At 62.3% G+C, this 56436-nt stretch carries 53 protein-coding genes (1 of these 53 running past the window's edge); 27 read left to right on the top strand and 26 right to left on the bottom strand.

Features of this window, described 5'->3' with window-relative positions; translation table 11 throughout:
* From AC3WQS_RS13450 to AC3WQS_RS13435, 4 genes are all read right to left on the bottom strand, one after another.
* Window positions 1–34 carry the beginning of an MFS transporter gene (locus AC3WQS_RS13450; RefSeq protein WP_020909852.1) on the bottom strand. Its footprint begins 1274 nt before the window's first position, so only the first 34 of its 1308 coding nucleotides appear in the window; its start codon is at window positions 32–34; its stop codon lies beyond the left edge, outside the window.
* Window positions 35–57: 23 nt separating this feature from the next.
* Window positions 58–1695: an acyl-CoA dehydrogenase family protein gene (locus AC3WQS_RS13445; protein WP_492711959.1), complete on the bottom strand. Its 1638-nt coding sequence runs from the start codon at window positions 1693–1695 to the stop codon at window positions 58–60.
* Window positions 1679–2302 (bottom strand): TetR/AcrR family transcriptional regulator, encoded by a 624-nt coding sequence (locus tag AC3WQS_RS13440; protein WP_492711958.1) that lies wholly within the window; start codon window positions 2300–2302, stop codon window positions 1679–1681. Before AC3WQS_RS13440 ends, AC3WQS_RS13445 begins: the two co-directional genes overlap by 17 nt.
* 87 nt (window positions 2303–2389) lie before the next feature.
* On the bottom strand, window positions 2390–2956 hold the full coding sequence (locus AC3WQS_RS13435; RefSeq protein WP_492711956.1) for a TetR/AcrR family transcriptional regulator: 567 nt from the start codon (window positions 2954–2956) through the stop codon (window positions 2390–2392).
* Between the two features lie 86 nt (window positions 2957–3042).
* Here AC3WQS_RS13435 and AC3WQS_RS13430 point away from each other — a divergent pair, with 86 nt between their 5' ends.
* Window positions 3043–4464, top strand: a complete 1422-nt coding sequence (locus AC3WQS_RS13430; RefSeq protein ID WP_492711954.1) for an MFS transporter — start codon at window positions 3043–3045, stop codon at window positions 4462–4464.
* 24 nt (window positions 4465–4488) lie between these two features.
* Here the strand turns inward: AC3WQS_RS13430 and AC3WQS_RS13425 are convergent, their stop codons facing one another.
* Window positions 4489–5430, bottom strand: a complete 942-nt coding sequence (locus AC3WQS_RS13425) for an NAD-dependent epimerase/dehydratase family protein (RefSeq protein WP_092765158.1) — start codon at window positions 5428–5430, stop codon at window positions 4489–4491.
* Window positions 5431–5564: 134 nt separating this feature from the next.
* Here AC3WQS_RS13425 and AC3WQS_RS13420 point away from each other — a divergent pair, with 134 nt between their 5' ends.
* Both AC3WQS_RS13420 and AC3WQS_RS13415 read left to right on the top strand, forming a co-directional pair.
* Entirely contained in the window at window positions 5565–6260 is a 696-nt protein-coding gene (locus tag AC3WQS_RS13420; RefSeq protein ID WP_042953485.1) for a TetR/AcrR family transcriptional regulator, read from the top strand.
* Window positions 6261–6313: 53 nt separating this feature from the next.
* Window positions 6314–6919, top strand: a complete 606-nt coding sequence (locus AC3WQS_RS13415) for a YqgE/AlgH family protein (protein WP_020909845.1) — start codon at window positions 6314–6316, stop codon at window positions 6917–6919.
* A 266-nt stretch (window positions 6920–7185) separates the two neighbouring features.
* Here the strand turns inward: AC3WQS_RS13415 and AC3WQS_RS13410 are convergent, their stop codons facing one another.
* Both AC3WQS_RS13410 and AC3WQS_RS13405 read right to left on the bottom strand, forming a co-directional pair.
* Window positions 7186–8166 (bottom strand): bile acid:sodium symporter family protein, encoded by a 981-nt coding sequence (locus tag AC3WQS_RS13410; RefSeq protein WP_003942582.1) that lies wholly within the window; start codon window positions 8164–8166, stop codon window positions 7186–7188.
* Between the two features lie 4 nt (window positions 8167–8170).
* A complete protein-coding gene (locus AC3WQS_RS13405; protein ID WP_136473378.1) occupies window positions 8171–9340 on the bottom strand; it encodes an MFS transporter in 1170 nt (389 codons plus the stop codon).
* A 162-nt stretch (window positions 9341–9502) separates the two neighbouring features.
* Between AC3WQS_RS13405 and AC3WQS_RS13400 the strand changes: the two genes are divergently transcribed.
* Entirely contained in the window at window positions 9503–10198 is a 696-nt protein-coding gene (locus tag AC3WQS_RS13400; RefSeq protein WP_020909842.1) for a FadR/GntR family transcriptional regulator, read from the top strand.
* Here the strand turns inward: AC3WQS_RS13400 and AC3WQS_RS13395 are convergent.
* Both AC3WQS_RS13395 and AC3WQS_RS13390 read right to left on the bottom strand, forming a co-directional pair.
* Window positions 10167–11126: a DUF1648 domain-containing protein gene (locus AC3WQS_RS13395; protein WP_492711952.1), complete on the bottom strand. Its 960-nt coding sequence runs from the start codon at window positions 11124–11126 to the stop codon at window positions 10167–10169. The genes AC3WQS_RS13400 and AC3WQS_RS13395 overlap by 32 nt on opposite strands.
* 5 nt (window positions 11127–11131) lie before the next feature.
* On the bottom strand, window positions 11132–11626 hold the full coding sequence (locus AC3WQS_RS13390) for an SdpI family protein (RefSeq protein WP_029256800.1): 495 nt from the start codon (window positions 11624–11626) through the stop codon (window positions 11132–11134).
* Window positions 11627–11727: 101 nt separating this feature from the next.
* Here AC3WQS_RS13390 and leuS point away from each other — a divergent pair, with 101 nt between their 5' ends.
* Together leuS and AC3WQS_RS13380 are read left to right on the top strand one after the other, a co-directional pair.
* Window positions 11728–14574, top strand: a complete 2847-nt coding sequence (gene leuS, locus AC3WQS_RS13385) for a leucine--tRNA ligase (protein WP_492711951.1) — start codon at window positions 11728–11730, stop codon at window positions 14572–14574.
* Between the two features lie 279 nt (window positions 14575–14853).
* Window positions 14854–16359 (top strand): MFS transporter, encoded by a 1506-nt coding sequence (locus tag AC3WQS_RS13380; protein ID WP_492711949.1) that lies wholly within the window; start codon window positions 14854–14856, stop codon window positions 16357–16359.
* Between the two features lie 67 nt (window positions 16360–16426).
* Here AC3WQS_RS13380 and AC3WQS_RS13375 read toward each other — a convergent pair whose 3' ends face one another.
* Genes AC3WQS_RS13375 through AC3WQS_RS13355 form a run of 5 tightly spaced genes read right to left on the bottom strand, consistent with a single transcriptional unit; the run spans window position 16427 to window position 21375 of the window.
* Complete coding sequence (locus AC3WQS_RS13375) at window positions 16427–16924, bottom strand: hypothetical protein (RefSeq protein ID WP_492711947.1); 498 nt, start codon at window positions 16922–16924, stop codon at window positions 16427–16429.
* Window positions 16925–16943: 19 nt separating this feature from the next.
* Window positions 16944–18407, bottom strand: coding sequence for an aldehyde dehydrogenase family protein (locus tag AC3WQS_RS13370; protein ID WP_021332599.1), 1464 nt, complete (start codon window positions 18405–18407; stop codon window positions 16944–16946).
* A gap of 31 nt (window positions 18408–18438) precedes the next feature.
* Window positions 18439–19815, bottom strand: coding sequence for a glutamine synthetase family protein (locus AC3WQS_RS13365; protein ID WP_051253103.1), 1377 nt, complete (start codon window positions 19813–19815; stop codon window positions 18439–18441).
* Entirely contained in the window at window positions 19812–20585 is a 774-nt protein-coding gene (locus AC3WQS_RS13360; RefSeq protein ID WP_492711945.1) for an SDR family NAD(P)-dependent oxidoreductase, read from the bottom strand. Before AC3WQS_RS13360 ends, AC3WQS_RS13365 begins: the two co-directional genes overlap by 4 nt.
* A complete protein-coding gene (locus AC3WQS_RS13355) occupies window positions 20569–21375 on the bottom strand; it encodes a gamma-glutamyl-gamma-aminobutyrate hydrolase family protein (RefSeq protein WP_492711943.1) in 807 nt (268 codons plus the stop codon). The genes AC3WQS_RS13360 and AC3WQS_RS13355 overlap by 17 nt, the downstream gene beginning before the upstream one ends.
* A gap of 186 nt (window positions 21376–21561) precedes the next feature.
* Between AC3WQS_RS13355 and AC3WQS_RS13350 the strand changes: the two genes are divergently transcribed.
* The 8 genes from AC3WQS_RS13350 (at window position 21562) to AC3WQS_RS13315 (ending at window position 28854) form a co-directional block, all read left to right on the top strand.
* Complete coding sequence (locus AC3WQS_RS13350; RefSeq protein WP_021332595.1) at window positions 21562–22284, top strand: FadR/GntR family transcriptional regulator; 723 nt, start codon at window positions 21562–21564, stop codon at window positions 22282–22284.
* Window positions 22285–22382: 98 nt separating this feature from the next.
* A complete protein-coding gene (locus tag AC3WQS_RS13345) occupies window positions 22383–23813 on the top strand; it encodes an APC family permease (RefSeq protein ID WP_037136903.1) in 1431 nt (476 codons plus the stop codon).
* A 54-nt stretch (window positions 23814–23867) separates the two neighbouring features.
* On the top strand, window positions 23868–24548 hold the full coding sequence (locus tag AC3WQS_RS13340) for a hypothetical protein (protein ID WP_416314644.1): 681 nt from the start codon (window positions 23868–23870) through the stop codon (window positions 24546–24548).
* A 65-nt stretch (window positions 24549–24613) separates the two neighbouring features.
* Window positions 24614–24988, top strand: coding sequence for a nuclear transport factor 2 family protein (locus AC3WQS_RS13335; RefSeq protein ID WP_003942502.1), 375 nt, complete (start codon window positions 24614–24616; stop codon window positions 24986–24988).
* Between the two features lies 1 nt (window position 24989).
* Window positions 24990–25946, top strand: coding sequence for an alpha/beta fold hydrolase (locus tag AC3WQS_RS13330; RefSeq protein WP_492711940.1), 957 nt, complete (start codon window positions 24990–24992; stop codon window positions 25944–25946).
* A gap of 33 nt (window positions 25947–25979) precedes the next feature.
* A complete protein-coding gene (locus AC3WQS_RS13325; protein ID WP_069146755.1) occupies window positions 25980–26936 on the top strand; it encodes an SMP-30/gluconolactonase/LRE family protein in 957 nt (318 codons plus the stop codon).
* 68 nt (window positions 26937–27004) lie between these two features.
* On the top strand, window positions 27005–28063 hold the full coding sequence (locus tag AC3WQS_RS13320; protein ID WP_044480584.1) for a Dyp-type peroxidase: 1059 nt from the start codon (window positions 27005–27007) through the stop codon (window positions 28061–28063).
* Window positions 28060–28854: a family 1 encapsulin nanocompartment shell protein gene (locus AC3WQS_RS13315; protein WP_020909834.1), complete on the top strand. Its 795-nt coding sequence runs from the start codon at window positions 28060–28062 to the stop codon at window positions 28852–28854. Before AC3WQS_RS13320 ends, AC3WQS_RS13315 begins: the two co-directional genes overlap by 4 nt.
* Here AC3WQS_RS13315 and AC3WQS_RS13310 read toward each other — a convergent pair.
* The 3 genes from AC3WQS_RS13310 to AC3WQS_RS13300 are packed head-to-tail and all read right to left on the bottom strand — an operon-like array spanning window position 28843 to window position 30507.
* Window positions 28843–29169, bottom strand: coding sequence for an SCO6045 C-terminal-like domain-containing protein (locus AC3WQS_RS13310; protein ID WP_020971456.1), 327 nt, complete (start codon window positions 29167–29169; stop codon window positions 28843–28845). The two genes, AC3WQS_RS13315 and AC3WQS_RS13310, sit on opposite strands and share 12 nt — an antisense overlap.
* Entirely contained in the window at window positions 29166–29990 is an 825-nt protein-coding gene (locus AC3WQS_RS13305; RefSeq protein ID WP_492711936.1) for an MbnB/TglH/ChrH family RiPP precursor modification enzyme, read from the bottom strand. Before AC3WQS_RS13305 ends, AC3WQS_RS13310 begins: the two co-directional genes overlap by 4 nt.
* 46 nt (window positions 29991–30036) lie before the next feature.
* Window positions 30037–30507: an Lrp/AsnC family transcriptional regulator gene (locus tag AC3WQS_RS13300; protein WP_020971454.1), complete on the bottom strand. Its 471-nt coding sequence runs from the start codon at window positions 30505–30507 to the stop codon at window positions 30037–30039.
* A gap of 154 nt (window positions 30508–30661) precedes the next feature.
* On the opposite strand from AC3WQS_RS13300, the gene pdhA reads away from it, so the two are divergent.
* Genes pdhA through AC3WQS_RS13275 form a run of 5 tightly spaced genes read left to right on the top strand, consistent with a single transcriptional unit; the run spans window position 30662 to window position 36571 of the window.
* A complete protein-coding gene (pdhA, locus tag AC3WQS_RS13295) occupies window positions 30662–31789 on the top strand; it encodes a pyruvate dehydrogenase (acetyl-transferring) E1 component subunit alpha (RefSeq protein WP_020971453.1) in 1128 nt (375 codons plus the stop codon).
* Between the two features lie 2 nt (window positions 31790–31791).
* Entirely contained in the window at window positions 31792–32796 is a 1005-nt protein-coding gene (locus AC3WQS_RS13290; RefSeq protein WP_492711934.1) for an alpha-ketoacid dehydrogenase subunit beta, read from the top strand.
* Window positions 32793–34016 (top strand): dihydrolipoamide acetyltransferase family protein, encoded by a 1224-nt coding sequence (locus AC3WQS_RS13285; protein WP_046380120.1) that lies wholly within the window; start codon window positions 32793–32795, stop codon window positions 34014–34016. Before AC3WQS_RS13290 ends, AC3WQS_RS13285 begins: the two co-directional genes overlap by 4 nt.
* A gap of 14 nt (window positions 34017–34030) precedes the next feature.
* Window positions 34031–35440 (top strand): dihydrolipoyl dehydrogenase, encoded by a 1410-nt coding sequence (gene lpdA / locus AC3WQS_RS13280; protein ID WP_492712081.1) that lies wholly within the window; start codon window positions 34031–34033, stop codon window positions 35438–35440.
* A gap of 24 nt (window positions 35441–35464) precedes the next feature.
* Window positions 35465–36571, top strand: a complete 1107-nt coding sequence (locus tag AC3WQS_RS13275) for a Glu/Leu/Phe/Val dehydrogenase family protein (RefSeq protein WP_492741492.1) — start codon at window positions 35465–35467, stop codon at window positions 36569–36571.
* On the opposite strand, the gene AC3WQS_RS13270 is transcribed toward AC3WQS_RS13275, so the two are convergent.
* From AC3WQS_RS13270 to AC3WQS_RS13255, 4 genes are all read right to left on the bottom strand, one after another.
* Window positions 36500–37408 (bottom strand): TIGR04222 domain-containing membrane protein, encoded by a 909-nt coding sequence (locus AC3WQS_RS13270; RefSeq protein ID WP_133728187.1) that lies wholly within the window; start codon window positions 37406–37408, stop codon window positions 36500–36502. The genes AC3WQS_RS13275 and AC3WQS_RS13270 overlap by 72 nt on opposite strands.
* Window positions 37405–38391 (bottom strand): TIGR04222 domain-containing membrane protein, encoded by a 987-nt coding sequence (locus AC3WQS_RS13265; RefSeq protein ID WP_492741488.1) that lies wholly within the window; start codon window positions 38389–38391, stop codon window positions 37405–37407. Before AC3WQS_RS13265 ends, AC3WQS_RS13270 begins: the two co-directional genes overlap by 4 nt.
* Window positions 38325–39104, bottom strand: coding sequence for a TIGR04222 domain-containing membrane protein (locus AC3WQS_RS13260; protein ID WP_492713226.1), 780 nt, complete (start codon window positions 39102–39104; stop codon window positions 38325–38327). The genes AC3WQS_RS13265 and AC3WQS_RS13260 overlap by 67 nt, the downstream gene beginning before the upstream one ends.
* Before the next feature lie 139 nt (window positions 39105–39243).
* Entirely contained in the window at window positions 39244–39921 is a 678-nt protein-coding gene (locus AC3WQS_RS13255) for an SDR family oxidoreductase (RefSeq protein WP_070796666.1), read from the bottom strand.
* Between the two features lie 77 nt (window positions 39922–39998).
* Between AC3WQS_RS13255 and AC3WQS_RS13250 the strand changes: the two genes are divergently transcribed.
* From AC3WQS_RS13250 to AC3WQS_RS13235, 4 genes are all read left to right on the top strand, one after another.
* Window positions 39999–40925: a metal ABC transporter substrate-binding protein gene (locus AC3WQS_RS13250; RefSeq protein ID WP_019746158.1), complete on the top strand. Its 927-nt coding sequence runs from the start codon at window positions 39999–40001 to the stop codon at window positions 40923–40925.
* The gene (locus tag AC3WQS_RS13245; protein ID WP_492713227.1) at window positions 40922–41653 is read left to right on the top strand and encodes a metal ABC transporter ATP-binding protein; all 732 of its coding nucleotides are present in this window, start codon (window positions 40922–40924) and stop codon (window positions 41651–41653) included. Before AC3WQS_RS13250 ends, AC3WQS_RS13245 begins: the two co-directional genes overlap by 4 nt.
* A gap of 3 nt (window positions 41654–41656) precedes the next feature.
* Window positions 41657–42535 (top strand): metal ABC transporter permease, encoded by an 879-nt coding sequence (locus AC3WQS_RS13240; RefSeq protein ID WP_141488079.1) that lies wholly within the window; start codon window positions 41657–41659, stop codon window positions 42533–42535.
* A 149-nt stretch (window positions 42536–42684) separates the two neighbouring features.
* A complete protein-coding gene (locus tag AC3WQS_RS13235) occupies window positions 42685–44217 on the top strand; it encodes a GGDEF domain-containing protein (protein WP_141488080.1) in 1533 nt (510 codons plus the stop codon).
* Here the strand turns inward: AC3WQS_RS13235 and AC3WQS_RS13230 are convergent.
* Both AC3WQS_RS13230 and AC3WQS_RS13225 read right to left on the bottom strand, forming a co-directional pair.
* Complete coding sequence (locus AC3WQS_RS13230) at window positions 44214–44966, bottom strand: cyclase family protein (RefSeq protein WP_492713249.1); 753 nt, start codon at window positions 44964–44966, stop codon at window positions 44214–44216. The genes AC3WQS_RS13235 and AC3WQS_RS13230 overlap by 4 nt on opposite strands.
* A 144-nt stretch (window positions 44967–45110) precedes the next feature.
* The gene (locus tag AC3WQS_RS13225; protein WP_031330968.1) at window positions 45111–45521 is read right to left on the bottom strand and encodes a TIGR03668 family PPOX class F420-dependent oxidoreductase; all 411 of its coding nucleotides are present in this window, start codon (window positions 45519–45521) and stop codon (window positions 45111–45113) included.
* Window positions 45522–45581: 60 nt separating this feature from the next.
* Here AC3WQS_RS13225 and AC3WQS_RS13220 point away from each other — a divergent pair, with 60 nt between their 5' ends.
* A complete protein-coding gene (locus AC3WQS_RS13220; RefSeq protein WP_492713228.1) occupies window positions 45582–46583 on the top strand; it encodes a PHP domain-containing protein in 1002 nt (333 codons plus the stop codon).
* A gap of 49 nt (window positions 46584–46632) precedes the next feature.
* Here the strand turns inward: AC3WQS_RS13220 and AC3WQS_RS13215 are convergent, their stop codons facing one another.
* The 3 genes from AC3WQS_RS13215 to AC3WQS_RS13205 all read right to left on the bottom strand — a co-directional run bounded on the left by AC3WQS_RS13215 (window position 46633) and on the right by AC3WQS_RS13205 (window position 49796).
* Complete coding sequence (locus AC3WQS_RS13215) at window positions 46633–47994, bottom strand: HNH endonuclease signature motif containing protein (RefSeq protein WP_492713229.1); 1362 nt, start codon at window positions 47992–47994, stop codon at window positions 46633–46635.
* A gap of 119 nt (window positions 47995–48113) precedes the next feature.
* The gene (locus AC3WQS_RS13210) at window positions 48114–49025 is read right to left on the bottom strand and encodes a cation efflux transmembrane domain-containing protein (protein ID WP_492713230.1); all 912 of its coding nucleotides are present in this window, start codon (window positions 49023–49025) and stop codon (window positions 48114–48116) included.
* A gap of 72 nt (window positions 49026–49097) precedes the next feature.
* A complete protein-coding gene (locus AC3WQS_RS13205; RefSeq protein ID WP_492713231.1) occupies window positions 49098–49796 on the bottom strand; it encodes a haloacid dehalogenase type II in 699 nt (232 codons plus the stop codon).
* A gap of 110 nt (window positions 49797–49906) precedes the next feature.
* Here AC3WQS_RS13205 and ggh point away from each other — a divergent pair, with 110 nt between their 5' ends.
* The 3 genes from ggh to AC3WQS_RS13190 all read left to right on the top strand — a co-directional run.
* The gene (gene ggh / locus AC3WQS_RS13200; protein ID WP_019746148.1) at window positions 49907–51244 is read left to right on the top strand and encodes a glucosylglycerate hydrolase; all 1338 of its coding nucleotides are present in this window, start codon (window positions 49907–49909) and stop codon (window positions 51242–51244) included.
* 107 nt (window positions 51245–51351) lie between these two features.
* Window positions 51352–52047: a glycoside hydrolase family 25 protein gene (locus AC3WQS_RS13195; protein WP_370334015.1), complete on the top strand. Its 696-nt coding sequence runs from the start codon at window positions 51352–51354 to the stop codon at window positions 52045–52047.
* A gap of 978 nt (window positions 52048–53025) precedes the next feature.
* Window positions 53026–56436, top strand: a 3411-nt coding sequence (locus tag AC3WQS_RS13190) for a DUF7927 domain-containing protein (protein WP_492741486.1), incomplete at its 3' end; no start/stop codon positions are given.

The raw sequence follows: 56436 nt of genomic DNA, 5'->3' as shown, positions 1-56436 counted from the left end.
GCCAGGCCTCGCGGCGGTTCGAGGCTCGGTTCATAAGCGGAAACTGTAGTGGGTGGGTCAGGCGCCGATCTTGACGGTGGCCCGCTCGAGGATCGGCGCGATGTCGATCCCCCTCGGCAGGGTTCCGAACACGCTCCCCCAGCTATTTCCGAGCCGACTCGCGCAGAATGCGTCGGCCACCGCGGGGTGCCCGTAGCGGAGCAGCAGCGAGGCTTGCAGTGCGAGTGCCATGTCACCGACGATCTTCCGTGCCCGGTATTCGATGTCGTCGAAATCGCCGAATGCCACCTCGAGATCCCGCACGGTCTGATCGAAGCGGGCGTCCACGCCACTCGCTTGTTTCAGTTCGTCGAAGAACACCTGCAGCGTTTCGGGTTGCTTCGCCATCGCCCGCAGAGTGTCGAGCGCCGCGACGTTGCCCGACCCTTCCCACACCGAGAGCAGCGGAGCCTCGCGATAGAGGCGCGGCATCCGGGATTCCTCCACGTATCCGTTTCCGCCCAGACACTCGAGTGCCTCGGCAGCGTGGATCGGTCCGCGCTTGCAGACGAAGTACTTGCTCACGGCCAATGAAATGCGTCGTAGGGCGCTCGCGTGGGCATCGCCCGACGTTGCGCGGTCGGTCAGAGCGGCCAGCCACATCGCGACGGTAGTCGACGCTTCCGATTCCACCGCCAGATCTGCGAGAACATTGCGCATCAAAGGTTGGTCGATCAGGTTGGCGCCGAACGCACTTCGATGATTCGCATGGTGAACTGCCTGCAGCGTGCCGACGCGCATGCCGGTGGCCGTTCCGATCGTGCAGTCCAACCTGGTCATGTTGACCATCTCGATGATGGTGCGCACGCCCCGGCCTTCCTCGCCCACCATCCACGCGAGAGCGTCGCGGTACTCGACCTCGCTGCTCGCGTTGGAATGATTTCCCAACTTGTCCTTCAGACGCTGCAGGTACATGTTGTTGAGCGAGCCGTCCGGCAGGACCCGAGGAAGGAAGAAGCACGACAGACCGCCCGGCGCCTGAGCGAGGACGAGGAACACGTCAGACATCGGTGCGGAGGTGAACCACTTGTGGCCTGTCAGGAGATAGCTACCGTCGGATTGTGGCACTGCCCTTGTGGTTCCGGCACGCACGTCCGAACCGCCCTGTTTTTCCGTCATCGACATACCGGCGATCAATCCGGGTTTGGTGAGGGGAGCTTTCAGCGCCGAATCGTAGTGCCGGGTGGTCAGGAGGGGTTCGTACTGCGCCGCCAGGTCCGCGTTGTGCCGCAGCGCTGGGATCACGGCGTACGTCATGGAGATGGGGCAGCCGTGGCCGGCGTCGGTTTGACCCCACACGGCCATCTTCGCGGCGCGGACGAGGTGTGCGTGTGGATTCGGGTCAACCCACGGAGCGCCGTGCAGTCCCAATTCCACTGCGGTGCTCATGAGTTGGTGATAGGCAGGGTCGTAGCGGACCTCGTCGATGCGGTTGCCGTAGCGGTCGTGGGTTCTCAGGACAGGTGGGTGCTCCTCGGCCAGGTCGCCCCACTCCTGAGCTTGCGCGCTGCCGGCGCGGACCCCGACGCGATGAACCTCTTCGGCTGCGTCCGAAGCTCCCTCGCGGTGTAGTGCCTCGAGGATCGGCGCGTATTCGGCTGCGTCGTAATCGATCAGGGGCGGTACCTGATTGGTGACTTCATGCGTGGGTGTCATCGAAACTCCCTAACGATCGAAGGGTGAAGGCGAGGATGGCATCGATCGCAGCGGGATCCGTGGTGCCGCCGCGCAGCGGAAGGATCAGGGCCTCGCCGATTGCCCCGACGATGCACGCTGCCGTCAGAGTGGCGTCCTGCGACGGTATCTCACCGGTGTCGACTGCCGAACGGATTGCGGTGGCCAGGCAATCGCGGAACGATTCGCGAAACATGAGTCGCTGTTCGTCGACGAGTGGATCCACCGGCTCCACCAGCAGTGCATAGGCGAGAACCGGTGCACGCATGGCACGTTCGGCGAAGGTGCGAACCGAGGCCGATACGGCGGAGCGGTGGTTGCCTTCCAGACTTCGGGCATTGTCTCCGGCGTCCCGGGCCGCGGATACCTCACGGCTGCAGACTGATTGGAACACTTCGGCCAACAATTCACCCTTGCCGTCGAAATGTCGATACAGCGTCCCGGTGCCGACGCCGGCGTTCTTGGCCACCGCGGCGATGGAACAGCCCGCATAACCGTGGGTTGCCACTGCCGACGTGGCGGCCTCGAGTAGTCGGGCGCGTTGGGCGTCCAGTCTTTCCTGTACTGCCGGAGTGCGGCGATAGGCCATGTGAAGAAGTGAACACCCGTTCCGTTCTTGGGTCAAGAGTTGACTGGCGCAGAACGGCGACGCGGCTACTGGTGCATCGTTGAACTTTTACACGCAAATCCCGTGGGTGAGCGTTTCGATCAGCCCGTCGGCCGCCTTTCGAAACGGTTCTTCGGATTGGGCAGCACGAGCGAGGACGTAAGCACCTTGCCGCACTGCGAGAATGGTGGCGGCGAGAGCTTCGATGTTCGCATCGGGACGGATTTCACCGTTGCTGCGCCCGTCTTCGAGTGTGGACGCAATGTTCTGTTGAATCCACACGAACATGGTCTGGATCGGTGCTCGCAACTCGTCGTTGGATGCGACCTCAGTGTCTTGGACTAATCTCCCGAGCCGACACCCTCGGAGGACGTGTTCGTCGATCGCGAGGAAGGCGGCGATCTTGTCGACGGTCGTCTGGCCGGAGCTGAGTCGCTCGTTGATTTGCGTTTGCAGTTCGCGCCCCATGAGATGTTCCGCGGCGACCGCCAGGTCCGCTTTCCCTTGGAAGTGGTGGTACATGCTGCCTTGCCCGACGTCAGCCATTTCCTGCACGGCGCGTGGGCTGGTTCCGGAGTAGCCACGCTCCCACAACAGTTCTTGCATGCTTGCGATCAGCCGTTCCGCGCTACCCATGAAGACATTGTACCTATGGGTATGTACAGTCTCTGTGAAAGCTGTTGTACTTGCAGGTACAGAAATTCCGGAGACGGGGGCCTCCTATGGGTACGAGCAACATCTCTGCTGACAGCTCGGTCGGCGACGCAGTCTCTGACGAAACGAAAATTACTGCACCAGTGAGTGATTCAAGGTTTCAGGCACTGGCACTGACTGCGGTTTGTCTTGGATTCTTCATGATCCTGTTGGACGGTAGCGCTCTCAACATCGCGTTACCGGCAATCGAACGCGACATCGGTGGCTCCATTGCCGCGTTGCAATGGTTGGTGAACATCTACACGATTCCTCTGGCCAGCCTGTTGCTCACAGCGGGAGTTCTGGCGGACCGAGTCGGTTCCCGCAGTGTCTTCCTGTGGTCGTTGGGCGGCTTCACGGCGGCTTCTCTGTTGTGCGCCATCAGCCCGAACCTGGGTGTGCTGGCGGCATTTCGTTGCCTGCAGGGTATCGCTGCTGCCGGGCTTCTTCCAACGACACTGGCGATCATTGCACGCACCTATCCGGATCCGATCGTGCGTGCCAAGGCAATCACGATTTGGGGAGCAACGGGCGGAATCGCATTGGTCGCAGGACCGATCGGAGGAGGCTTGCTCACCGAGTTCATCGGTTGGCGCTCGATCTTCTTCGTCAATGTTCCCATCGGCGTAATAGCCCTCTGGCTGTGCTGGCGGCATGTCCGTGAAACCGCGACGCGCGATGCGGAATCCTATGACGTTCCCGGGCAGGTCCTCGGCATCGCCGGACTTGCCCTCCTGGTAGCCGGTTTGATCGAAGGCGGCTCCCGCGGGTGGGGTGATCCGTTGGCACTGGCGTTGCTACTTGGATGTGTGCCAGCGCTCGTCGGGTTCTTCGTCGTCGAGGGCCGGACCCGGCATCCGGTTCTGCCGCTGTCGATCTTCCGTAAGCCGGCGTTCTCTGCATCCATAGCGAACGGATTCGCCTTCCAATTCGGGGCCTACGGCATGCAATTCATGCTCGCGATATTCATCCAGTCCTACTGGGGCTCTTCAGCGCTGCGGACAGGACTGTTCTTTCTGCCGTTTGCGGTGTTGTGGACGTTCGGAACGCTGGTCCTCAATCGCGTGTGGGCAGGTCGCGGTATGTGCTGGCTCCTGACTGTCGGTGCTTCCACTTCTGCGATCGGCGCGCTCCTGTGCACCGCGATCGGGGACAGCGATACCTGGCCTGTGGTGATGGCGGGGACCGCCCTCGTCGGTCTCGGGTGTGGTGTGTTCGGCCCCAGCTGCAATGGAGCGGCCATGGCAGTGATCGACAAATCGTTCGCCGGACTTGCCTCGGGGGTACTGAATACCTCCCGTCAAACGGGCATGGCGATCGGCGTCGCGGCCCTGGGCATCGCTCTGAGTGCGTCGAATTCCGTTGGTGGGGCACGCATCGGGATGATCTTCGTTGCAGCGTGTTTCGTGGCCATCGTCGCTCTCAGTCGACGCTATCTCACGCAGATCTGAGTGCTGCCCGGCCCACCTCCAGGTTCAGGCAGCAGCGGTGCGAGCCTGTTCCGCGCGCCACCACACGACGGTCTCTTCGGCGGCCTGATCGAGCGGCGTCGGCGAGAGTCCGAGCAGCACTTCGCTGGCGCTCGAGTCCATGACAAACGGCTTGGTGAACTGGTAGTTCATCTCCGCGAGTTCGCGGCTGTCGGTGTTGATCTTGCCGACGGCGTCGAGCACCCAGGCGGGCAGGACACCCACCTTGGCGGGGGTCGCCCCGGCGGCTCGGGCGAAGGCCTCGGCGATTTTGCGCTGAGTGAGCGCGGGGCCGGTGGGTGCGTGGATGACGGAGTTCCAGAGTTCGGGGTTGTGTGCTGCTGCGATCATCGCCGCCGCGAGATCGGGGATGTAGGTGAAGGAGTGCGGCTGGTCTGCGGAACCGATGACACGAATCTTCTTACCTGCCATGACTTTCGGAACCATGCGCTCGCCGGCGTGGGCGGTGCGGACGCGGGGACCGAAGAAGTCCGAGGCCACGACGCTGACGGTGGGTGTTGCGGAGGCCTCGCGAGCACGCAGCAGCGCGGTGCGCACTCCGCGCTTGCCGCCGGTGGCGTTGCGTGGATCGGATTCGGTCATCAGGGTGTCGGAGTTGTAGGCGTAGAGGCTTTCGGGGAAGACCACGACGGCTCCGATGGATGCGGCTGCGTCGAGCACAACCTTCTCGGCCGCCGGGAGTTCCCGCTCCCAATCGGCTGCGTTGTAGGCGGCGTGGATGCAGTGGTAGATGGCCGTGGCGCCTTCGCTGACCGAGCGCAGGGCCTCGGAATCCGAGACGTCGACGCGTCGGCGGTCGATCAGAGGGTGCTCGGGCCCGCTGCCGGACCTGGTCAGGAGCCGGACGTTGATTCCCTGCTCGGCGAGCTGTAGCGCGACGGCGGATCCGACGGGTCCTGCTCCGGTGACGATTTCGAGGTTCGACATGGTGTGCTCCTTCTCGTTTCGGGTGAACTGAGAGCACTGCTCTCGTTTTCAACAATGCACCCGCGCCTCAGCGCTGTCAAGAGCAGTGCTCTCTTTTGTTGATACTGCTCTCGGTCATGGGGCAAGATGGACTCATGGTTGGGACTCCCCGTGAGCGGGCGCGCGAACAGACGCTGCAGGACATCACCCGGATCGGGCGTGAGCATCTTGCTGCCGTCGGCGCCGCCGCGTTGTCCTTGAGGGCCGTCGCGCGTGATCTGGGAGTCGTGTCCTCAGCGGTGTACCGCTACGTCGCCAGTCGTGACGAACTGCTGACCTTGCTGGTGGTGGACGGGTATACGGAACTGGGCGCGGAAGTGGACTCCGCCGTGAATGCCGTTGCAGCAGAAGATTTTCGCGGACAGTTCATTGCTCTCGGGCGTGCCGTCCGGAGTTGGGCGATCCGGGAGCCGGCTCGATACGGATTGCTGTTCGGCAGCCCCGTCCCCGGTTACGACGCTCCGGGCGAGCAGACCACCGGCCCTGGCACCCTCGTCGTGACCCGGCTGATCGGGATCATCGACGCCGCCCATCGCGCGGGTGCACTCACGGTGCGAGAGGGCCCGGACCTGAGTGACACGCTGGCAACGGACCTCGAGGGAGTGCGGAAAGAACTGGGCACCGAACTGCCGCCGGATGCCGCGGTGCGCGCAACTCTCGTCTGGGTATCGCTGTTCGGTTCGGTGAACTTCGAGGTGTTCGGGCAGTACGGAAGCGATACGTTCACCGATGCGAGTGAGATTTTCGAGCGGCATCTGGCACTACTTGCCGATGTGGCGGGTCTGACCTGAACACGCCTGTGTCTCGTTCCTCCGCACGCAGTTGTCGGTGAGATGATGTCTTTGTGGCGCACGCAGAAGAACCCGAGGATCGAATGGCCTGGATAGAACCGGAGGTTCGTCCGGGCAGTTTGTTGGTGTCGTCGACCGACCTCACGGAACCCGCATTTCGCCGCACCGTCATCTACATGATCGAGCACAACGACGCCGGGAGCCTGGGCGTCATCGTCAATCGGCCGAGTGAGACGGCCGTGCAGAACGTGTTGCCGCAGTGGTCACCGCTGACCGCGCATCCTTCCGCCCTGTACATCGGTGGACCCGTCAAGCGTGACTCCGCGCTCTGCCTGGGTATCGCTCGCAACGGTGCACGAATCGACGGCGTCGCCGGCCTGCGGCGGGTGGACGGCAAAGTTGTCATGGTGGATCTGGACTCGGACCCGGAGGTCATCGCTCCTCTGGTCGAAGGGATCCGCATTTTTGCCGGGTACTCGGGTTGGACTCTGGGCCAGCTGGATTCGGAGCTCGAACGTGAAGACTGGATGGTGATCAGCTCACTGCCGTCCGATGTGCTGACGCCGCCCCGAGTCGATGTCTGGGCACGGGTGCTACGACGCCAACCGCTCCCCGTGGCAATGCTGGCCAGCCATCCCATCGAAGTGGAACGAAACTGATCTGTCGGAGGTCGATGATATTCCTGTGTCATCGTTTTCGAGAGAGGTGGCAGCAATGATCGCTGAGCGTCAGATCCAGTGCGCGGATTGTGTTTCGGATGTCGATCACTGCCACGATTCTTTGCTGCGACATGCGGACGGATCACTCGAATGCACCGGCGTGAACTGCGTCGACCTGGCATCGAGTCGCCATGCGTTGTCCATCGATTGTGCTGAACTGCAGGGCGGTTGTGGCTGCGTCGACGCGACCCGAGGCGAGTTGCTCGCTAGCTGACGCTCACCGGATCACGATTCGCGAAGCGTTGCGCCATCGCAGCACAGACGATCAGTTGGATCTGATGGAAGATCATCAGCGGCAACACGATCAGGCCGACGGGCTGGCCCGCGAACAGTACAGCCGCCATCGGTAGGCCTGTCGCCAAGGACTTCTTCGACCCGCAGAAGATGATGACGATCTGATCGGGAAGGTCGAACCCGAGCTTGCGCCCCGCGAGAGTGGTCACGCCGAGAACCAGCGCGAGGATCAGGCAGCACACGATTGTGAGGATCACGATCTGCCAGATCGTGATGGTGCTCCAGATCCCCTCTTTCATGCTCTCGCTGAAGGCGGCGAAGACAACGAGGAGGATCGATCCGCGATCGACGTACTTGGTGGGCTCGGCATACTTCTGCAGCCATCCGATCACCAGCGGGCGGATCAGCTGGCCCACGATGAACGGGATCAGCAGCTGCACGACGATGTCGAGGATCGACGAGAAGTCGACCGTCGCCTGGCCCGTTGTATTCATCAGCAGAACCACCAGCAACGGGGTGACGAAGACGCCGATCAGGTTGGAGAACGACGCACTGACAATCGCGCCGGCGACGTTTCCCTTTGCGATCGAAGTGAACGCGATCGACGACTGAACCGTCGACGGAACGAGGCACATGTAGAGGATGCCGGTGTAGAGCTCGTCGCTGATCAGGGTCGGCGACAGGAATCGCAGCGCAAGGCCGATGAGCGGGAAGAGCACAAACGTCGCGGCAAGGACGACAGTGTGCAGTCGCCAGTGCTTGACGCCCTTCCAGGCTTCCTGCGGCGAGAGCCGTGCACCGTAGAGCAGGAACAGGAAGCCGATGGCGATCTTGGTGGCCCAGTTCAGAATGCTCTCCGCGGTACCCGATACCGGGAACACACTTCCGAGCACGCCGGCGATGATGATGCCGAGGATGAACCCGTCGATGTAGAACCTACTGAGAAACTTCACCTGGCTAAGGATAACGGCGTGCGTCGACGGGCTCTCGAGCCCCACGAAGGTTGAAGCCCATCACGGCCAGGCACAGCAGCGTCCCGACGATCGACAGTTCGATGATGGCCGTCTGCATTCCCTGGATGGTGATGGCGATACCCGCGATGATCGACGGGATCGCCAGTCCCGCGTAGCTGACGGTGAAGAATGCCGCCAGGACTCCGCCGTGGCTCTCGCGGGCGTGGATTCGGGCGGCGGCGTTGACACGTTTCATGCCGCCGGCAAACGCCAGACCGTGCCCGGCGCCGACCACCACGGTGATGACGCCCAGCAGCGCAAGGCTCGGTACGAGGTCGACCACGAGTAGGCCGATCATTCCTAGAGCGAGGATTCCCAGGCCGACGGTGACGGACGTCCGCGGGTCCATACGACTCCCGCCTAGCTGCGCGATCACCGAGCAGATCATGACCAGTGCAGCTGCTCCGCCGCCGAGTAGGAGGTTGTCGATGTTCAGCAGGCTGGTCATCCACGACGGGACCACCGACTGGAAGAGCCCGACAGCGCCCCACGACAGCGCGACGGCGAGCGAGCTGAGCCAGAACGTCTCTCGAATGGTGGCGGGAACATGCGGCATCTGGAAGAACCGTTTCGGGCGTGTGATGTCCCCGATCCGCGGCAGCAGCAGCAACACGATCAGTGCCGGGATGAACGCGACGAGGAAGATCAGATACGGCAACCGCAGCGGTTGCGGAAGGTACTGGGCGATCGCACCGGACACGAGTGGTCCGAGTGCACCGCCCAACGCGCCCGTCACCGTCGATACGAGCGCTGCCCGTCGATGATCGAACTTCGGTTCCTGCTCCACCAACGCGGCGCTGCCCGCCGCACTGGCCGCGCCCACCGCGATTCCCTGAGCAACGCGTCCGACGAACAACCACACCGTCGCGTCGGCGAAGGCCAGAACGAGCGTGCCGACGACGCTCAGCGCGAGTGCAGTCAGAAGCACGGTGCGTCGGCCGAGGGCGTCGGACAGCGGTCCGAAGAACAGCAACGCCGGAACGAGGCCGGCGACGTAGACGCCGTAGATGAGCGTCTGGATGGTGGGCGTGAATCCGAACTCGGTCCGGTACAGCCCGTAGACGGAGGTGGGCATGTTCGCGCCCAGAAGGATCACGGTGAGGACGTAGCCCACGCCGTAGAAGTGTCGATTGGTGCGGCGTGTGCGTTCTTCGGTGGCGACAGCTGTGGCGGACGTGGGAAGCCCCTCCTGATGACAGAGTTCGAAAATACATGGGTCGTCCTACGTATCGTAGGTGAGTGGAATGATCGTCGCGAATGCTGTGAGGATGAGTAGATGACCGTTGTTCGCAAGGAGTCCGCGTACGAGCAATCCCTCGATTGGATGCGCGCGCAGATCTCCGACGGCGCCTGGACCGTCGGGAACCGTGTTCCCACCGAGCCGGAACTGATGAGTGTTCTCGGCGTCGGCCGGAACACCGTGCGCGAAGCGATCAAGACACTGACGTCGACGGGAGTCCTGGAGATCCGTCGCGGATCAGGGACCTTCGTTCGGGCACGGACCGACATCGGCGGACTGCTCGGCAAACACGCGTCCGTCGACGAGATGAAATACGTCTTCGAAGTGCGTCGTGCGCTCGAGATGGAAGCGGTCCGGTTGGCGTGTGAGCGTCGTAGCGACGACGACGTTCGGATACTTCGTGAGCTGGCCGCCAAGCGTGACGTGCCGGCCGAGAACTTCGTCGACGTCGATCTTGCGTTTCACATTGCCGTCGTCGATGCCGCTCACAATCCGGTTCTGACCGATCTGTTTGCCGGAATCCTCGAAACGGTCCGCGCCACCTACGAGGTGACCGAAGGCGTTCATCCGCCGTCGCTGACGTCTTCGCATCATCAGGGAGTTGCCGAAGCCATCGCCGAGCGCGATGTCACCAAAGCCAGGGCGGCGGCATGCGGGTATCTCGAGAAGACTCAGGAAGCGATCGGGTCAGGTTCGGCGGTTACCGAGTCCGGGCGTCGGCCAATCGGTTGAGGGACCCGGCGATGTCTTCGGCCTTCGGTGTCGTGATCGTGAGGCGGTCGCCACCGGCGAACGTGACGACCACCGCTGGCCCGGTGCGGGTGACGACGCCGTAGTTACGACGACCCTTGGTCTTGAGTCCCCAACCGCCGAAGTCCGCGAACGGTTTGATCTCCGCGATGTCGGCTCCGACAACTTCGTCGATGCCGTAGGTCATCGCAGCCATCCCCATGTTGATCACCCGAATTTCCCGTTCGTCGACGATCACCCGGAAGCGAACCAGGCTGACGACGAGCAGTCCGAGTGCACCGAAGATGAACAGCGGCCAGAGTGACCGCATCGCAAACGCCATGATGACCCCGGGCGCCAGAGTGATCGCAGTGAGGATCACCGAGCCTTTGGTGCTGAATCCGACGTCGTCGGAGATAGGTAGAGGGCAGCTGCTTCGCGGCAACCCGGCCGAGGGTTCGATCGTGGCAAGAGTGCGGACGCGGTAGTCGCGCAGGAATGAGGCACCGATCCAACCCAGCACCGCGCCGACTGCAAAGCCGACACCGATAGACCACAGCGGGAGTGACGTCGTGGACGGATCGGTGACATCGAGTTGGGTGTAGAGCAAAGCGAAGTTCACTGTCGTGATGAGCCCGACCACGCTCAGCCCGACAACCAACATGAAGCGACGCATCATCAACATCGCGGGAGCAAGAGCAGCAATCGCGCTGAGACCGCCACCGAAGAGCAGTGTCAAAAGTGCAATGGTCCATGCGTTGGCCGACGGGGTGGAGAAGCCGTCCGGCGAGGTGGTGGTCCAGTGAGTCGCGATCTGTTCCGGGAGGCGAGGCTCCCACATTTTTGTCAGGACGAAGCCGAAGACCGCACACAACAGCGGAACCACTAGTCCGAATACGACCCCGGCCGGGTCGACCACGCGATGTTTCACGTGAATCAATGAGCCGGCTGGCAAGCATCCTTGAGCGCGCAGGCACCGCAGGAAGCGGTACCGCAAGCGGCAGCGTTCGCCTTGGCCTCGGGGGTCTCCGCCGCCGGCTCGTCTGCGGCAGGCTCGGAGTGGCCGCCGCAGTTGCAGTCGTTACCGCATCCGCTCTGCTGTGGGAGCGCGGCGGCCGCGCGGGTGCCGATGCCTCCACCGAAACCGGCAGTGAGGACGGCGACGACGACGGCGATGATCGCGACCGCGACGCCGAAGACTCCGCCGATGGTCAGTGCTGCGACTCCGCCGATGACCAACATTCCAGCGGCCGCGAGCATGGTCGGACCGGCCACCTTGTTGGCGAGGGCGAACGACTCCTCGCTCCGCAGGGAATCCTCGGTGCGGACACCGGCCCAGCGGTTGCGCGGGAGTTTGCCGATCAGACCGGCGACACCAACTCCACCGACGGCGACAGCGAGCACGAATAGCACCACAGCGACAACGATCACCCATACAGGATAGGCGCGAGTGGAGTTGATGGTATGCCCGGGTCGCACAGGCTCTACCCTGGTTATCGGTATTTCCGTCAGCCAAGTAGATAGCGACCACAGTGACCGAGTCTCCGCAGTCCCCCGATTCACCAGCCGACGCAACTCCGCAGCACCGCTACACCGCGGAGCTCGCCGGCCAGATCGAGCAGCACTGGCAGGACCGCTGGAGTGAGGACGGCACGTTCAACGCGCCCAATCCGGTCGGTCCGCTCTCCTCGCCCGACGGTGTTCCCGCCGACAAGCTCTTCGTTCAGGACATGTTCCCGTACCCCTCGGGTTCTGGCCTGCACGTCGGTCACCCGCTCGGATACATCGCTACGGACGTCTTCGCGCGCTTCCATCGCATGCAGGGGCGCAATGTCCTGCACACCCTCGGCTACGACGCGTTCGGTCTCCCGGCCGAGCAGTACGCCGTGCAGACGGGTACCCACCCGCGGACGACCACCGAGTCCAACATCGCCAACATGAAGCGCCAGCTGCGACGCCTGGGTCTGGGGCACGACGAGCGTCGTAGCCTCGCGACGACGGACGTCGACTTCTACCACTGGACGCAGTGGATCTTCCTGCAGATCCACGGCGCCTGGTACGACAAGGCTGCCGGCAAGGCCCGTCGTATCTCCGAGCTGGAAGCCGAGTTCGATTCCGGTGAGCGCGCTCTGGAAGACGGACGCGAGTGGGCGTCGCTGACAGTCGCCGAGAAGGCAAAGATCGTCGACTCGTACCGCCTTGTCTACCAGTCGGATTCGATGGTCAACTGGTGCCCCGGTTTGGGCACCGTGCTGGCCAACGAGGAAGTCACCGCCGACGGTCGTAGTGACCGCGGAAACTTCCCCGTGTTCCGTAAGCACCTCCAGCAGTGGATGATGCGCATCACCGCGTACTCCGATCGCCTGGTCGACGATCTCGAGTACCTGGATTGGCCGGACAAGGTCAAGGCTATGCAGCGCAACTGGATCGGACGCTCCTATGGCGCCGAAGTTACCTTTGCCGCAGGCCAGTACGGCGTCGATGTGTTCACGACGCGCCCCGACACGCTGTTCGGCGCCACCTATGTGACGCTGGCTCCTGAGCACGACTTGGTGGACAAGCTCGTCGCGGACGAGTGGCCCGACGGTGTCGACGCACGCTGGACTGGCGGTGCCACGATGCCGGCGGAAGCTGTTGCTGCATACCGCAAGTCGATTGCCGCCAAGACCGACCTGGAGCGTCAGGAAAACAAGGAGAAGACGGGCGTCTTCCTCGGTTCCTACGCCGTCAATCCGGTCAACGGCCACAAGGTCCCGATCTTCATCGCCGATTACGTTCTGACGGGCTACGGCACTGGCGCGATCATGGCAGTTCCGGGACACGATCACCGTGACTGGGAGTTCGCGAACGCGTTCGGACTGGAAGTTCTCGAAGTTATTGCCGGTGGCGATGTTTCGGAGGCTGCGTACTCCGGTGACGGCCCGCTGGTGAACTCCGACTACCTCGACGGTCTGGACGTGGCCGAGGCCAAGGCGACCGTCATCAGCCGCCTCGAGGAGAGCGGGCAGGGCAAGGGCACTATCCAGTACAAGCTGCGCGACTGGCTCTTCGCGCGTCAGCGTTACTGGGGCGAGCCTTTCCCGATCGTGTACGACGCTGCCGGAAACGCGCATGCTCTACCGGATTCGGCTCTGCCGGTGGTTCTTCCGGAGGTCGAGGACTACGCACCCGTGTCCTTCGATCCGGACGACGCCAACTCAGAGCCCTCTCCCCCGCTGAACAAGGCGACCGACTGGGTCAACGTCGAGCTCGATCTCGGCGACGGTCTGCAGACCTACCACCGCGACACCAACGTCATGCCGCAGTGGGCAGGTAGCTCGTGGTACCAGCTGCGCTACATCGACCCCACCAACCAGGACGCCTTCTGCGACCCGCAGAACGAGGCGTACTGGACGGGTCCGCGTCCGGAACTGCACGGCCCCAACGATCCCGGTGGAGTCGACCTGTACGTCGGCGGCGTCGAGCATGCGGTGCTGCACCTGCTGTACTCGCGCTTCTGGCACAAGGTTCTGTTCGACCTGGGCTACGTGTCCTCGAGCGAGCCGTACCGTCGCCTCTACAACCAGGGCTACATCCAGGCATTCGCGTACACCGATGCCCGCGGCGTCTACGTGCCGGCAGAAGAGGTCGTCGAGCGTGACGGCAAGTTCTTCTTCGAGGGCGCCGAGGTCAACCGCGAGTACGGCAAGATGGGCAAGAGCCTCAAGAATGCCGTTGCGCCGGACGAGATCTGCGCCGAGTTCGGTGCAGACACCTTGCGTGTGTACGAGATGTCGATGGGTCCGCTGGACACCTCGCGTCCGTGGGCGACCAAGGACGTCGTCGGTGCTGCTCGATTCCTGCAGCGAGTGTGGCGCGTCGTCATCGACGAGGAGACCGGCAAGCCCCGTGTCACCGACGAAGCTCCTGGTGAGGAAACGCTGCGTGCGCTCAACAAGGCGATTTCCGGTGTCATCGAGGATTACACCGCGCTGCGCGACAACACGGCCGCTGCGAAGCTGATCGAGTACAACAACCACCTCACCAAGGCCTTCCCGGGTGGCGCGCCCCGTGCTGCCGTCGAGCCGTTGGTGCTGATGCTCGCTCCCCTGGCGCCGCACCTCGCGGAAGAGCTGTGGTCGCGTTTGGGACACACGGAATCTCTTGCACACGGCCCCTTCCCCGCTGTCGAGGAGAAGTGGCTTGTCGAGGACACCGTCGAGTACCCGATCCAGGTCAACGGCAAGGTTCGTAGCCGCATCAGCGTGCCGGCGGATGCCGATCGCAAGGCTGTGGAGGAGATCGCCCTGGCCGACGAGAAGATCGTCGCTCTGCTCGAGGGCAAAGCACCGCGCAAGGTGATCGTTGTGCCGGGCAAGATGGTGAACATAGTTCTGTAGGCGCTTCGCGCACGTGCGCCGTTTTGGTAGTTACCGCTACCGAAACGGCGCACAGTCGTATCTGGGGCTGTATCCGGGGTGCCAATCAGTCGTTGTCCTGATTGTCCCGCTCCGCGGAACATTCTGTAGCGCGCGTTCGACGCGAGGGCTGTGATGCAGGTAACACGTTGCCGGGAACGGTAGCTGTCGTTCCACTGCACTTCCCCGCAAGGCCCCGGCCGACGGTATTCGGCAGGGGGTCAATCGAATTCGCAGGTGTCCCGAAAGGATTCTTCAGCCATGGCGTCTCATGTCCACAGCGACGGTTCGTCTCCCAGTCTGCCCGAATCGACATCGATACCGGAGCGGTGGACTCCGCGACTGGTGTTCTCGCTGGCGTCGATCGTTCTTCTTCTCGAAATGCTCGCGGTGAGCTACATGATGATTTCCACGGCGCTGCCCGCCATCTCGGTGCATTATCAAACGACGCAGGGAGCTTGGCTGCTCACGTCGTTCCTGCTGCTCGGGGCGGTCGCGTCTCCGCTGCTCGGCAAGCTCGCGGACATGTACGGCAAGCGAAAAGTCCTGCTCTTTGCGGTCGCCGGCGCAGCGGTCGGATCCTTCATTTCGGCGATTGCGCCGAGCTATGCCGTCTTGATTCTGGGCCGGTCCCTGACTGGTCTGCTCGTTCCCTGCCTCTTCCTGAGCTACTCCCTCATTCGAGATGTCTTTCCGCCGAAAACCGTTGCGCTGGCTGTCAGTATTGCAACCTCCGGCATGGGCCTGATCGCTATTCCGGCGCCGTTCCTCACCGGTTGGTTGATCGACAACCACGGGTTCCGGAGCATCTTCTGGTTCTTCGTCATCGGTTTGGTTCTGCTCGGCGGCATGATCTTCGCTTCGACGGCGGAATCAGCTGTGCGGCTGCGTTCTTCGCTGGATCTGATCGGCGCGGTACTACTCGGATCGGGCATCGCCGGAATTCTGATCGGCGTCAGCTTCGGACCGACCTGGGGCTGGAAGAACGGCTCGACACTGGCCTATCTGATCGGCGGCATCGCACTGCTGGTGGCGTGGGTTGCCTCTGCCCGAGCCATCCGTGAGCCCTTGATCGACCTGCGCTACTTCGGCAAGCGTTCGGTGATGCTCACCGCCGTCGGTGCCGGGTTCTGCTACGGCGCGTCGGGAGTCTTCACGATTTTGCTGCCGATGATGGTGATGACGCCAGCAGTTCTCGGCCTGGGATACGGATTCGGCGTCACGGCAGAAGGATTCGCGATCTTCCAGGCGCCCCTTGGCGGCATGGTGGTGGTCGGCGGCTTGATCGTGGGCTTCCTGGTCGGCCGCAACATTCGACCCCGCATGCTGATGATCATCGGAATGATCCTCATGGCAGTCGGATTCACCTTGACGGCCACCATTCACGACAACAAGCCGCTGCTCATCATCTTTGCCGGAATCTTCGGTGTCGGTATGGGTATGGGTTACGCCTCCATTCCGAACCTGCTCATCGAGGCAGTGCCGCCGCAGTTGCAGGCAACCACGGCGAGCATGGTCGCGGTCTTCCAGAGCATCTTCCCCGCAGTGCTTCCCGTCATCGCCTTCACGGTCTTGAACTCGCACATCGCGATGGCGATGGAGGGCGCTGTGTTCTACACCGACGAGGGCATGCGTATCGCGTTCCTGATCGGTGCTGCTGCAGCAGTTCTCGGTGCGATCGCAGCCGTGTTCCTGCCGCGAAACATCGTCCAGATCGGCGCAGAAGACGGCGCGGCGCAGGAGACATCCCTCCTACCGGCTCACTGATCACGCGATGATGTGCGGCTACGGGCCAACGCCCGTAGCCGCACATCTCCGTGGTGGCACGTCGACGTCATGCAAGATGAATCTTCTGCAGCGAGATCTCACCCCGCAGTGGACGCTCTGCAACCTGCGCCAGATCAGAGACGAATGTGTCTGCGTTCGATCGGGTAGTGGTGAGTTGAACCGACAGAACGTTGTTCGCCTGACTGCACACGGTTGCGCCGTGCCGGTAGGCGACCAGCGCGACTGGATCGACGCGTTGGAAAGTCGCGGTGACGTGTAGGCCGACCTGTGGGGTCACCGGAACAAACGGGCCGTGGTCCGTCTTGATGCGGACTATCCCGACGATCTTGTTGAGACGCTTGATCAGCATGGCGTCCGAAATCGTTGTCGGGCAACGGTACGCAATTGACATACCGTTGACTCCCGGCGATGTCACGGACATCCACGTGGACAGACTGACGACCTCTACGCCAAGCTTCCACCCCAGCGAAGAAATGCGGGCGAGAACTGCTGCGGTGTCATGGCATTCGACGACCATGGTGCCAACCCGTGTCGTTTCACCCATTCCCACGACCTCTTTCGGCTTAGAGAGGCAGTCCGGGCGCATCGACACCGACGATTCGCGATCCCCGGAAGAAGTCGAGAAGCTCTTTGTCGCCGTGTGCGCCGATACCGCTTCCGCCCCAGAAACTCTGGGTCGAGTGGTCGTCGAGGTCCAGGAGGCTGGTGCTGTTGATCTTGTTCTCACCGCACTCGATTCGGGTCGCAAGTTCACGAGCGGCGTCGACGTCGGCGCCGAACACGTATCCGGCCAGGCCGGTATCGAGAGCGTTGGCCTCGAGCAGCGCCTGCTCGTCGGTAGATGCTCGGTGCACGGTCAGGATCGGCCCGAAGGTCTCCGTCTTGGTGTGCTCCGACGAGATCCCGTGCACCACAGTCGGGGGGAAGAACCATCCGGAAAGGTCCGGCACAGGGGTGCTCGAGACGGCCGTGCCGCCCACGCCGCGGAGAAACTCCACGGTCGCCCGCATCCTTTGGAGTTGAGGCTCGTTCGCCTGCGGACCCATCGTGATGTTGTCGTCATCGGTTCGGCCGAGCGCGATTTCAGCCGTGCGGTCGAGTATTGCGTCGACAAGACGGTCGTGAAGGTGCGGCGGCACGAAGACGCTTCCCGGACTCTCACACCATTGCCCGTTGAGTTTGGTGAACCCGTCGACGAGCGCGGTGGCAGTCAGATCGATGTCGGCGTCGGCGCGGACGATCACGGGGTTGTTGCTTCCGAGCTCGAGTTGAAGCGCCTTGAAATCGGTTGAAGCCGCAGCGGCGATTGAACTGCCGGCTGCTCGACCGCCGGTGAAGGCCAGTGCTCGGATTCGTCGATCGGTGGCCAGTAGGTCCCCGACGTCCCCGTCTCCGTGAATGAGCTGAAACAGAGCTTTCGGCGCGTCGACTTCGGCGATGGCACGTGAGATCGCCTCGGCAAGCACGTTGGGACCCGACGGTGCCCAGTTGGAGGGCTTGGCGATGACCGGAGCACCTGCGGCCAAAGCGAATGCGGTCTTCTTGGCGGTGATGAAGCTCGGTGCGTTCCACGGTGCGATCACAGCGGTCGGGCCCCAAGCCAGCCGATGTAATTGTGCACCTGACGCCAGCTGCTCGAACCCGGAGGAGTTCTCCAGATGCCTTGCAGCACTGCGGAATAGATCGGGAAGCCCTGCGGCGAAAAGTGTGCTGATCAAAAGCGGAAGACCGTTGTTCTTGGAGTCCTCACGGGCGATCGCCGCAGTTCGTTCCTCGACAAGTTCAGCCGTTCTCTCGAGTAGGCGCACCCGGTCGGCTACCGATCGACGGGTCCAGACACCCGATCGATGGAGTTCTGTCGCGGCGGTGATTGCCCTCTCTACCTGTTCGGTGGAGGACGAGAGTTGGGCTTGCAGTTTCTCTCCGGTGTCGGGATCGGTGAGAAATTCGCCGAGTTCGATAGCCGGTGTTTCGACGTTTCCGTCGATCGTGTTGTTCTGGGGCACGAGTGAGCATGAAGTGGTCATGACTGTCCTTCGTGGCGAAATCGTTTGTAGGTCAGATGTTGTCGAGGTAGCGTTCGCGTTCCCAGTCGGTGACCGCGGACATGAAGGAATCCCATTCGTCCTTGGCGACTGCCGCATAGTGCGACACGACCTCGGCGCCGAACGCCGCGAGTGCGAACTCACTGGCCTCGAGCGCACGCGCCGCCTCGTCGAGTGTGCCGGGCAGCGGTTGTTGCTTCACCTTCTCGAGTGTGTCTGTGTCGCTGTACCCGTCGCGTCGTACCGGTGCGCCGGGATCGAGCTTTCGTGTCAGACCGTCGTTCATCGATGCCAAGACCGCGGCCAGTGCGAGATATGGATTTGCGTCCGCCCCTGGCAGTCTCATTTCGAGACGGTTGGCGGACGGCGCTCCGGTGATGAGTCGGCAGGTGGTAGTCCTGTTATCGAAACCCCAGGTCAAGCCGTTCCCCGAGAAATCGTGACTGGCTCGGGTCCGGCGCATCGAGTTGATGGTCGGCGTGTAGAACAGCATGAGTTCCGGGCAGTGCTCGAGAACTCCGCCGACGGCGTGCAGTAGTTCGGCGCTCGCCGTGTTTTCAGCGTTCGCATCGTGGAACGGGAAGGTGTCGTCGCTACGCATGGACGCGTGAATATGACACGACGAGCCCATGCCGTCGGTGCTCGGACGTGCCATGAAGGTCGCCGTGAGCCCTTCTGCCGCGGCGACGTCGTGAACCACCTGCTTGAAGAGCACATGGCGGTCGGCCATCTCGAGAGCGGTTCCGTATTCGAGGTTGATCTCCCACTGGCCCAGGCCGTATTCGACCTGTGAAACTTCGACGGGAATTGCGCTCTCCTCCAACGCGGTTCGTACCTTGCGGAAGAAGGGTTCCATCGCGTTGCCGGCGGTGATGGTGTAATCAGAGGGCACCAGGGTGGTGGGTTCGAGATCTCGGTATCCGCTGCGCCTCAACGCGTCGGGGGTACCCCGGTAGAGGTGGAACTCGAGTTCCGTTGCCGCGTAGACGGTGTGGCCGTCTGATTCGAGCTTGTCGATCTGCTTGCGCAGGATCGTGCGCGGTGCGATCGGGACGAGCTCGCCGGTATGTTCGTCGACCGAGTCTGCGATGACGATGGCAGTGGACTCGAGCCACGACGCACGTCGAAGTGTCCCCAGATCGGGTCGCAGACGGAAGTCGTGCCAGCCGGTGTGCCCGCCGGCGTAGTCGACTACCAGTTTGTCCATACGCTGGTTGGCATCCCAGGCGTACACACAGGTGCACACGTGCAGGCCCTCGTCGATGTTGCCGAGGAAAATTCGCGTCGGGACCCGTTTGCCGATTAATCGCCCGTAGAGGTCGATACCGGCGATGAGGACGGTGTCGATGTCGGACTCGGCGAGCTCGGCCGTGGTGAGCCGGCCTTTCATCGGGCGAGCCATCCGCCGTCGACGGGCAGCTGGACCCCACTGATGTAGGAGGCGTCGTCGGACAGCAGGAAGGAGACTGCAGCACCCATGTCTTCGGGGCGTCCGACGCGCGGCACCAGGAGCCTGGACTTCATGAAGTCGAGAACTTCGCCGGAGGAGACGTCGATGCCAGGCAGGAATGCGGTCGGTACCGGCCCGGGGGCGATTGCGTTGACTCGTACGTTGTACCGCGAGAGTTCGACGGCCAGAGCCTTCGTCAGCATCTTCACTCCACCCTTCGACGCGTTGTAGTGGACCTGGGCGAAGCCCTGGGAGGACACAACCACGTCCGCTTCCACCGTCGACAAGTTCACCACAGCGCCGCTGTTGCCGTCGCGGAAGTACGGGGTGGCGATCTGCGTGACGATGAACATGCCCTTGAGATTGACGTCGAGGACGAGGTCCCACTCTTCGTCGGTGAGGTTCTCGAGAGAACTCATCGTGATCAGACCGGCGTTGTTGACGAGGTAGTCGAACTGTCCCCATTCGGCGACGGTCGCTTCGAAGGCGGCGCTCACTGCGGCGCGGTCGCGCACATCGGCTTCGAGGGCGAGCGCAGGTGTGCCGTACTGTGATTCGATCAGTGCGACAGTCTCCTTTGCACTTTCGATGTGAAGGTCCACGACCGCAACGCGGGCACCGTCGGAGGCGAGACGCAGCGCGATGCCGCGGCCGATTCCGGAACCTGCACCGGTGATGAGGGCGACCTTGTTCTCATGCGTACGTGACATTGTTGTCTTCCATTCTGTGATGATCGGTCTGGTGAGTAGAATCGGTCCGACGGGAGGTTGCAGCGTCGACGAGCCACGAGAAGAGCGGGTCGATTTCGACGAAGAATTCGGGGTGCCACTGCACGCCCACCACGGGGCGATCGGCGGCCTGGATGGCTTCGGCGACGCCGTCGAGCGCGCGTCCGACGATCCGAAGCCCGCTCCCCGGGGTGTCCACGGCTTGGTGGTGAAGGCTGTTCACGTGAATGCTGTTGCCGAACAGACTGTGTGGGACGGAACCGGATTCCAGAGCGACCTGTTGCGGTCGGTACGAACGCGGATAACCGAAGAAGCTGTGTGCCTCACCGGCGTCGGTCGGAAGGTCGGCAATCAGAGTGCCCCCGCGGGCGACGTTGACGACCTGGTGTCCTCGACATACACCCAGGATCGGCAGTCCGATTTCCCAGGCTGCATCGACCAGGGCGAACTCGAATTCGTCCCGAGCGGGGTCGATCATCGAGGAGTTTGGTCCGGGGGTGCGGCCGTATCGCCTGGGGTCCACGTCGGAACCACCGCTGAGGACGAGGGCGTCGAGATGCTCGACGATTCGGCGCGGATCACTGTGGATGCTCAGCAGGATCGGTTGACCACCGGCAGCGCGGATTTTCGAGGGAAAATCGGTGAAGAACATTTCCATCAACGCGTCGCCGACGACGTTGGGTAGTGACGGCCCGCCGCGGTCGACGCGGCCGGTGACTCCGATCAGGGGCATGGCGGGGAGTGCCTCCGCCGTCATCGTGAATTGGGTCATAGGAGCGAGCATAGAACCATTGAATGGCTTTTCGCTAGAGTTTGGCTTGTAAAGTTGGGGTAACGGGTTCGAAGTGCCGCGCGCTGCTGTATCTATTCAAGGACAGTTGCGAATGGGAGCGTTCGATTTCGTAGGTCAAGACGAAGCGTAAGTGTCGGTCCAGGCACCGAGTAGGGGGTACGAGACGTGCAGATCGACAAGCTGCCGGCCATCGAATTCATGGTCAGTGCACCGACGTTGGGGGAGGATATCGCTCGACGCTTGCGACTGCTCATTCACAGCGGCGCGCTCAGCCCCGGTGATCGCCTGCCGTCCGAGCGTGAACTGTCTCAGCAACTCGAAGTCGGTCGAGTCAGTGTGCGAGAAGCGGTCCGAATCCTTCAGGCGATGGGATACATCGAGGTGCGGCGAGGAGCCACGGGCGGATCGTTCGTTTCGGAGTTGACCAGGCCTTATGAAGACTGGGTTGGCCAGTTGAAAGCGCGAGAAGCAGACATCGACGAGATCGTCGACCTCCGTATCGGGTTGGAAATGCGCACGGCAAGCCTCGCGGCGGTCCGGCGAACCGATCGTCATCTTCTCGAGTTGCTCGAATCCATTGAGCAATTGGGGGTTTCCGGAAGTCGGGGATCGTTCCGGGCTTGTGACGCCAGGTTCCACGGCGGTATCGCCAGAGCGGCGGGAAACAGCAGGTTGGAGGCCGCTGTGGTCGAGGCTCGCGGCGAAATGTTCGTCCCCGTCGATCATCTCGTGTTCGAAGACCAGGTCGAGGCTTCGAGGGTGGAGCACAAGGAAATCTTCGAGGCGATCAAGCGGGGCGACAGCGCTCGCGCGGCGGAGGCAATGGAACGTCACATTCTGCACGCAAAAGACGAGCTCAAACGCTTGGCGCTGCAGGAAGAAGGCTGACGGGAGCGCGACGAACGGATGGTTCGTCCCGTTTTTCGCAAGTAAAAGTTTTGTGAATTGGGTCCCGAATCGACTTCAATGGTTCTAACATCGCCGGTATGACCCATACTTCCGTCAATGCTTCACATGATGCATCCGGCGATGACCGAACTCTACGAGGCTCGCTGGGTACCGGTTCGATAGTCCTCATGGTCGTTGCCGCGGCCGCTCCGCTGACTGTGATCAGTGGGCTTGTGCCGCTGGGCATTTCCGGTGGCAACGGTGCGGGCTTCCCCATGACCTTCGCCGTGACCACCGGTGTACTTCTGCTCTTCGCCGTCGGATTCACCGCGATGTCGCGTTACATCCCGGGAACCGGCGCGTTCTATCTCTACGTCGGACATGGTCTCGGCCGTGGTGCCGGTGTCGGCAGTGCGATGTTGGCGCTTGTCAGTTACAGCACAGTGCAATTGGCGGTGTACGGCTACCTCGGCCCGGCAATGAGTTCGTTGATCACCTCCTACGGTGGTCCGGAAGTGCCGTGGTGGATCTTCTCGCTCGCCTCGTTGGCTCTGGTAGCCGTCCTGGGATTTCGTCATATCGAATTGTCGGGCAAGGTGCTCGGCATCCTGTTGATCGCAGAGGTCGGGATCGTTGTCGTACTCGACGCTTTCATCATCGCCGACGGTGGTCCGGAAGGTCCGTCGACGGCAATGTTCTCTCCGTCGGATATTTTCTCCGGATCCCCCGGTGTCGCATTGGTATTCGCGCTTGCCGGCTACATCGGGTTCGAGTCGACGGCGATCTTCCGCGATGAGGCGAAGGATCCCGCGAGGACTATCCCGCGAGCGACATACGCCGCCTTGATCCTCATCGGCGGCTTCTATGCTCTCTCCAGTTGGGCGGTCGTGACGGCGTGGGGCGACAAGGGTGCAGTGGACATTGCGAGCACCGATCCCGACGGCATGTTGATCACCACTGCCACTGACTTTGCCGGAACGGTGACAGCCCATCTGATTCAAATTCTGTTGGTGTCCAGTCTCTTTGCCGCAGTTCTGTCTCTCCACAATGTCTTGGCCAGATACATCTTTGTTCTGTCGAACACCGGCGTTCTGCCGGGTGCAGGTGGGCGGACGCACCGCGTGCATGGTTCGCCGCACATCGCGTCGGTGGTGCAATCCTGCTGTGCTCTAGTGCTTCTCGGAGCTTGCATCGTCATCGGTCTGGATCCGGTGACACAGATCTTCGCGTGGTTCGCCGGCGTCGCGACGGTGGGGATCGTGGCTCTCATGTTGCTCACGTGCCTCGCCGTTCTCGTATTCTTTCATCGTACGAAGGTCGATCAGCGCCTCTGGCACACCAAACTTGCCCCGAGCCTGGGGCTCGTCGGCCTCATCGGATTCGCGATCGCCATTGCCGGAAACCTCCCGCTTCTTCTGGGCGGCAACGTTCTGGCCGTGGTGATGACCGGAGTGCTGGTGCTCGCGTTTGTCGGTGGATTCCTCTATGCGCGTCGACGCAAGCAAGTGAGCTTCGAACTCCCGTCATGAGAGGGCCTTCGGTGAAATGATGGGTGCACCCGCACTCGAGAAAGCAGGACTCCCATGACATTCGCGGATCTGGACGGCGATGAACTGTGGAGTTATCTGCAGGAGCGTTCAGGATTGCCCGGCCCGCGCGCGAACCTCGCGCTCATGCTCGAGTTCGCGCGCGGCGCCGATAACGAGGACATCCTGCGGGCGGTGGAGTCCGAAGACGAATACATCCGCTGCTGTGGGATCGTCGGGCTCGGATTCATTCTTGTTCGTTCGCGCGACGAGGCTGCTCTGGACAGTCTGACGGAGGCGACCACCAGTGCTTCGTGGCGTGCACGTGAAGCTGCCGCGATGGCCGTTCAAGCGATAGGCGACACGGATCCGGAATTGTTCCGGGCGATCATCGAGCAGTGGGCACGCTCGGCCCATCCTTTGACGCTGCGCGCAGCGGCTGCCGGGATCTGCGAGCCACGGTTGCTGAAGGACAAGACCAACGCTGTGTTGGCCGTCCGGGTGTGCCGAGACGCTACCGAGTGGATCGTCTCGCAACCAGCTGATTCCCGTCGTGAGGCCGACACACGTACTCTCCGGCAGGCGCTCGGATACTGCTGGAGCGTCGCGGTCGCGGCTGATCCGGAGAATGCCCTGCCGGCATTCGTCTCCCTGGAGGCGTCGGACGACGCCGATGTCGTCTGGATCGTCCGGGAGAACCGGAAGAAGGCTCGCCTGCGCAAGGTGCTCGAAACCTGACTCGCGGACGGGAGACGTAGGTTATCCTCAGAATTAGAACCTGTTCTAACTACGAGGGGTAGACCATGGCACCGTCCGCAGAGGTAATCCGCAAGACCGTCGACGCCTACATCGAGACAGTTGCCACGGGCACTGCCGCCCAGGTTGTGGCCCTGTATGCCGAGGGTGCAACCGTTGAAGACCCGGTTGGTACCGATGTTCGCACCACCCGCGAGTCCATTCTCGAGTTCTACTCAGTGATCGAGAATTTCGACCAGGAAGCTCACCTTCAGACCCTCCGCATCGCCGGAAACGAAGCGGCATTCCACTTCTCGCTGATCACCAAGCTCGGCGAGCAGACTCTGACCATCGCACCCATCGACGTCATGACCTTCGACGACGACGGCAAGATCCTGTCGATGCGTGCATTCTGGAACCAGGAAGACATGATCACCGCCTGACATGACGGTGAAGACGATCGATGTCGACGGATTCCGTTGGCAGATTGACGATTCCGGTTCGGGGACAGCTGTGGTTATGTGTCACGGCTTTCCCGGCCTCGGGTACAGCTATCGGCATCAGTCGGCAGCGTTGACGGAAGCGGGTTTTCGGGCGATCGCACTCGACATGCCCGGTTATGGCGGCACTACCCGCCCCGAAGCGGTCGAGGACTACACCAACGATGCCGTCGCGAACCGGCTGATCGACCTACTCGACGCTCTCGGAATCGACAAAGCGGTGTTCGTCGGCCACGATTTCGGCGCGCCGGTCGCGTGGACCACCGCTCTGCGCCATCCCGATCGTGTTGCGGGGCTTGTCTCGTTGGCGGTCCCCTATGCGCCCGACCGGTTTCCCGCAAAACCCTCGACCATCTACGCCGCGATGGCGCGCAAGCATTTTCTGCACATTCACTATTTCCAGGAACCGGGTGTCGCGGAGCGCGAACTCGACGCCCGTCCACGTGAGTTTCTTCAGCGGCTTTTCCATGCCCTCTCCGGGGCTTACCGGTACCTCGACGTCTGGAAGAACCCGTCCGAAGGAAACGGCTACCTCGACGTACTGCCTGAGGCGCCTGCATTGCCGTGGTCGTGGCTCACCGAGGATGATCTGGGTGTTTATGTAAAGGCCTTTACTGCAACGGGTTTCACAGGTGGTTTGAACTGGTACCGTGCGTACGACGCCAATTGGGAACGCAGTGCGGATTTGGACGGCGCGCACGTGAACGTCCCGACGCTCTTCGTCGCGGGCGCCGAGGATCCGGTCATCGCGATGAGCGGCCCCAAGGCATTGGACCGCATGAAGGACACCGTCCCCGACCTGCGGGGTGTGCACCTTCTCGGCGGCGCGGGGCACTTCGTACAGCAGGAACGTGCTTCCGAGGTCAATGAACTTTTGATCTCTTTCCTTCGGTCGCTCTAGGCGAAATCGGGCCGAAGGTCTAGCGTTGCGCAGATGCGCACCAGGATCTTCGATCGCGGTATTCGGGTAGGTATCACCGGTGCTCTTGTTGCCGGTTCGCTTCTGGCTCTGGGTGTGTCCGGTGCCGCGGCCGCGCCGCCCTGCCCTGGATCGTCCCCCGCAATCCTCAGCGCCCAGATTCCGGGTGCAGCCCTCGAGGGTGTCACCGTGGACGGGCAGGGTCGCCTGTACACGACAGATCTGGTGAGTGGTCGAATCTTCCGCGTCGACGCGCCTGGTCAGGCCGCAGTTCCGATCGCGACGGTTCCCGGCGGTGCGGGCGCACTCGCGTGGAGCCCGGACGGTTCACTGCTGGTGGGAACCGGAGCAAACGCCGGCGTGCTGATCGGCGATCTGACGCGTGCTGCGTCGGTCGCGCGGGTGGACGTGAACTCGGGTGCCGTGACGCCGATCGCCGGTGGTCTGAGCGCTGCAAACGGCCTCGCCGTCGCGCACGACGGAACGATCTATGCCACCAACGATTTCGGTTCGTTGATCGGTAAGGTCAGTCCAGGCGGTGCCGTCGACCCGGCGTGGGCGACCTTCCCGAGTGCAAACGGCGCAGCCCTGAGCGCCGATAATCGCTGGCTCTACGTCTCGCGCACGTTCGCAAACCCGGGTGTCAGCCGCATCTCCGTCGACAATCCAGGGTATTCGGAATCGTTGGTCGATCTCGGCGGTCTCGAAACCTTCTCTGCTCCAGATGGTTTGACCCTGGACTCGCGAGATCGCGCAATCGTTCCCACGGACATCAGTGGTGAGGTGTGGCGGATCGACGGACCCGGCCAGTACTGCTCGCTCACCAGCGGACTGCAGGCGTCGAGTGTGTTGACCTACGGGCGTGGCACTTCCGGTTTCGCGGCCGGGCATCTCTACCGCGCTGGGTTCGACGGAAAGATCTTCGAGATTCCGACTGGCTTCGACGCGGGCGCCCAGGCCGCGACACCGTAACGCGACACCTTCACTCGTCTTACCCACTACTGATGCCGGGAGTGCCGGAATCGTCCATACTGGTCTGCATGGCGGAAACGAGTGAGATCGACGAGGCCGAAGTGGCCCTTCCCGCGATACCGCAGCCGTTGCTGACCCCGCTCACCGAAGCTGCGATCTTCCTGGTTTTCACCATCGACGAGGGTGGTGAGCAGGCAGTTCACGACGTTCTGGCGGATATTTCCGGGCTGCAACGCTCGATCGGATTCCGGGTTCCCGCCGGTGGCTTGGCCGCCGTCGTCGGCATCGGTTCGGATGCGTGGGACCGTCTGTTCGAGGGTCCACGGCCGGCAGAATTGCATCCTTTTGTCGAGTTGACCGGTGACAAACACCACGCTCCCCGCACACCGGGCGATCTGTTGTTCCACATCCGGGCCCGTCAGATGGACCTGTGCTTCGAGTTCGCCACGGTTGTGACCAACAGGTTGGCCGGCGCCGCGTCGGTGATCGACGAGGTCCACGGGTTCAAGTATTTCGAGCAACGCGACCTCATGGGTTTTGTCGACGGCACCGAGAACCCGTCCGGGCAGGCCGCCTACGTTGCGGTCACCGTCGGTGACGAGGATCCGGACTTCGCAGGCAGCAGTTACGTCATCGTCCAGAAGTACCTCCACGACATGTCGGAGTGGAACTCACTGCCCGTCGAGGAGCAGGAGAACGTCATCGGACGCTCCAAGCTCGAAGATCTCGAGATGGACGACGACACGAAACCGGCCAACTCGCACACCGCACTCACCGTCATCGAAGACGAATCCGGTGAGCAGATCCAGATTCTGCGCGACAACATGCCGTTCGGCCACGTCGGCTCCGCTGAGATGGGTACCTATTTCATCGGTTACTCGGCGTCGCCGACGGTCACCGAGCAGATGCTGACGAACATGTTCATCGGGAATCCCGTCGGCAATTACGACCGCATTCTCGATTTCTCGACCGCCGTCACCGGAATCAATTTCTTCGTTCCGACGGCGGACTTTCTCGACGATCCCCCGGACGCGCCGACCAGGCTCGTTCCCGAAGCGACGTTCACAGCGCCCATCTCTGACGGTTCTCTCGGAATCGGCAGCCTCAAAAGGAGTGCCCAGCAATGACAAACCTGCACCGCGACCTAGCACCCATTTCGGCAGCAGCCTGGGCCGAGATCGAAGAAGAGGCGAGCCGTACCTTCAAGCGCCACGTCGCCGGTCGTCGTGTGGTGGACGTGGAGGGCCCGTCAGGTGACGATCTTGCGGCCATCCCGCTCGGACATCAGGTGCCGATCAATCCCTTGGCCGACGGCGTCATCGCACACGCTCGTCAGTCGCAGCCGGTCATCGAACTGCGGGTCCCGTTCACCGTCAGCCGTCAGGCCATCGACGACGTCGAACGCGGCGCCAAGGACTCCGACTGGCAGCCGGTCAAGGATGCCGCCAAGCAGATCGCGTTCGCCGAGGACCGCGCCATCTTCGAGGGATACCCCGCAGCCAGCATCACCGGCGTGCGGGCGAGCGGTTCCAACCCGGAATTGAAGCTCCCCATCGACGCCAAGGACTACCCGGAAGCCATCAGCCAGGCGATCACGTCACTGCGCCTGGCCGGTGTCAACGGACCGTACTCATTGCTCCTGAACGCCGACGCGTTCACCGCGATCAACGAGACCTCCGATCACGGCTACCCCATCCGCGAGCACCTGCGACGCGTTCTCGACGGCGAGATCATCTGGGCCCCGGCCATCGACGGCGCTTTCCTGCTGTCGACGCGTGGTGGTGACTACGAACTGCATCTGGGCCAGGACCTGTCCATCGGTTACCTCTCGCACGATGCGAACTCCGTCGAGCTGTACTTCCAGGAATCGATGACGTTCCTCATGTACACCAGCGAAGCCGTTGTCTCACTTGCGTAAGAGCCTTCGAAACCTCTGATGCCAGGGCGAGCGAGGCAGTTCGCCGATGTCCTGGAGGTGGGCGACAAAAGCCTGGGCGTCCGCGTGCGAAGACGTCTTCGGCCGTCCGTCCGCCCATGCTGTGAACAACCGAAGATAGCGATCGCCGAGAGTGTGGCGCACGACCGGAAGGTGGTGCGCCACTTCTCCGGCGCGCTTTCGGAGCAGTGCCGTCGAGACAACGGCAGCATCGTCTTTGTCGAAGCCTTCGGGTAGTTCGCCGCCTGCCACCAGTGCGCGAATCAGTGCCTCTTGACGCTCACCGAGCGCGCTCATGTGCGTGACCAATCGGTGCCCGCGGTGATGCGATCAAGCCCCGATGCGTCGGCGATGGCATCGAGCTCGTCGAGCAATTCCAGTGCCGGCGGATAGTTTCCGTCACGCTCGAGCATGATCGCGGGATGGTGACCGGCGGCGGTGAACTGCGCAACGAGTTCCAGCACGGCTTCGGGCACAGGATCGGTATGCGTGTCGTGGTATTTGCCGTCGCTGATGCTGCCACCGGCGATGTGGCAGTATGCGATTCGCTCGAGTGGTAGCCGGATCAGCTCGGCCCAGGGATCACGCCCTCGGTTGAGGGCATTGGCATAGACGTTCGCGATGTCGAGAACCAGCAGAGCCCCGGTGCGTTCGACGATCTCCGAGAGAAACTCCCCTTCGGTCAACTCGTCGTCGGGCCAGTCGAAAAGGGCGGCAACGTTTTCGACGGCAAACGGCACCGGTAGACCGTCCTGAGTCCGGGTGATGTTGCGTACCAAGGCGTCGACGGCTTCGTAGGTGCGTGGCAGTGGGAGCAGGTGCCCGGCCTCTATGCCGCCCGCCCGCACGAATGCAATGTGCTCACTCGCCAAGGGGGCGTCCAGTAGCTGGGCTGCATGCGCAAGGTGATCGATCCGTGCCTGATCTACCGCCTCAGCCCCGCCAAGGGAGAGCGAGATTCCGTGCGGGACCACCGGAACTCCCAGCGAACCGAGGTGCGGCGGTATCTCGGTTCCGATGGATTCGGCAATGACTTCGCAGAATGCCAGGCCGTCGAGCTGCGCGATGATTCCGGAGACCTCGGGGCGCCAACCGATTCCCAGGCCGTACAGGGTCATTCGAGTCACCTCCCGTGTACAACTGCTAACGGCGACTATAGACGGATCAGCCGGGCAACCAGTTGGGTCCCGGACCGTTGCCTTCTTCGAAGATCAGCCACGTTTTGGTCGAGAGAACCCCGTCGAGTCCCTGGAGTTCTTCGAGAACGGTGTGGCGTAGTTCCTGGTTGTCCGGGGCTCGAACCAGCACCAGAACGTCGAAGTCGCCGCCGAGGAGGGAGAAGTGCTCGACAAACGGCAGTGCCTTCAACGACGCAGCCAGACCTCGCCACGAGTGCTGCCTGATCGAGAGCGCCACGTACGCCGAGGAGCCGAGTCCGGCCTTCTCATGGGCGATCCGCGTCGTGAATCCGGTGATGATTCCGGCGTCCTCGAGCCTTTCGATGCGGACGTAGGCGTGAGCGCGAGATATGTGCGCCTTCTCGGCCAGTGCACGCATGGAGATGCGACTGTCTGCGACCAGTTCGGCGATGATGCGGCGGTCGATCGCATCGAGAGCGTGCGGTTCGGTGGCCATCTGTCCATTCCTGCTTCGGTAGTCGAGTCGGTTGATGGACATATTGCTGTCCGAATCCTCATGATAGGCCGTTTGTCTTGAATCTTCGACGCCTTCTGCCATTACGTCGCCGAAGTGCGAATACTGATGGACACAACGTCTTCTGGAGGTAGAAGTGACTCTTGTCGAGCCCTTGGGGGAACTGCGGTATCAAAAGTTCCTGCCGGCCGATTCCGCGGTGCAGTACCTCGACCCTGCTGGAGAACTGACGCGCAGCGAGGCGCGCTACGCAAAACCGAGCGACGATCGCCTGATCGAGATGTATCGAAAGATGTTCCTGGGCAGACGCTTCGACCAGCAGGCGACGGCGCTGACCAAACAGGGGCGCTTGGCCGTGTATCCGTCCTCGCGAGGGCAGGAGGCATGCCAGATCGCGGCAGCGATGAGTCTGGAGCCGAGTGACTGGCTCTTCCCCACCTATCGGGATTCGATGGCGTTGGCTGCCAGGGGTGTCGATCCGGTGCAGATTCTGAGCATGCTTGCCGGCGACTGGCATTGCGGGTACGACCCGGTAGCGCTGCGCAGTGCGCCGCAGTGCACCCCGCTGGCAACGCAATTGCTGCATGCAGCGGGGGTGGCCTACGGGGAGTCCCGACGGGGCCTGAACACCGTCGCGCTGGCGCTCTGCGGCGACGGGGCCACCAGTGAGGGTGATTTCCACGAAGCGCTGAACTTCGCCGCCGTCTTCAAGGCACCGGTCGTCTTTCTGGTGCAGAACAACGGATTTGCGATCAGCGTCCCGTTGTCACGTCAAAGCGCAGCACCGACGTTAGCGCACAAGGGCGTCGGCTACGGGATCGGCAGCGAGCAGGTCGACGGCAACGATCCTGTTGCGATGATGGCCGTCATGGACGAGGCGGCGCGCTTCGTCCGCAGCGGAAACGGACCGGTGATCGTCGAGGCACACACCTATCGCATCGACGCACACACCAATGCCGACGACGCCTCCCGCTACCGCGACAGTGCCGAGGTGGAAAGCTGGCTCGGGCGAGATCCGTTGCCGCGTCTCGAAAAGTATCTGCGCGCACACGATCTGATCGACGACGCGTTCGTGGAATCACTGACCGCAGAGGCAGAAGCCGAGGCCGCCACACTGCGCGCCGGCATGAACGTCGACCGCCCGCACGATCCGCTCGATCTGTTCCGGTACGTCTTCGCCGAGCAGACACCGCAATTGCGTGAGCAACAAGCCCAACTCGAAACCGAACTTGCCGCCGAAGCCGCTGACACAGGGGGACACTGACCATGCCCATGCTCACGATGGCTCAAGCCCTCAACACCGCGCTGCGTGACTCTCTGGCTGCGGACGACAACGTTGTCGTCTTCGGTGAGGACGTCGGCACCCTGGGCGGCGTTTTCCGCGTCACCGACGGCCTCACCCGCGACTTCGGCGACGACCGATGCTTCGACACTCCCCTCGCCGAGTCCGGCATCATCGGATTCGCAATCGGCATGGCCATGGCTGGTTTTCGTCCGGTCGTGGAAATGCAGTTCGACGCGTTTGCCTATCCGGCATTCGAGCAGATCGCCTCCCACGTCGCAAAGATCCGCAACCGTACCAAGGGTGCACTGTCGATTCCGATAGTCATCCGTGTTCCTTTTGCCGGCGGTATCGGCGGGGTGGAGCATCACTGTGATTCCAGCGAGGGCTACTACGCACACACGCCCGGCCTGAAGGTCGTGGCGCCGTCCACGGTGGAAGATGCGTACTCACTGCTACGTTCGGCGATCGAGGACCCCGACCCGGTGATCTTCCTCGAACCCAAGAAGCTGTACTTCTCGCGAGCCGATGTCGAACTGACCGCACGGGAGCCGATCGGGCGCGCCGTCGTCCGGCGCCCCGGTCGTGACGCGACGCTCGTTGCCTACGGTCCGTCCGTGGAGGTTGCACTGAAGTCCGCCGAGGCTGCTGCGGCCGAGGGCCGCGACATCGAGGTGATCGACATCCGGTCGATAGTGCCGTTCGACGACGAGACGGTCACCGCGTCGGTGCGAAAGACCGGACGCTGCATCGTCATCCAGGAAGCGCAGGGCTTTGCCGGTGTTGGTGCGGAAATTGCTGCTCGCGTGCAGGAGCGATGCTTCCACCGTCTCCACGCTCCGGTGCTCAGGGTCAGCGGATTCGACATCCCCTACCCCGCGCCGAAGCTCGAGCGTCACCACCTGCCCAGCGTCGACCGTGTCCTGGACGCCGTCGACCGTCTGCAGTGGAACGACGCCCCGGACACCCGTTGGGCGGTGACGGCATGAGCAATCAGGTATTCATGCTCCCCGACCTGGGTGAAGGTCTGGCCGAGGCCGATATTGCGGAGTGGCACGTCAAGGTCGGCGACGTGGTCACCATCGATCAGATCGTCGTCGAGGTCGAGACTGCGAAAGCTGCTGTGGACGTGCCTATCCCGTTCGCCGGGACCGTCGTCGAATTACATGGCAAGGACGGCGACACCTTGAAGGTGGGCACGCCGTTGATCACTGTGAGTGGTGGCGGCAGTGTCGACGCGGTCGTTTCGGCCAACCACGAGCGTTACCGTGAAGAGGAACGCGCGGGTTCGGGCAACGTCCTGATCGGCTACGGCACCAGCGAGGATGCACCGAGACGCCGTCGCAGAGCTGCTCCGTCGGTACGCGTGATCTCACCAATCGTTCGTAAGCTGGCTGTCGACAACGATATCGACCTCTCCTTGCTCTCCGGATCCGGTGCCGGCGGGGTGATAACGCGCGCTGACGTCGAGGCCGGGTCGAACGCCGGCACGGAAACGGAACCGTCGCACGTGAGCGACCAACGGATCCCGATCAAGGGGCTTCGCAAGGTGGTGGCCGACAAGCTGTCCGCCAGCCGCCGCGAGATTCCCGACGCAACAACCTGGGTCGACGTCGACGCCACCGAACTGTTGACGGCGCGAGCCGAGATCAACAAGTCACTGCCCGATTCCGACAAGATCAGCCTGATGGCGCTCCTGGCTCGGCTGACCATCGCGGCGTTGGCGCAGTACCCCGAACTGAACTCGTCGGTCGATACTGCTCGAGGCGAGATCGTTCGACACGCCCGCATCCACCTGGGAATTGCCGCACAGACACCGAAGGGATTGATGGTACCGGTCATTCGAAATGCGGACGCCCTGAGCACCGTCGAACTCGCACAAGCACTTCGGGTGACCACCGACCTTGCGCGCGACGGCAAACTCGAACCCGCCCGCCTGACCGGCGGCACGTTCACGCTCAACAACTACGGGGTATTCGGGGTTGACGGATCGACTCCGATCATCAATCACCCCGAGGCGGCAATTCTGGGGATCGGGCGCATCATCGACAAGCCGTGGGTGGTGAACGGCGAGTTGACCGTCCGTAAGGTCACTCAGATCTCGTTGAGCTTCGACCACCGCGTCTGTGACGGAGGCGAAGCCGGCGGATTCCTGAGGCTGTTCGGTGACTACATCGAGAACCCGATCCGCGTCCTGGGAAGGCTCTGATGACCAAGGCTCCGATGATCAAGGCTCCGATGATCAAGGCTCCGACGACAACTGCAGAACCCCACAGCGACGTCGTGATCCTCGGTGGAGGATCGGGCGGCTATGCCTGCGCCATCCGCGCCGCCCAACTCGGATTGTCGGTCACGCTGATCGAGGCGGACAAGGTCGGCGGAACGTGCCTGCACCGCGGATGCATCCCGACCAAGGCGCTGCTGCATTCCGCCGAGGTCGCCGACTCGGCACGCACCAGTGAGCAATTCGGAGTCCGAGTATCTTTTGACGGCATCGACATCGCGCAGGTGCACGACTACAAGAACGGGACAGTCGAGCGGCTGTACAGCGGGCTGCAAGGTTTGTTGGCGCAACACAAGATCACTATCGTCAACGGATACGGAACGTACGTCGGTGGGCGAAGCATCGACGTCGACGGAACCCGCTATACCGGAACATCACTCGTTCTGGCCACCGGTTCGTATCCGCGGGAACTGCCCGGCATAGAACTCGGCCGCCGGATCCTCACCAGTGACCAGGCGCTCGAACTCGACCGGGTGCCCACCAGCGCGACAGTGCTCGGTGGCGGTGTCATCGGCGTCGAGTTCGCGAGCCTCTGGCGCTCGTTCGGCGCCGAAGTCACGATCGTCGAGGCACTCCCCCGACTGATCGCCGCCGAGGACCCGTGGTCGTCGAAGCAGCTGGAGCGGGCTTACCGGAAACGCGGAATCGTCTGTAAGACAGACACAAAGATCGTTTCCGCGAAAGAAGCAGCCGATTCGGTCCGCATCGAACTAGGTGACGGAACGATAGTCGATACCGACCTACTGTTGGTCGCCGTCGGCCGCGGACCCCGCACGGACGGTAACGGTTTCGAAGAAAACGGAATCAGCCTCGACAAGGGATTTGTCGTCACCGACGAACGCCTCCGTACGTCCGTGGACGGTGCGTACGCGGTCGGCGACATCGTGCCCGGTCTTGCGTTGGCGCACCGAGGTTTCCAACAAGGAATCTTTGTGGCTGAACAGATCGCCGGGAAGGATCCGATACCGGTCGCCGAACACTTGATTCCTCGCGTGACGTACTCACATCCCGAAGTTGCGTCAGTCGGACTCGGCGAAGAGGCGGCGCGCACGCAGTACGGTGACGTCTCCACCGTCGTCTACGACCTGTCGGGTAACGGCAAGAGTCAGATCCTGCGAACCACCGGGGGAATCAAAGTGATTCGCAGCGGAACCAGAGGTCCCGTCGTCGGCGTCCACCTGGTAGGCGACCGGGTTGGTGAACTGATCGGTGAGGCGCAGTTGGCCGTCGCCTGGGAAGCACTTCCCGATGAAGTGGGGCGTTTCATCCACGCGCACCCCAGCCAGAACGAGGCGTTGGGCGAGGCCATGCTCGCACTCGCGGGAACACCACTGCACGCGCACAGCTGAACCATGACCAGAAGAGGATCTGCAATGAGCATCGACGACGAACTGCGCTGGGACGGTGAACTGACCGTCACCCGACATGATCGGGAGACCGGCACGACCTTTGTGATCCGAATCGACTCCACCCGTCTGGGACCGGCGTCGGGTGGCACGCGGGCGGCGCATTACCCCTCGATCGGTCACGCGCTGGCGGACGCCGGGAAGTTGTCCGGCGCAATGACTTTGAAGATGGCGGTCTCCGACCTGCCGATGGGTGGCGGGAAGTCGGTGATAGCACTGCCCGCACCGCGAAATCGGATCGACTCGGCGACTTGGTCTCGTATCCTCGACATTCACGCGGAGAACATCGACAAGCTCGAGGGAAACTACTGGACCGGTCCTGACGTCAACACCAACTCGTCCGACATGGATCAGCTCAGTCGCACCACCAAGTACGTCTTCGGGCGTTCGGTCGACAATGGTGGCGCCGGTTCCAGCGCGCACGCCACGGCTCTGGGCGTGTTCGAAGCGATGAAGGCCACGGCGCGTCGTCGTGGACTCGGAACACTCGACGGCCGAAAGGTGCTGGTTCAGGGGCTCGGCGCCGTCGGCGGAGATGTTGTGCGTCTCGCGGCGCAGGCTGGGGCACGCCTGCTTGTTGCCGATACGGACCCGCAGCGCCTCGAGGCGGCTTCTCTTGCGGGGCACACGATCGTTCCTGCGGACGAGGTACTTCGAACGTCGTGTGACCTCTTTGCTCCCTGTGCGATGGGAGGCATCATCGATTCCGCTGCTGCTGCGTCGATTCCGACTCTGGCCGTGGCGGGCGCAGCAAACAACATCTTGACCGATGCCGCTGCGGGCGAGGTTCTGCGGAGCCGCGGGGTTCTCTGTGCCCCTGATTTCGTCGCGAACGCAGGCGGAGCCTTTCACCTCGTGGGGCGAGAAGTCCTGGGGTGGAACGAGGAAGACGTCGTCGAACGAACCCGAGGGATCGGTCGAACTCTGGACGAGGTGTATTCGTTGAGCGAGGAACGTGGCATCACTACCGAGGCCGCAGCGCTTCTGCTCGCCCGGACGCGGCTATCCCCCGCATCCACCACCGCCGCCGCCACATCCGCCACCCCCACTGCAGCTGCCGCCTCCCCCGTCTGAACCGCCACCGTCCGAACCCCCGCTACTTCCGCTGCCGTCGGCACCGATTCCGGCGGCGGAGGCCAAGGCGGGATTGATCATCAGCATCGCCGAACCTGCGAAGAGAGCGGCGGACATCCCCGCCAAGCGTGGGCCGTAGGCGGAGAAGGCAGGCTTGTTGCGCGGGGACAGGTAGGCGTGTGCCGTGGTCAGTTCCGAACGTGCCGCACTGCCCGAGGTGGTGCGATCGAAGTTGAGCCCGAGCAGCGGGATGCTGAACCCGGTGGCGAGTACGGCGAGAATCAGAAACTCGACGGGCTTGTCGTTGTGCAGTCCGAAAGCAATGCGGACGATACCCACGGCCACCAGGATCTTCAGCGGAACTGTGGAGAGAAAGATTGAACGCCTGGTGCTGTCGGAGGTCAGGTATCCCCGGTCCGCCAAAGAGTTTCGTAGGCGAGCTGTTTCCACCGTCATGCGCTCGGCGAGTTGCCGCCGACGATGGGGTAGAGCCTGCTGGGCCAGGCGCTGGTACACGGTGAGGGTGTACCAGTCCAGGGTCTCGTCGCCAGGGCCCAACGGGCGCAGGACAGCGCCGTCGGTGGTGATCAGATCAGCGCTACGCAGGATTGCCAATGACGCTGCGATGGCGCGTGACTCGCCGGTGAGCATTCCGACTTCCGGAGGTGTCAGTTGCTCGGCGGAATACCCGTGCCCGGCGGAATACCTGCACCGGCGTGCCCGGATCATCAGACGCCACACCAGAGTGAGAACCATGAGCGTGGCCGATACGGCTATGTAGCCGTAGAGGAAATCCTCGCTGGGGATCCCCCACGTGTCGGCTGCATGCGTGCTCACCCCCCACACCCCCCGCCGCCGCAACTGCTACCGCTGCCGCCACCGCCGTCCGAGCCGGACGATCCGGATGAGGAGCCACAACTGTAGTAGCTCGAACCCCCGCCGCCCGGGCTGTACGCGGCGCCCGCAGCCACTGCTCCCGCCAGCGCGGGATCGATCAGAACCAGAGCTCCCGAACCGAAGAGCGCCGCCGAGAGTCCGGCGAGCGAGGGACCGTAGCTCGAGTACGCGGGCCGCAGTTTCGGTGAGAGGTACGAGTTTTCGTGCTTGAGGCGTCGAAGCTCGCTGTCGCCCAAAGCTGTCCGACGACGCTTGATGCGAAGAATTGGAATCATCAGAGCGAGAACGATGATGGTGAGGAGCAGAAACCCGACCGGCTTACCGCCGGCGATTCCGGCGACGAGACGGACCAAGCCGAGAGCAATTACCGCCACGATCGGAACAGTCCGAAGGGCAGCGGTCAGACCGTCCTGCTGGCGTTGCAAATATCCCTCGTCGATCAATGTCGTACGTAGTTGTGCGAGTGCGACGTTCAGCCGTCCCATCAGACGCACCTGCCGCAGCGGGACCTTTCCGTTTCCGAGCCGCTTGTGCACCGTACGGGTGAACCAGTCGAGACGATTCTTGTCCTCCGCACTGAGTGCCTGCTTGGTCTTGCCTTCGGTGCTGATCAGCTCGGCGCTGCGCAGAATAGCCATCGACGCCAGAACGGCCTGGTAGTCACTGGTCAAGGCGCCGATCTCGGGAGGAGTGAGCGGCCGACGGACCGAGTCGACGACCACGGGCGACCGGCGCGCAGTCATTCGGCTGTACAGCGAGAGTCCGATCGCGACGGCAGCCGCCACCAGGTACCACTGAAGGAAAGTCTGGCTGGGGATCCCCCACGTGTCGGCTGAGTAGTAGTTGTTCACCGCACTCACCCCCCACAGCTCACGGTGCTCGAGAAGGTCGAGCAACTGGACGGTGAAGACGCGCCGCCGCATCCGGGTGCCCAACCGCCGTCGCGACCCGGACCGAAGAGTGCCGCGGCAATACCCGCCGACGTCGCCCCGTAGGTAGCAAACGACGGTTGGAAATTCGGTGTGAGGTAGGAGTATTCGTCCTTCAAGCGACTCAATTCGACCTGGCCGAAACGAGTCCGTCGGCTCAGGCGGAGAAGGGTTACGACAATCAGGGCGAGGCAGACGACCACGAGCGGAAGGTATCCCACCGGGTTCTCGTTCACGACAGTGAATCCGGTCCTGATCGTGCCGACCACGGCGACGACAACGACCGGTACCACGGACAATCGCGTCAAAGTGTGTTCACGATTGCCGTTCAGGTAGCCGGCCTGCACCAGGTCGCTACGAAGCTCCAACAGGGGCAGCGGAAGTGTCGGCACGAGCCGGGAGGGCACGGCAGTTCCACCGGCGTCGTCGATCCGCTGGCGGACGATGCGGGTGAAGCGGTCAGGCTGACCCTGGCCGGCAGAATATGCAGCACTCTCGAGTTCTGCCACGGCAGCGCGTACCGCACGCTCGTCGCTGGTCAGTACACCCATCTCCGGTGGTGTGAGTGTGCGCAATGCAGGTGTGGGCTTGCGCATGGCGACGCCTCTGATCACAAGTGCGATCACCACCGCTCCGGTGGCAGCGGCGACGTACCACCCGAGGAAAGCCTCGGTGGAAATTCCCCACGTATTCGTATGATCATGCATCGCACACCACCTCTCGATGAACTCCTGAGAACCAGTCCAGTCTCTTTGTCCGACAACTGATGTCAGTATCGGGCCAGTACCGGGAAAAGCGATATCCGGGTGGCCATCGTCATCATTCCGTTACCGGCGAACTGGGGATTTACCGGCCGGTAGGTCGAAGCACGATCTCCGTGGGGTGTGCGTCGGACGGTGTTTCGACGGCAGTGAGTACGGCACGCGCCACAGTGGAGGCCTTCAGGAAGCGCTCCGGGTCGTACTCGTCGCCCTCACCGGCGACGATGTCGCGCTGCATGTCGGTGTCGATCCGACCGGGGTGAATGGAGGTGACCCGCAAGGACGGCTCTTCCAGGCGCAGTGCGTCTCCGAAAGCGCGCAGGGCGAACTTGCTGGCTGCATACGAGCCCCAGCCGGCGTTGGCGCGCAGTCCGGCACCCGAATTGATCAGTACGACGTGGCCACCGGCTGCCCTGAGGGCAGGAAGGAGGACACGAGTGAGTTCGGCGACGGCGATGACGTTTGCCTCGAGGGTGCGCCGCCACTGATCGACCGAGGATTCCTCGATGGTTCCGATGTCGGCCACGCCGGCGTTGTGTACCAGCACGTCGAGCGTCGTGATGGACGAGGCAGCGACCGCGACGGCGTCGTAGTCCGTGAGGTCGAGGGGTAGAGGCGTCGATCCGGGCAGTTCGGCGCAGATCGGCTCGAGGGCCTGTGCGGATCGTGCACCGAGCAGCAGGTCGTGTGTCGGCGCCAGTTCGCGTGCGATGGCAGCTCCGAGGCCGCGACTGGAACCGGTGATCAAGGCAGTAGGACGCATGGTCCGAGCCTATCGAGTGAAGATTGTTCGGCTATACGAACTTGTGTATTTGTTTACCCACATATTAGAGTTCGACCATGACGACTCGCGACGCGAAGAACTTCCGCCGCCTGGGAATTGCCGCCCTCGCCGCCCTGCTTCTCTCCAGCTGTTCTGCGGTGAATTCCGGCTCCGACGACGACCGCCCGGTGGTGCTCACCACGTTCACCGTGCTGTCGGACATCGCCCAGAACGTTGCCGGCGATCACCTTCGCGTCGAGTCGATCACCAAGGCGGGGGCGGAAATCCACGGCTACGAGCCGACGCCCGGAGACATTCGGCGGGCGAGCGAAGCCGATCTGATCCTCGACAACGGCATGAACCTCGAGGCGTGGTTCGCGAAATTCGTCAACGGTCTGGACGTGCCACACGTCGTGGTCAGCGACGGCGTCGAAGGCATTCCGATCGCCGGCGACGCCTATGCGGGCAAGCCCAATCCGCATGCATGGATGTCTCCGTTGAATACGCAGATTTACGTCGACAACATGGTGACTGCTTTCAGTGACCTCGACCCGGACAATGCCTCGGCATTTGCGGAGAACGGCGCGAAGTACAAGGCGGAACTGCAAGCAGTTCAGGACGGCCTGGTCAGTGGGCTGGCGGCATTGCCCGCAGGTCAGCGTGCACTCGTCAGTTGCGAGGGTGCGTTCTCCTATCTGGCCAGGGACGCGGGACTCAGCGAGGCCTACATCTGGCCGGTCAATGCCGAGCAGCAGGCGACGCCGCAGCAGATCATCGCCGCGATCGACTTCGTCCGGGCCAATTCCGTTCCCGCCGTCTTCTGCGAGTCGACGGTCTCGGATGCCCCCATGCAGCAGGTTGTCGGGGCGACCGGTGCGAAATTCGGTGGGACGCTGTACGTCGACTCGCTGTCCGAAGCCGACGGTCCCGTGCCCACCTACCTGGACATGATTCGCCACGACACCGACGTCATCCTCGGCGGTCTGACCGGCGGTAAATCATGAACGAAGCCATTCGCGTCGAAAACGTCAGCGTTCACTACGGCGAGGTCCACGCACTGGACCATGTCGATCTGACGTTGAATTCCGGAAGCGTCTGCGGACTGATCGGTATGAACGGTTCAGGAAAGTCGACCCTGTTCAAGGTGATCATGGGAATGATCAAGCCGGACAACGGCTCTGTGAGAATCGCCGGTCTCGACGCAGCCGCTGCGCGCAAGAGCGGGCGCGTCGGATACGTGCCGCAGAGTGAAGACGTCGACTGGACCTTCCCGATCAGTGTCCGTGACGTCGTGATGATGGGCAGGTACGGCCACCTCGGGTTCTTGCGACGTCCGCGGCGTGTAGATCGCGAGGCGGTGGCAGAGGCCCTCGAGCGAGTAGAACTCACCGGATTTGCGGATCGTCAGATCGGTCAGCTCTCGGGTGGTCAGAAGAAGCGCGCCTTCGTCGCACGCGGTATCGCACAGGACGCGTCGATACTGTTGCTGGACGAGCCTTTTGCCGGCGTCGACAAGCGTTCCGAGGCAACGATTTCGACGCTGCTACGAGAGTTGGCTTCCGACGGCCGATCGATCTTGGTCTCGACCCATGACCTCCACGCGGTGCCGAAACTCTGCGACGAGGCGGTACTGCTCATGCGCAAGGTCCTGGTGCACGCCGACCCGGACACCGTGCTTCAACCGGAAAACCTCGCCCTGGCTTTCGGTCTCGACGTGATGGACAGGACCTGATCGATGAACCTCGTAGAACTGCTACTTGATCCTCTCCAGTACGGATTCATGGTGCGCGCGTTGGCCGTTGCGGTTGTGGCGGCGGTTGTCTGCGCGGTGCTCAGTTGTTGGTTGGTGCTCATCGGGTGGTCACTGATGGGTGATGCAGTGTCGCACGCTGTCCTGCCCGGTGTTGTCCTCGCCTACGTCGTCGGCGCTCCATTTGCCATCGGGGCCTTGATCTTCGGGCTGATCGCCGTCGCACTGATCGGACTGATCCGTAACACCAGCCGCGTCAAGGAAGACGCCGCGATCGGTATCGTCTTCACGACTCTCTTTGCGTTCGGTTTGGTTCTCATCTCGGTGACCCCCAGCCAGACCGATCTCAACCACATCATTTTCGGCAACCTGCTGGGGGTGAGCTCGTCCGATCTTCTGCAGGTCGCGATACTCGGCGCGTTGGCGTTGAGCATTCTGTTGATCAAGCGTCGCGATCTGACGTTGTTCGCCTTCGACCCGATCCATGCCAACGCGATAGGTCTTTCGCCTAAGCGTCTCGGATCGCTGCTACTCGGCGTCCTCGCACTCACGTCCGTTGTGGCGCTGCAAGCTGTCGGAGTCGTGCTGGTGGTGGCGATGCTGATCATCCCCGGCGCGACGGCCTACCTTCTCACTGACAAGTTCTCGCGGATGCTGGTGATAGCTCCGGTGGTTTCCGCAATCTGCGCGATTACGGGTATCTACGTCAGCTACTACCTCGACACAGCTTCCGGGGGCATGGTTGTGATGACGCAGGGCATCCTATTCGCCCTGGTGTACCTGTTCAGCCCGTCGCAGGGGGTGATCGCGAAATGGACTTCGCAGCGGCGTAGGACCCGAGCGGAATACAGCGCCGCGGCTTGACGGGCGGTCTTGATCGTTCGTCCAGTTAACAATCCGCTACCAAATCGGGTAGGTTCGTACGGGCATTCGTCACCACAAACATTCCGGCCGCAACGATGCCGGCTGCAAGACAATCGGTGGTGACGCCTTGAACACCGATGGGCCCTTCGATGACGCTGTTCCGAGCACGACGCACGTGGCTGGTTCTCGGCGTCGTTGTTGCGGTCATCGTCCTCGCCGGATCCGGGCTGCTCAGCCCACGAACCTCGGTTCTGGTGGACGATGTCGCCCAGCTCGTCGGCGGCGCCACTGCGACTGCGGTCTGTTGGTGGACGTCGCGGCGCCATCACGGAGTCGAGCGTCGTTGGCGAACTCTGATGGCTCTCGGTATGGCCGGCTGGACCCTCGGAATGTTCTTCTGGGCGTTCTACCGCTCAGTTCTCCACGTACCACTTCCGTCGCCGTCGATCGCGGACATCGGTTTCTTCATGTTCCCGGTGTTTGCCGTACCGGCGCTTCTGTCGCTGGTACGTGAGTCTCCCCGGCGTGAGGCGATCGGCCCGATCCATCTCTGGCTCGTGCTGACGCTCGACGGTCTTGTCGTTGTCGGTGGATTGTTCATCCTCACGTGGACGACCGCCCTGGGCGCCGTCGTTCATACCGGTCCGACGGGATCTCTCGGGTTTCTTGTCGCGGTGATGTATCCGATCACCGACTTCGTTCTGATCGCGATGGTCTTGCTGATGGTCATCGGGCCGAAGGCCGTTGCCGAGATCCGCGAACCGCTGACGTTCCTCGGGTGCGGGTTGGTGATGCTCTCCCTTTCGGACAGTTTGTACGCGTACTTGGTCGCGATCGGCGCCGAGAGTATGCCGACCATCGCCGATGCCGGGTTCATCGCGGGGCCGCCTTTGATCGCCCTGGCGGCGCTGACGAAGCGAACCGAGCCTCGGAACCGCGACGCGCCACAGCAGTGGCGAAGTGATCGGACTCAGTTGCTGCTGCCGTATCTGTTGATCGCGGTGATCGCGACGATCGTGACTGTTCAGGCACTGATCGTCGGCAACCTCGATGCCGTGGTCGTGATACTCGGCGTCGGCGTGCTGGTTCTCGCGCTGGTGCGCCAGATACTCACGCTCCTCGAGAACGACGCGCTCCTCCAACAGATCTCCGCTGCGCAGGACGAACTCCGGTACCGAGCGCATCACGACCCACTCACCGAGCTCGCCAACCGGGCCGCATTCGACGAACACTTCGCGAGCGCCATCGAGAACTACCGCCTCACGAACTCCGATTGGGTGCTGATGCTTGTCGATCTGGACGACTTCAAACAGGTCAACGATCGTTACGGGCACCCGGCCGGTGACCGGTTGCTGGTTGCCCTCACGGCGCGTCTGCGCGAAGCGGTTCCCGAGAGTGCATTTGTCGCTCGATTCGGCGGCGACGAATTCACGGTGCTTCTGCAGGGCCCGATCGACGACGCCGTCGTCGTAGCCCGCCGGATCGTCGACGCGCTCAGTTCTGATCAGACTGCAGACACATCGGTGTCGGTGGGTGCGAGCGTTGGTGTCGCGCAGTTCGAGTTGGCGGACGAGCCGCTGAGTGCACACGCTCTTCTCCGCCGAGCCGATGCGGCGATGTACGAGGCGAAGAGAAGCGGGAAGGGCGCCGTTGTCGTCTACTGCGATCGCCGCGAAGACTAGCGCCGTAAGAGTGCGAAGATCGTTGCCGGTGAACCCGATCCGGCCTTGTTGATCGCGCCACCGACAAGGATGCTCGCCCCGGTGGTTGGCAGGGCGGCAAGATTGTTCAAGTTCTCCAGGCTGATTCGATGCTTGTCGTACAGGAGCGTCGAGACGGGGTAGGTCTCGTCGTTTCCGAGGTCGGGACCGAAGGTGTCGGTTCCCAATGCTCCGCGGGTGCCCAAGCGTCCGGTGTCTATCAGCCACTGCGCCGCGTCCACCGAGAATCCGGGTTGGTGGGTGACACCCTCGGCATCGGCGTTGGCATATTCTTCGCTACCCCAGCGCGATTCCCAACCGGTCCAGAGAACTACGGCCGCTCCATCGGGGATCTTGCCGTTGCGCGTTTCCCACTCCTGAAGGTCCGCGACCGTGAGCGCATAGTCCGAATCGGCGGCAGCCTTGTCCCGGATGTCGATCTTCACTGCGGGAAGGAAGAGGTCGGCCGGATCGAGTTGGTCGGCTGTGAGTCCACCTTCCTGAAAGTGCGCGGGTGCGCCCCAATGTGTGCCCGTGTGTTCACCCTCCTTGACGTACTGGAGGTAGTAGCCGTCGTCTGCGATGGTTGCCGCTGTGTCGAGAGTGAACGCGGGATCGCCGGGAAAAATCGGCGTGGTCGCGGGGTCGTTCACGTGGGAGAGCGAAACGGCTTGCAACAGCTCATCCAACGGGGTTGTTGCGTCTTGGCTGCTTCCGGAACTGCTACCCATGTCGATCACCTGAGGCCCCGCTACCAGCGCCAGGCCTGTGGCTGCGCGCTGAAGTAACTGTCGTCGTTTCATCGATCCCCCGCCAATTTGCCCGAATTGAGAGTGTTGCAATCACTTTCGCTCCTTGAACACTAGGACAGAACCTTAGGCTGCTGCCGACCATGACGACCACTCCACATCGCGGACGGCTATCACCTGTCCGTGCGGTCGGTGATCTACGTACTGCGGATACTTTGCGGCCAAAGCGTCGATTGCGCTCTCGGACTCCTTGGTACCGGGGCCGAGGACCTCCGCGCGTCCGTCGACGCGGACCCACCAGAGTGCGGACCAGTTGTCGTCGTAATGATCGACGAGCAGGCTCGCACGCCCCGTCTCGGTGATGTTCCGGAGCCTGCGAAGAGCGGTGGTGGTCTTCGGTTTGTGGTCGACGCAGGAATAGACGGTGTCGCCGACCAAAACGAATACCAGCGGCACGATGTGCGGAACGCCGGCCGCATCTGCCGTTGCCAGGTGAGCCACCCGCGCGGCTTCGAATCGTGCTCTCGGGTCGTCCATATTCACAGCGTAAGGGGATCAAGGCTTGCCGCGAGCCGCTGCTGACGGAACAGTGGTCTCATGGAACCGGATGAAGCGCTTCGGGAGATCGCCTACTGGCTCGAACGATCACGCGCTGAAACGCACCGCGTCAAGGCCTATCGCCGAGCTGCGGAGGTCTTTGCTGGATTGTCCGACGAGCAGAAGGAGTCTCGCCGGAAGGCCGACAGTTGGAAGGCTCTCACCGGCATCGGGCCCAAGACGGCAATGATCATCGCCCAGTCGTACGACGGCGTCCCCGAGTATCTCGAGGAACTGCGGGGGCAGGCCGAGCCCATCGGAGACGGCCCATTGCGCCAAGCGCTGCGCGGCGATCTCCACACACACTCCGACTGGTCCGACGGCGGAAGCCCCATCGAAGAGATGATGCGACGCGCAGCAGCACTCGGCCACGACTACTGCGCCCTCACCGATCATTCGCCTCGCCTCACTGTTGCCAACGGGCTGTCCGCGGAGCGCCTACGTTCTCAACTCGACGTGATAGCCGGGTTGAATGCCGAACTGGCTCCCTTCCGCATCCTCACGGGAATCGAGGTGGACATCCTCGAGGACGGTTCACTCGATCAGGATCCCGATCTACTCGACGAACTCGACATCGTGGTGGCGAGCGTGCACTCGAAGCTGCGGTCCGAACGCGAGGCGATGACCCGCAGAATGCTTGCTGCAGTGCGAAATCCGCGTGTCGATATTCTCGGGCATTGCACCGGGCGTCTTGTCGAGGGTGCTCGCGGAACCCGGCCCGAGTCGCAGTTCGATGCGGAGAAAGTGTTCGAGGCCTGCCGAGAATCAGGGACCGCCGTCGAGATCAACTCCCGACCGGAGCGTCGTGACCCGCCTTCGCGTTTGATCGAGTTGGCCCGCGATCTCGATTGTCTTTTCTCCATCGATACCGACGCCCATGCCCCCGGTCAGCTGGCTTGGCAGGGCTACGGCTGTGACCGGGCCGAAAAGTGCGGCATCGAAGCGGATCGGGTGATCAATACGTGGACCGCCGAAGATCTTTTGGAGTGGGCGGGCAATTGAGAGCATGCCGGAATGGGTCACCGAGGCGTTTGCTCGGTGACCTCCGGGTTCAGATCCGCGTGGTGGAGCGACGGGGTTTCTGGTCGGGGTCGATGCCTGGCGGTGGGATGAACCAGGGCAGGTGATCAGCGCCTATCCGGATTTCCCATTGTCCGGTGAATCCGGGTTTTCGGTGCATCAGGGTGTGGTGGGTTCGGCAGAGCAGGACCAGGTTGTCCATGATGGTTGGTCCTCCTTTTGCCCAGTGTTTGATGTGGTGGGCGTCGGTCCAGGCGGGGACGCAGTCGCAGCCGGGGAAGGCGCATCCTTTGTCGCGGGCGATCAGGGCGGTGCGTTGTGCCGCGGTGACAAGCCTTTTGAGTGGGGTGACGTCGAGTGGGGCACCGTTTTCGTCGAGGAGGACGGCGCCGAGCATGCAGTCGCAGGCGATCATGCGGGTGCGGCCGACGCTCAGTGGTCCCATCCAGGGCATGTGGCCGACATCGAGATCTTGTTTGTCGAGATCGTGAATGTCGAGATCCAGCATGCCGGGATCGTCGTCCTCGGACGGGCCAGGTGTTGAGCCATCACCCGTTGTGGCGCATTCACGGTGGTAGGCCAGGTCTTTGGCGTTGATGTGCACGTTCAGGTGTGGGCGTTGGCCGCCGTCGATACCGGTGGCAGCGTTGTCGAGGTAGCGCCGGATCAGCTCCGCCATGGCGTCTGCGTTGCGTGTGGCGGCGGGTCGTTTGTCGGGTGTGCCGTCCTTGGCGGGGGTGGGCATGGAGAGGCTGGAGAGGGCGGAGAGAAGCATCTCGCCGGTCACTCCGTCGAAATCGCCTCGGACGGCGACTCTTCCGTTGAGGGTCGGGGAGATGCGCAGTTCGTTGCGATCGGTGTCTTCGCTTGGTGGTATGTCGTCGGATTCGAACATGTGCTCGAGGACGCTGATGGCGTAGCGCAGTTTGACGGTGGTTGCTTCGACGCCGGATGCTGCCGCGAGGAGTGTGTCGCGGCAGTACGGTAGCGCGGCGTCGGGCATTGTTTTGGGTGGGGATTCGCAGAACGCCACTATCAGTGCTGCGTGCTCGAAAGTGAGGTCGCCGGAGTCGAATTGGTCTTCGATCTCGGGGAATGACCGTAGCGCTTTGCCTAGGGTTGCGATTCTTCTGCCGGTGGAGATTTGCAGCATGGTGTGGTTCGCGAGCCATTGTCCGGTGCCGCGGTAGCAGAGTACTTGTTCGTCCGGGTTCAACGTCAGGGTGTCGACGGCGGCCACTCGAATGGCTTCCAGGCGAAGGATTTCCGCTGACGCGGTGATGGCGATCTCGCGGACGTCGCTGGGGTGCAGCCGCCACAATCGTCCGCGCACACCCACAGCGGAGCTGTTGACCACGGCAGTGACAGCGTCGTCGATGGTGTCGATCGTCATGAGAACCCCCCGTTCCATCTCCCATCATACTCGAACATACTTTCGAGTCAAGGACGATTTCGAGAAGGTGCGGTGGGCCCGGCCGTCGTGATTCTGTTGTTCGAGAGCATATTCCGTCGCTAGAGCATCAGCGCCGGATCTGTAGTCAGTTCGATGTTCAGCCACGGTTCGTAGGGGAGATCGGCGAGGCTGGTGGCGAACGAGCGTCGAACTGCGTCTTCACCGTCGATGTCCCAGCTGTGTGGCGCGACCATGAACGTCGCTTCGACATACAGCTTGCGACCCACCTTGCTCATGGTGAGAGTCGGTTCGTCCAAACCGAATTCGTCGCGGACGGCGGTGATGGCTTCGTGCACGCGGGCCTGAACGTTTTCGCCGGGAGCACCTTCGAGGAGTTCGATCAGTGCGGTTCGCAGAAGTGCGTACGGTTGCGGGACCAACATCGCGCAGCCGAGGAGGACCAAGACGGAGTCGACATATCGGTCGGCGTCGGAGAAATCGGTGCGGCCCAGGATCATTGCGACGACAGCACCGACTGCGACCAGCGCGCTGAAGGCAGCCGACGCTCCCCATTGCCTGGCTTCGGCGACGAGCAGATCAGATGTGCGGTCGACTTGTCCGACGTAGCGCCAGATGATGATCGACACCACTGCGCTGACAGCGCCGTATGCCACCAGCGACCCCGCGGTGACGTCGGCCCCGCCCGCGAGGATGACACGAACTGCCTCGACTGCGGCGTAGGCGAGCGTCGCCAGTAGCGCCATGCCCTGGACAGCGATGACTACCGGGATCAATGCCTCCTTACCGAAGGGGAAGCGTGCGGTGGGGCCCGAGTCGGCTATCCGCGAGACCCGCAGCGACAGCGCCGTCAACACCATTCCGATGAGGGCGTACACACCGTCGAGCAGGATCACCTGGGACTGCGAGATCCAGCCCCAGAATGCGGCGAGCACAGCCAACGCCGTTGCGACCACGAGGGAGTACCGCAGGGCCTTGCGTTCGCGGGTAGCGCTGTCTTCCTTGGTGCCCATGAAATCCAAACCGCCTGTCCGTTTCGATATTCCTTCACGTAGGAATACCAGCAACGACGCGCAGGCACGGCATCAGTGGACCAATTGCGCTGCCAGATCGAGAAAGTCCTCGGCGTTGATGTCGAACTCGTCGGAGAATGACACATCGGGATTGCCCCTGGCTCCGAATTCGAGTGGTCGAGCTATGAAGGCTGTGCGGAATCCGAGAGCTTTGGCCGCCCGGATGTCATATTTGTGGCTGGCAACCATCATGATCTCGGCCGGGTCGAACCCGAGGTATCGAGCAGCCAGGTGGTAGATCTTCGGATCTGGTTTGAAGACACCGGCCATTTCGGCGGTGAAGACGGCATGCCATGGCAGATTTCCTTGCCGGGCGATGCTGACTGCGGCATTCACATCGGCGTTGGACAAGGCAGCGATTGTGTACTGCTGGCGCAGGGTTGTCAGGCCTGCGACGGTGTCCGGCCACGGGTCCAGGAATTTCCAGGCGGTGGTGAGTTCTTCCTGTTCGGCATCGGAAAGTTCGATGCTCTCGCGGGCCAACAGCTTGCGCAGAGCCTCGCGGTACACCGAATGTACTGTCACCCATTCGCCTGTGGAGTCGTCGGCCTCGGAGGTGTTCGCGAAGTACTCAGCGCGCCAGAGATTGACGAATCTTGGCCAGTCGACGTCGGCGTCGGTGATCCGACGGGCCTCTCGGCACAGGGTGCTGTGAAAATCGGTCGCTGTGCCCTGGACGTCGAACAGCAGTGCTTTGATCTTCTCGCGCACAAGCCCTCCACTTCGAGATCGCCTGACGGTGTTGCCACATTATCGCGGTTACGGCGCCCGATTCGTGCTCGATGAGCGCAAAGGCGCCACGCGTCGCAAAATAGACATCTATGGCCGACCGCGGATTTACCCCGACTCAGCTCGCCGCCCGAGCTGCCTACCTGCTGCGCGGAAACGACCTGGGCACGATGACCAGCGCTGCCCCGAAGCTGTATCCCCACATGTGGAGCTGGGACGCCGCGTTCGTCGCGGTAGGTTTGGCGCCGCTCAGCGTCGAACGGGCGGTAGTAGAGCTCGATACCTTGCTTTCGGCTCAGTGGAAGAACGGAATGATTCCGCACATCGTGTTCGCGAACGGTGTCGACGGCTACTTCCCCGGCCCGACGCGGTGGGATGTCAATGCGCTGGCAGCGCATGCTCCTTTGGGTACCGCTACGTCGGGAATCACCCAACCCCCCGTTCACGCGATTGCGGTGCAGCGGATTCTCGATCATTCGCGTCGGCACGGACGTACGACGCGTGCGGTCGCGGAAGAGTTCCTCGACCGGCGCTGGAGCGATCTGGTTCGGTGGCACCGCTGGTTGGCGGAGGCCCGCGATCTCGACGGCAACGGCCGCATCGCGCTCTATCACGGGTGGGAATCGGGGATGGACAATTCTCCGCGATGGGATCTGGCATACGCGAATGTTGTTGCGGGACAAGTGCCTGCGTATCAGCGCGCTGATCTCGCTGTGGTGACCGACTTGTCTCAGCGACCCACGGATCACGAATACGACCGCTACCTTTGGCTTCTCGAAGAGATGAAGGCCGTGAGGTACGAGGATTCTCAACTCGCCACTGCCATGAGTTTTGCCGTGGAGGACGTGTTTGTCAGTGCGGTTTTCTCGATGGCATGTGACGTTTTGGCAACTATCGGTGAGGAGCATTCGCGACCAAACTCCGACGTCCGTGATCTGCGCGGTTGGGCAGATCGATTCCGGCAGGGCGTAATTGCCACCACCGATGAACGATCGGGTGCAGCAAAGGATTTCGATCTTCGCACCGGACGATGGGTTCATACCGAGACCATCGCGATGTTTGCGCCGTTGCTGTGTGGCGGCCTGAGCCGCGATGCCGAGCGCGCTCTGTTGCGTACTTTCGAGGGGCCCAAATTCTGTGGCCACCCGGACATGCGATTTGCCGTCCCACCGTCGACGTCTCCGGTTTCCGGCGATTTCCGTCCTCGGGAGTATTGGCGCGGCCCGGTGTGGCCGGTGATCACGTGGTTGTTCTCGTGGGCGTTCGCGCGTCGGGGGTGGGCCGAGCGATCGCACGTCTTGCGTTCGGAGGGGTTGCGGCAGGCCAGTGACGGCAGCTTTGCCGAGTACTACGAGCCTTTCACCGGTGAGCCGCTGGGCAGTATGCAACAGTCGTGGACCGCGGCGGCCGTTCTCGATTGGCTCGGTTGAGTGAACATTCCCTGAATTAGCGGACAAAACGGACTAGTCGACCTTACTCTCGGGAAATGGTCGAGCGACGGATCGTCAGGACACTGGGCAAGCTCACCCCGATCGCGATGGCAGCTGCCATCGCGATCACGGCACCTGGCCTCGCCGCTGCCGACGCTCCCCGCGGCCCGGACGTCTCGTCGTGGCAGCACGTGGACGGAACCGGAATCGACTGGTTCCAGGTCAAGGCGTCAGGGCACGAGTTCGCGATGGTCAAGGCCACCGAGTCGCTCAACTACGTCAATCCGTACTTCATCCAGGATTGCCTGGTCATGCGGGCTGCCGGCGTCTCGCGCGGGGCCTACCACTACGCAGATGTTCGCCAGTCCCCCGAAGCCCAGGCTGCCTTCTATTCGGCGATCGTCCTGGGTATCAACGGACCTGGTGACCTCCCGCCCGTCCTGGATCTCGAGGACGCGAAGGGACTGCCCGCCGGTCAGGTCATCGACTGGACTCATCGCTACCTGAATACAGTCCAGGCACTTACCGGGCGGCAGCCAATCATTTACACGTACCCCAACTTCTGGCGTACCCAGATGGCCAACACCACCGAGTTCAACCACTACCCGCTGTGGATCGCCGATTACAACGGGCAGAACGCACCGGGCCCGCTGCCCGGTGGTTGGTCCAACTGGACCTTCTGGCAGTACACCAGCACCGGACGCATCCCCGGGATCACCGGAAATACCGATATCAACGTTTACAGCGGGGCGCAGGGCGATTTCGATCGCTACGCCAACAGTGTGGGGTTCGGCAGCAGCTAGTTTGCGGCGGGGGCCCTTGGCTCCGTGGTGCCCGGTTCGGGCCCTTTCGCCCTCGATGCATTTGCCTCGAGGCACGCGGAAGGGCCCTTTTTGGCACTCTTGTGACGCTTGGCTGGTTAGTCCGGTTGTTGCTCGTCAGTTACGAGAATTCTGCCGAGTGGTAGCCACGGTCGCTGAACTTTCGACTAGCTGAGCAGGATCAGAAGATAGCTATGGCAGAAAATGAGCAGGACTGCTCCAACCGAAAAGCTACAAAACGGACTTGAAGTTGGGTCTGGCTCGAAGGCGCCCGCTCGGTTTCGGTCGAAGATGGCGCCTCGCAACCCAATTATCGGAGCGCCGGAGTGCTTCGTTACCGGCAGCCGTCGCCGGGTGCGGTCTGGACCAATTCGATAAATTTCTACGTGCTTGCACGGGCGATTGGACTCCATTCAGTACGGAGTTTCCGTTCATGGTTCGAGGGGCTGTGGCGCATCCAACAGGCCTTATCCATATTGGGCATTCGTCCAGATTCCTGGTCGCCTCGAAGTTGGTCGTCACCCGATCTGGTCAGCGGAAACGCTGAATGCCATCGCGTCCGGCGCAGTGCCGTGCGCCGAGGGCTGAATTGTTCGCTTGAACAACGCTGCTCCTCGAAGCTTGTCCGATCTACGAACAAAAACGTCGATCGGTCTGCTTTGTCTGACTTTCGATGGGCAAGCTCCCGGTTATCTGTTATCTTGAACCAGATAACTGGAAGGTTGCTCTCGATTTGCACGGATTTCGAGGGCCAAGGTCCTGTTCAGGGCGGCTCTTCCAACACCAGGTGTTTCCGAAGAGGAGCTCGAATGACAGGACCGGCAACAGCGTCCGGTGTGAGGTCGATCAGCCGAAAACAGGCGGATCGACCCGAACCAACCGATCAATCGGGAGTTCGCGCCAGCGCTCTCGCATCTCCGTCCACCGAACATCGATCAGGCACATCCTGGGGAGTAAGAAATGCCTAACGACATACCGCCGACAAGGTCGGCCTTATTCACCGCAGGGCTCCCGCCCTGGGTGCGAGCGTGGACGGTGGTGTGGACCGCCATCGCGATGATTCTCGGCCTCTCCGGCGCGACGGCAGTAGCTGCATCAGCGCAGCCGGCCGCGACGCTCGGCGGTCCCGTTCAGGCTCAGACGCCGGCTCGTGCTGCTGTCCTGCCGGACGAACAGCCCGCAAAGGGCTGTGCCTTCAGCGCCCCTAACACTGGCCCTTTCTCGCAGAACATCTGTTGGATCGACATGTCGGCGCTCAACGAAGCCGCGGCCACATCCGCGGCCGGGCAGTCGATGGAAATCCAGCTCACCGAGGGCTACAAGATCAACTTCAAGGCTTTCCTCACCGACTCGGTAGCAGGAAAGACGCATCAGGGGGTCGAAGCGAAGGCACTCCCCACGTTGAGTTACTCAGCGCTGGGAACGTCCGCCTACACGGGTGTGCCGTCGACGATCAAGCCCGCGATCTACCAGAAGTCCTCCGTGAATGGACAATCCGGCGGGACGGTGTCGCTCAAGAACATCGTGATGACCGGGCCCAATGGCACGGTGTACAACTACGGTCTCGTAGCAGCCGATGCCGAGTCGACTGACGCAAACACATCAACCGACAAAGAGTTCCTCACCTTCAATTCGGACAAGCCGCTGCGACAAATCGCGCGCACAGTTGGTGTTGACGAACCTGGCTATCCCGGAATTCGCGCTTGTGACGGTGGGCTGACGGCTATGCCCGCCACCACCGTCCGATGCGATTCTTGGAACCTGGTCAACAACCAGGAGTATTCGCCGGGCACTTTGGTTGTTGCATCGACCGCTCCAACCAACTTCGCGGCGACGTTCGGTAATACCGTTCTGGCGACCTCTCGTCAGGGTCTGGCTTTCGGTGTCCTGCTCTCGAAGGTCAAGATCGACAAGGACCTCACGCGCGTCACCCCCGGTGACGATTTCACTATCGGCATGAGCACCGGCCACCACGCAAACGCGGGTGCTGCTGCAGCGACCGAGATCAAGAGCACCACGACCGGCGCTTCAGATACGATGGCATCGACTGGCTGGCGTACGCTCCTCGCAGATACGACACCTACTCCTGTCACGTTCTGGGAGAAGCCAACTACCTCGGCGACCAAGACCGCGAACTATGCGACGTCATGGGATTGCCAGGTAAACGGTGTGACCCAGGCGCTCAGGGTCGGGGACGTTGCGCAGGCAGCACTCACACCGGGCGACAACGTGTACTGCAAGGTCAAGAACACTCCGGTTCTCGTGAAGAAGTCGTCGTCACCACCTACCGGTGAGACGGTCAATATCGGCCAAACAATCACCTACACTCTGAATTTCGAGAATCCCGGCACTGCGCCGGCAACGATCGACTACACGGACTTCCTTGCCGACGTCATTGATGACGGAACGGTTGCGGTCGGTGCTGCTACAGGCGGACTCACCGCTGCATTGGACAGCGCCGACAAAATCAAAGTCGGCGGCACATTGCCAGCCGGCGGCAAAGGGACAGTCACCTACACCGTCACGGTCAAAGACGGTGGCAACAAAGTCCTGAACAACTACCTCGTTCCGGGGACAACAACTCCTCCCACAACATGCGATCCTGCAACCAATCTCTGCACGACGCATCCCATGCCCGGGTTCACGGTCGCGAAGACCGCTGTGCCCGCGACAGGTTCGACGGTTCAGGCCGGCGATACCATTACGTACACGGTCACCGGTGCTAACACCGGCAAGACGGCCCTAACTCCCGCGACGATCAAAGACGATCTGAGTGCGGTTCTCAACAATGCTGCTGTCGTTCCGGGCTCGCTGAAGGCGACCGTCGACGGTGCTGCTGTCGCTGCTCCGACCCTGTCGGGCAGCATTTTGTCGTGGTCCGCCAATCTCCAGGCTGGTAAGTCTGTTGTTCTGACCTACCAGGTGAAGGTCAATGCCGGCGTTGCCGCGGGCACGGTTCTGAACAACAAGGTCACCGGTACTGCGAAGCCACCCACCGGTCCGGACATCACTCCTCCTACGGTGGAGACGAATCACTCGGTTCCCGGCTTCAAACTGGAGAAGACTGCTGATCCGATTTCCGGTTCGACGGTTCAGGCCGGCGAGTCGATCAAGTACACCGTCACCGGAACCAACACCGGTAAGACGAAGCTCGATCCGGTAAAGATCAACGATGATCTGGGTGCGGTTCTCAATAACGCCGCTGTCGTTCCCGGTTCGCTGAAGGCGACCGTCGACGGTGCTCCTGCCGCTGATCCGACTCTGTCGGGCACCACCCTTTCGTGGACTGGTTTTCTCGAAGCCGGTAAGTCCGTCGTTCTCACCTATGAGGTGAAGGTCAACGACGGCGTTGCCGCGGGCACAGTCTTGAACAACAAGGTCACCGGTACTGCGAAGCCGCCGACCGGTCCGGAGATCACTCCTCCTTCTGTGGAGACGAATCACTTGGTTCCGGGTTTCACGGTCGCGAAGACTGCGGATCCGGTGTCGGGTACCAATGTTGCTGCTGGTCAGACGATCACGTACACGGTGACGGGTGCCAATACGGGTAAGACGACTCTTGATCCGGTGGTGTTGACCGATGATCTGTCGAAGGTTCTCGACAATGCGACGTTGGTGGACGGTTCGCTCAAGGCGACGGTCGATGGTGCTCCTGCGACTGTTCCGACTCTGTCGGGCACCACGCTCTCCTGGACCGGTGCACTCGAAGCCGGTAAGTCGGTTGTTCTGACCTACCAGGTGAAGATCAACGACGGTGTTGCCGGCGGCGTTCTGGTCAACAACAAGGTCACCGGTACTGCGAAGCCGCCGACCGGTCCGGAGATCACTCCTCCGCCGGTCACGACCGAACACCCGGTGGTGTCTCCGAAGATCGCCGTGGTGAAGTCCTCTGATCCGGTGTCGGGTTCGAATGTTGTTGCCGGTCAGGACATCAAGTACACGCTCACGTTCACGAACGCCGGTAACGGTGCGGGTGAGGTCGCGTACTTCGACGATCTGCGTCAGGTTGTGGACAAGGGTGCATTGAGTGGTTTGACTGCTGATGCTCCGTTGGCTGCGACGATGGTCGGCAGCGATGGTTTCTCGGTGACGGGGACCTTGGCGGCCGGCGAAACGAAGACGGTGACGTATTCGGTGAAGGTCAATGCCGATGTGGTCGGTGGGGTGTTCGTGAACAACTTCGTTGTTCCGGGTACGACTCCTCCGGTTGATCCTCCGGAGGTGTGTGATCCGGCGACTCAGCTGTGCACGACGCATCCGGTGGTCTCTCCGAAGATCGCCGTGGTGAAGTCTTCTGATCCGGTGTCGGGTTCGAATGTTGTTGCCGGTCAGGACATCAAGTACACGCTCACGTTCACGAACGCCGGTAAC

It is taken from the genome of Rhodococcus sp. FW305-130 (assembly GCF_058788335.1).
Note: the sequence above shows the minus strand (reverse complement) of the source record. Positions and strands in the feature narration are given on the sequence as shown.

What these genes read in the sequence shown, in the direction of transcription:
- AC3WQS_RS13210 (WP_492713230.1), bottom strand. Translation starts at nt 49,025, where the DNA reads ATGGGCACCAAGGAAGACAGCGCTACCCGCGAACGCAAGGCCCTGCGG.
- AC3WQS_RS13230 (WP_492713249.1), bottom strand. Translation starts at nt 44,966, where the DNA reads ATGGGTAGCAGTTCCGGAAGCAGCCAAGACGCAACAACCCCGTTGGAT.
- AC3WQS_RS13240 (WP_141488079.1), top strand. Translation starts at nt 41,657, where the DNA reads ATGAACCTCGTAGAACTGCTACTTGATCCTCTCCAGTACGGATTCATG.
- AC3WQS_RS13440 (WP_492711958.1), bottom strand. Translation starts at nt 2,302, where the DNA reads ATGGCCTATCGCCGCACTCCGGCAGTACAGGAAAGACTGGACGCCCAA.
- AC3WQS_RS13265 (WP_492741488.1), bottom strand. Translation starts at nt 38,391, where the DNA reads ATGCGGCGGCGCGTCTTCACCGTCCAGTTGCTCGACCTTCTCGAGCAC.
- AC3WQS_RS13330 (WP_492711940.1), top strand. Translation starts at nt 24,990, where the DNA reads ATGACGGTGAAGACGATCGATGTCGACGGATTCCGTTGGCAGATTGAC.
- AC3WQS_RS13325 (WP_069146755.1), top strand. Translation starts at nt 25,980, where the DNA reads ATGCGCACCAGGATCTTCGATCGCGGTATTCGGGTAGGTATCACCGGT.
- AC3WQS_RS13445 (WP_492711959.1), bottom strand. Translation starts at nt 1,695, where the DNA reads ATGACACCCACGCATGAAGTCACCAATCAGGTACCGCCCCTGATCGAT.
- lpdA (WP_492712081.1), top strand. Translation starts at nt 34,031, where the DNA reads ATGATCAAGGCTCCGATGATCAAGGCTCCGACGACAACTGCAGAACCC.
- AC3WQS_RS13225 (WP_031330968.1), bottom strand. Translation starts at nt 45,521, where the DNA reads ATGGACGACCCGAGAGCACGATTCGAAGCCGCGCGGGTGGCTCACCTG.
- AC3WQS_RS13435 (WP_492711956.1), bottom strand. Translation starts at nt 2,956, where the DNA reads ATGGGTAGCGCGGAACGGCTGATCGCAAGCATGCAAGAACTGTTGTGG.
- AC3WQS_RS13220 (WP_492713228.1), top strand. Translation starts at nt 45,582, where the DNA reads ATGGAACCGGATGAAGCGCTTCGGGAGATCGCCTACTGGCTCGAACGA.
- AC3WQS_RS13235 (WP_141488080.1), top strand. Translation starts at nt 42,685, where the DNA reads ATGACGCTGTTCCGAGCACGACGCACGTGGCTGGTTCTCGGCGTCGTT.
- AC3WQS_RS13335 (WP_003942502.1), top strand. Translation starts at nt 24,614, where the DNA reads ATGGCACCGTCCGCAGAGGTAATCCGCAAGACCGTCGACGCCTACATC.
- AC3WQS_RS13255 (WP_070796666.1), bottom strand. Translation starts at nt 39,921, where the DNA reads ATGCGTCCTACTGCCTTGATCACCGGTTCCAGTCGCGGCCTCGGAGCT.
- AC3WQS_RS13215 (WP_492713229.1), bottom strand. Translation starts at nt 47,994, where the DNA reads ATGACGATCGACACCATCGACGACGCTGTCACTGCCGTGGTCAACAGC.
- AC3WQS_RS13345 (WP_037136903.1), top strand. Translation starts at nt 22,383, where the DNA reads ATGACCCATACTTCCGTCAATGCTTCACATGATGCATCCGGCGATGAC.
- AC3WQS_RS13420 (WP_042953485.1), top strand. Translation starts at nt 5,565, where the DNA reads ATGGTTGGGACTCCCCGTGAGCGGGCGCGCGAACAGACGCTGCAGGAC.
- AC3WQS_RS13340 (WP_416314644.1), top strand. Translation starts at nt 23,868, where the DNA reads ATGACATTCGCGGATCTGGACGGCGATGAACTGTGGAGTTATCTGCAG.
- AC3WQS_RS13310 (WP_020971456.1), bottom strand. Translation starts at nt 29,169, where the DNA reads ATGAGCGCGCTCGGTGAGCGTCAAGAGGCACTGATTCGCGCACTGGTG.
- AC3WQS_RS13425 (WP_092765158.1), bottom strand. Translation starts at nt 5,430, where the DNA reads ATGTCGAACCTCGAAATCGTCACCGGAGCAGGACCCGTCGGATCCGCC.
- AC3WQS_RS13320 (WP_044480584.1), top strand. Translation starts at nt 27,005, where the DNA reads ATGGCGGAAACGAGTGAGATCGACGAGGCCGAAGTGGCCCTTCCCGCG.
- AC3WQS_RS13355 (WP_492711943.1), bottom strand. Translation starts at nt 21,375, where the DNA reads ATGACCCAATTCACGATGACGGCGGAGGCACTCCCCGCCATGCCCCTG.
- AC3WQS_RS13300 (WP_020971454.1), bottom strand. Translation starts at nt 30,507, where the DNA reads ATGGCCACCGAACCGCACGCTCTCGATGCGATCGACCGCCGCATCATC.
- AC3WQS_RS13245 (WP_492713227.1), top strand. Translation starts at nt 40,922, where the DNA reads ATGAACGAAGCCATTCGCGTCGAAAACGTCAGCGTTCACTACGGCGAG.
- AC3WQS_RS13365 (WP_051253103.1), bottom strand. Translation starts at nt 19,815, where the DNA reads ATGAAAGGCCGGCTCACCACGGCCGAGCTCGCCGAGTCCGACATCGAC.
- AC3WQS_RS13370 (WP_021332599.1), bottom strand. Translation starts at nt 18,407, where the DNA reads ATGACCACTTCATGCTCACTCGTGCCCCAGAACAACACGATCGACGGA.
- AC3WQS_RS13360 (WP_492711945.1), bottom strand. Translation starts at nt 20,585, where the DNA reads ATGTCACGTACGCATGAGAACAAGGTCGCCCTCATCACCGGTGCAGGT.
- AC3WQS_RS13375 (WP_492711947.1), bottom strand. Translation starts at nt 16,924, where the DNA reads ATGGGTGAAACGACACGGGTTGGCACCATGGTCGTCGAATGCCATGAC.
- AC3WQS_RS13260 (WP_492713226.1), bottom strand. Translation starts at nt 39,104, where the DNA reads ATGCATGATCATACGAATACGTGGGGAATTTCCACCGAGGCTTTCCTC.
- AC3WQS_RS13400 (WP_020909842.1), top strand. Translation starts at nt 9,503, where the DNA reads ATGACCGTTGTTCGCAAGGAGTCCGCGTACGAGCAATCCCTCGATTGG.
- ggh (WP_019746148.1), top strand. Translation starts at nt 49,907, where the DNA reads ATGGCCGACCGCGGATTTACCCCGACTCAGCTCGCCGCCCGAGCTGCC.
- AC3WQS_RS13250 (WP_019746158.1), top strand. Translation starts at nt 39,999, where the DNA reads ATGACGACTCGCGACGCGAAGAACTTCCGCCGCCTGGGAATTGCCGCC.
- AC3WQS_RS13430 (WP_492711954.1), top strand. Translation starts at nt 3,043, where the DNA reads ATGGGTACGAGCAACATCTCTGCTGACAGCTCGGTCGGCGACGCAGTC.
- AC3WQS_RS13275 (WP_492741492.1), top strand. Translation starts at nt 35,465, where the DNA reads ATGAGCATCGACGACGAACTGCGCTGGGACGGTGAACTGACCGTCACC.
- AC3WQS_RS13195 (WP_370334015.1), top strand. Translation starts at nt 51,352, where the DNA reads ATGGCAGCTGCCATCGCGATCACGGCACCTGGCCTCGCCGCTGCCGAC.
- AC3WQS_RS13285 (WP_046380120.1), top strand. Translation starts at nt 32,793, where the DNA reads ATGAGCAATCAGGTATTCATGCTCCCCGACCTGGGTGAAGGTCTGGCC.
- AC3WQS_RS13380 (WP_492711949.1), top strand. Translation starts at nt 14,854, where the DNA reads ATGGCGTCTCATGTCCACAGCGACGGTTCGTCTCCCAGTCTGCCCGAA.
- AC3WQS_RS13305 (WP_492711936.1), bottom strand. Translation starts at nt 29,990, where the DNA reads ATGACCCTGTACGGCCTGGGAATCGGTTGGCGCCCCGAGGTCTCCGGA.
- AC3WQS_RS13315 (WP_020909834.1), top strand. Translation starts at nt 28,060, where the DNA reads ATGACAAACCTGCACCGCGACCTAGCACCCATTTCGGCAGCAGCCTGG.
- AC3WQS_RS13290 (WP_492711934.1), top strand. Translation starts at nt 31,792, where the DNA reads ATGCCCATGCTCACGATGGCTCAAGCCCTCAACACCGCGCTGCGTGAC.